Source organism: Bacillus sp. EE-W1, from assembly GCF_009760835.1.
Classification (GTDB): domain Bacteria; phylum Bacillota; class Bacilli; order Bacillales; family Bacillaceae_G; genus Bacillus_A; species Bacillus_A wiedmannii.
The window spans coordinates 323,642-379,584 of sequence record NZ_WIPE01000074.1; the positions used below are offsets into that span (position 1 = coordinate 323,642).

General features: G+C 35.3%; 68 protein-coding genes, 2 pseudogenes and 2 riboswitches (1 of these 72 cut by a window edge). Of the genes and pseudogenes, 24 read left to right on the plus strand and 46 right to left on the minus strand.

Annotated features, from left to right (window positions below):
* Positions 1–970 (plus strand): ABC transporter ATP-binding protein (locus GFJ36_RS20855; RefSeq protein ID WP_242016026.1); only part of this gene is annotated, 970 nt, incomplete at its 5' end.
* Positions 971–1,036: 66 nt separating this feature from the next.
* Here the strand turns inward: GFJ36_RS20855 and GFJ36_RS20860 are convergent.
* The 3 genes from GFJ36_RS20860 to GFJ36_RS20870 all read right to left on the minus strand — a co-directional run bounded on the left by GFJ36_RS20860 (position 1,037) and on the right by GFJ36_RS20870 (position 2,346).
* A complete protein-coding gene (locus GFJ36_RS20860) occupies positions 1,037–1,546 on the minus strand; it encodes an SDR family NAD(P)-dependent oxidoreductase (RefSeq protein ID WP_000218424.1) in 510 nt (169 codons plus the stop codon).
* A gap of 64 nt (positions 1,547–1,610) precedes the next feature.
* A complete protein-coding gene (locus GFJ36_RS20865; RefSeq protein ID WP_000145657.1) occupies positions 1,611–1,709 on the minus strand; it encodes a hypothetical protein in 99 nt (32 codons plus the stop codon).
* Positions 1,710–1,890: 181 nt separating this feature from the next.
* Positions 1,891–2,346, minus strand: a complete 456-nt coding sequence (locus GFJ36_RS20870; protein WP_000769076.1) for an RDD family protein — start codon at positions 2,344–2,346, stop codon at positions 1,891–1,893.
* A 131-nt stretch (positions 2,347–2,477) separates the two neighbouring features.
* Here GFJ36_RS20870 and GFJ36_RS20875 point away from each other — a divergent pair, with 131 nt between their 5' ends.
* Positions 2,478–2,909, plus strand: coding sequence for a DUF3997 domain-containing protein (locus GFJ36_RS20875; RefSeq protein WP_000758773.1), 432 nt, complete (start codon positions 2,478–2,480; stop codon positions 2,907–2,909).
* A 46-nt stretch (positions 2,910–2,955) separates the two neighbouring features.
* Here the strand turns inward: GFJ36_RS20875 and GFJ36_RS20880 are convergent, their stop codons facing one another.
* Positions 2,956–3,720 carry a CREC-EF hand family protein gene (locus GFJ36_RS20880; RefSeq protein WP_048546181.1) on the minus strand — a complete coding sequence of 255 codons (765 nt, stop codon included), beginning with the start codon at positions 3,718–3,720 and terminating at the stop codon, positions 2,956–2,958.
* Positions 3,721–3,756: 36 nt separating this feature from the next.
* Positions 3,757–4,485 carry a DUF4184 family protein gene (locus GFJ36_RS20885; protein WP_088064330.1) on the minus strand — a complete coding sequence of 243 codons (729 nt, stop codon included), beginning with the start codon at positions 4,483–4,485 and terminating at the stop codon, positions 3,757–3,759.
* A 148-nt stretch (positions 4,486–4,633) separates the two neighbouring features.
* Between GFJ36_RS20885 and GFJ36_RS20890 the strand changes: the two genes are divergently transcribed.
* Both GFJ36_RS20890 and GFJ36_RS20895 read left to right on the plus strand, forming a co-directional pair.
* Positions 4,634–4,903 carry a hypothetical protein gene (locus tag GFJ36_RS20890; RefSeq protein ID WP_088064331.1) on the plus strand — a complete coding sequence of 90 codons (270 nt, stop codon included), beginning with the start codon at positions 4,634–4,636 and terminating at the stop codon, positions 4,901–4,903.
* A 10-nt stretch (positions 4,904–4,913) separates the two neighbouring features.
* Positions 4,914–5,639: an AAA family ATPase gene (locus GFJ36_RS20895; RefSeq protein ID WP_000567976.1), complete on the plus strand. Its 726-nt coding sequence runs from the start codon at positions 4,914–4,916 to the stop codon at positions 5,637–5,639.
* A gap of 31 nt (positions 5,640–5,670) precedes the next feature.
* Here GFJ36_RS20895 and GFJ36_RS20900 read toward each other — a convergent pair whose 3' ends face one another.
* The 3 genes from GFJ36_RS20900 to GFJ36_RS20910 form a co-directional block, all read right to left on the minus strand.
* Positions 5,671–6,846 (minus strand): acetyl-CoA C-acetyltransferase, encoded by a 1,176-nt coding sequence (locus tag GFJ36_RS20900; RefSeq protein WP_000552069.1) that lies wholly within the window; start codon positions 6,844–6,846, stop codon positions 5,671–5,673.
* A gap of 139 nt (positions 6,847–6,985) precedes the next feature.
* Positions 6,986–7,435 carry an NUDIX hydrolase gene (locus tag GFJ36_RS20905; protein ID WP_000540530.1) on the minus strand — a complete coding sequence of 150 codons (450 nt, stop codon included), beginning with the start codon at positions 7,433–7,435 and terminating at the stop codon, positions 6,986–6,988.
* A 110-nt stretch (positions 7,436–7,545) separates the two neighbouring features.
* Positions 7,546–7,839, minus strand: coding sequence for a DUF3928 family protein (locus GFJ36_RS20910; protein WP_000288327.1), 294 nt, complete (start codon positions 7,837–7,839; stop codon positions 7,546–7,548).
* Positions 7,840–7,999: 160 nt separating this feature from the next.
* On the opposite strand from GFJ36_RS20910, the gene GFJ36_RS20915 reads away from it, so the two are divergent.
* Complete coding sequence (locus tag GFJ36_RS20915; protein WP_087985107.1) at positions 8,000–8,617, plus strand: DUF955 domain-containing protein; 618 nt, start codon at positions 8,000–8,002, stop codon at positions 8,615–8,617.
* A gap of 15 nt (positions 8,618–8,632) precedes the next feature.
* On the opposite strand, the pseudogene GFJ36_RS30140 reads toward GFJ36_RS20915, so the two are convergent.
* From GFJ36_RS30140 to GFJ36_RS20930, 4 genes and pseudogenes are all read right to left on the minus strand, one after another.
* A pseudogene (locus GFJ36_RS30140) lies at positions 8,633–8,769 on the minus strand (DNA-binding protein); the annotation flags it as partial.
* A gap of 10 nt (positions 8,770–8,779) precedes the next feature.
* Positions 8,780–9,541, minus strand: coding sequence for a DUF1129 domain-containing protein (locus tag GFJ36_RS20920; protein ID WP_088064332.1), 762 nt, complete (start codon positions 9,539–9,541; stop codon positions 8,780–8,782).
* Positions 9,542–9,554: 13 nt separating this feature from the next.
* Positions 9,555–10,322, minus strand: a complete 768-nt coding sequence (locus tag GFJ36_RS20925; protein ID WP_097907173.1) for a DUF1129 domain-containing protein — start codon at positions 10,320–10,322, stop codon at positions 9,555–9,557.
* Positions 10,309–10,653, minus strand: coding sequence for a PadR family transcriptional regulator (locus tag GFJ36_RS20930; RefSeq protein ID WP_088608096.1), 345 nt, complete (start codon positions 10,651–10,653; stop codon positions 10,309–10,311). Before GFJ36_RS20930 ends, GFJ36_RS20925 begins: the two co-directional genes overlap by 14 nt.
* Before the next feature lie 195 nt (positions 10,654–10,848).
* On the opposite strand from GFJ36_RS20930, the gene GFJ36_RS20935 reads away from it, so the two are divergent.
* Positions 10,849–11,625, plus strand: coding sequence for a 3-hydroxybutyrate dehydrogenase (locus GFJ36_RS20935; protein WP_000258444.1), 777 nt, complete (start codon positions 10,849–10,851; stop codon positions 11,623–11,625).
* Positions 11,626–11,719: 94 nt separating this feature from the next.
* Here the strand turns inward: GFJ36_RS20935 and GFJ36_RS20940 are convergent, their stop codons facing one another.
* From GFJ36_RS20940 to GFJ36_RS20955, 4 genes are all read right to left on the minus strand, one after another.
* Complete coding sequence (locus GFJ36_RS20940; protein WP_000393345.1) at positions 11,720–11,857, minus strand: YvrJ family protein; 138 nt, start codon at positions 11,855–11,857, stop codon at positions 11,720–11,722.
* A gap of 69 nt (positions 11,858–11,926) precedes the next feature.
* Positions 11,927–12,988 (minus strand): S-methyl-5-thioribose-1-phosphate isomerase, encoded by a 1,062-nt coding sequence (mtnA, locus tag GFJ36_RS20945; protein ID WP_097889644.1) that lies wholly within the window; start codon positions 12,986–12,988, stop codon positions 11,927–11,929.
* Positions 12,985–14,166: an S-methyl-5-thioribose kinase gene (mtnK, locus tag GFJ36_RS20950; protein WP_097889643.1), complete on the minus strand. Its 1,182-nt coding sequence runs from the start codon at positions 14,164–14,166 to the stop codon at positions 12,985–12,987. Before mtnK ends, mtnA begins: the two co-directional genes overlap by 4 nt.
* A gap of 90 nt (positions 14,167–14,256) precedes the next feature.
* A riboswitch (SAM riboswitch) is annotated at positions 14,257–14,399 on the minus strand.
* 71 nt (positions 14,400–14,470) lie between these two features.
* The gene (locus tag GFJ36_RS20955; protein WP_141542705.1) at positions 14,471–15,334 is read right to left on the minus strand and encodes a carbon-nitrogen family hydrolase; all 864 of its coding nucleotides are present in this window, start codon (positions 15,332–15,334) and stop codon (positions 14,471–14,473) included.
* Between the two features lie 14 nt (positions 15,335–15,348).
* Between GFJ36_RS20955 and GFJ36_RS20960 the strand changes: the two genes are divergently transcribed.
* From GFJ36_RS20960 to GFJ36_RS20985, 6 genes are all read left to right on the plus strand, one after another.
* Positions 15,349–16,527, plus strand: coding sequence for a pyridoxal phosphate-dependent aminotransferase (locus GFJ36_RS20960; protein WP_087985113.1), 1,179 nt, complete (start codon positions 15,349–15,351; stop codon positions 16,525–16,527).
* 64 nt (positions 16,528–16,591) lie between these two features.
* A riboswitch (SAM riboswitch) is annotated at positions 16,592–16,697 on the plus strand.
* A 64-nt stretch (positions 16,698–16,761) separates the two neighbouring features.
* Positions 16,762–18,006 (plus strand): 2,3-diketo-5-methylthiopentyl-1-phosphate enolase, encoded by a 1,245-nt coding sequence (gene mtnW / locus GFJ36_RS20965; RefSeq protein ID WP_087985114.1) that lies wholly within the window; start codon positions 16,762–16,764, stop codon positions 18,004–18,006.
* Entirely contained in the window at positions 18,003–18,662 is a 660-nt protein-coding gene (locus GFJ36_RS20970; protein ID WP_000027484.1) for a 2-hydroxy-3-keto-5-methylthiopentenyl-1-phosphate phosphatase, read from the plus strand. Before mtnW ends, GFJ36_RS20970 begins: the two co-directional genes overlap by 4 nt.
* Positions 18,659–19,297 (plus strand): methylthioribulose 1-phosphate dehydratase, encoded by a 639-nt coding sequence (locus GFJ36_RS20975; RefSeq protein WP_000811328.1) that lies wholly within the window; start codon positions 18,659–18,661, stop codon positions 19,295–19,297. The genes GFJ36_RS20970 and GFJ36_RS20975 overlap by 4 nt, the downstream gene beginning before the upstream one ends.
* The gene (locus tag GFJ36_RS20980; RefSeq protein WP_000057324.1) at positions 19,275–19,787 is read left to right on the plus strand and encodes a 1,2-dihydroxy-3-keto-5-methylthiopentene dioxygenase; all 513 of its coding nucleotides are present in this window, start codon (positions 19,275–19,277) and stop codon (positions 19,785–19,787) included. Before GFJ36_RS20975 ends, GFJ36_RS20980 begins: the two co-directional genes overlap by 23 nt.
* Before the next feature lie 309 nt (positions 19,788–20,096).
* Positions 20,097–20,372, plus strand: coding sequence for a hypothetical protein (locus GFJ36_RS20985; RefSeq protein WP_000054671.1), 276 nt, complete (start codon positions 20,097–20,099; stop codon positions 20,370–20,372).
* 51 nt (positions 20,373–20,423) lie between these two features.
* Here GFJ36_RS20985 and GFJ36_RS20990 read toward each other — a convergent pair whose 3' ends face one another.
* From GFJ36_RS20990 to GFJ36_RS21005, 4 genes and pseudogenes are all read right to left on the minus strand, one after another.
* Positions 20,424–20,756 (minus strand): DUF3909 family protein, encoded by a 333-nt coding sequence (locus tag GFJ36_RS20990; RefSeq protein WP_087985115.1) that lies wholly within the window; start codon positions 20,754–20,756, stop codon positions 20,424–20,426.
* 5 nt (positions 20,757–20,761) lie between these two features.
* Positions 20,762–21,640, minus strand: a complete 879-nt coding sequence (locus GFJ36_RS20995) for an NAD(P)-dependent oxidoreductase (RefSeq protein WP_088064338.1) — start codon at positions 21,638–21,640, stop codon at positions 20,762–20,764.
* A gap of 4 nt (positions 21,641–21,644) precedes the next feature.
* Positions 21,645–22,781: a serine hydrolase domain-containing protein gene (locus GFJ36_RS21000; RefSeq protein ID WP_141542696.1), complete on the minus strand. Its 1,137-nt coding sequence runs from the start codon at positions 22,779–22,781 to the stop codon at positions 21,645–21,647.
* Positions 22,782–22,871: 90 nt separating this feature from the next.
* Positions 22,872–24,166 (minus strand): annotated as a pseudogene (locus GFJ36_RS21005) (GGDEF domain-containing protein).
* A 330-nt stretch (positions 24,167–24,496) separates the two neighbouring features.
* On the opposite strand from GFJ36_RS21005, the gene GFJ36_RS21010 reads away from it, so the two are divergent.
* The 3 genes from GFJ36_RS21010 (at position 24,497) to GFJ36_RS21020 (ending at position 26,240) form a co-directional block, all read left to right on the plus strand.
* Complete coding sequence (locus GFJ36_RS21010; RefSeq protein WP_000180385.1) at positions 24,497–25,114, plus strand: nitroreductase family protein; 618 nt, start codon at positions 24,497–24,499, stop codon at positions 25,112–25,114.
* Positions 25,115–25,459: 345 nt separating this feature from the next.
* Positions 25,460–25,678 carry a hypothetical protein gene (locus GFJ36_RS21015; RefSeq protein WP_088064340.1) on the plus strand — a complete coding sequence of 73 codons (219 nt, stop codon included), beginning with the start codon at positions 25,460–25,462 and terminating at the stop codon, positions 25,676–25,678.
* Between the two features lie 196 nt (positions 25,679–25,874).
* On the plus strand, positions 25,875–26,240 hold the full coding sequence (locus tag GFJ36_RS21020; protein ID WP_000468033.1) for a DUF3915 domain-containing protein: 366 nt from the start codon (positions 25,875–25,877) through the stop codon (positions 26,238–26,240).
* 97 nt (positions 26,241–26,337) lie between these two features.
* Here GFJ36_RS21020 and ptsP read toward each other — a convergent pair whose 3' ends face one another.
* From ptsP to glcT, 4 genes are all read right to left on the minus strand, one after another.
* Positions 26,338–28,050, minus strand: coding sequence for a phosphoenolpyruvate--protein phosphotransferase (ptsP, locus tag GFJ36_RS21025; RefSeq protein WP_000174214.1), 1,713 nt, complete (start codon positions 28,048–28,050; stop codon positions 26,338–26,340).
* Entirely contained in the window at positions 28,050–28,313 is a 264-nt protein-coding gene (gene ptsH / locus GFJ36_RS21030; RefSeq protein ID WP_000411080.1) for a phosphocarrier protein HPr, read from the minus strand. The genes ptsP and ptsH overlap by 1 nt, the downstream gene beginning before the upstream one ends.
* Positions 28,314–28,449: 136 nt before the next feature.
* Entirely contained in the window at positions 28,450–30,513 is a 2,064-nt protein-coding gene (gene ptsG / locus GFJ36_RS21035; protein WP_000473194.1) for a PTS glucose transporter subunit IIABC, read from the minus strand.
* Between the two features lie 339 nt (positions 30,514–30,852).
* Positions 30,853–31,701: a glucose PTS transporter transcription antiterminator GlcT gene (gene glcT, locus GFJ36_RS21040; RefSeq protein ID WP_001067321.1), complete on the minus strand. Its 849-nt coding sequence runs from the start codon at positions 31,699–31,701 to the stop codon at positions 30,853–30,855.
* A gap of 165 nt (positions 31,702–31,866) precedes the next feature.
* On the opposite strand from glcT, the gene GFJ36_RS21045 reads away from it, so the two are divergent.
* Positions 31,867–32,673 (plus strand): Cof-type HAD-IIB family hydrolase, encoded by an 807-nt coding sequence (locus GFJ36_RS21045; protein WP_046956417.1) that lies wholly within the window; start codon positions 31,867–31,869, stop codon positions 32,671–32,673.
* Between the two features lie 70 nt (positions 32,674–32,743).
* On the opposite strand, the gene phnF is transcribed toward GFJ36_RS21045, so the two are convergent.
* The 6 genes from phnF to scpA form a co-directional block, all read right to left on the minus strand.
* Positions 32,744–33,475 carry a phosphonate metabolism transcriptional regulator PhnF gene (phnF, locus tag GFJ36_RS21050; RefSeq protein ID WP_002194085.1) on the minus strand — a complete coding sequence of 244 codons (732 nt, stop codon included), beginning with the start codon at positions 33,473–33,475 and terminating at the stop codon, positions 32,744–32,746.
* Positions 33,405–34,193, minus strand: a complete 789-nt coding sequence (nagB, locus tag GFJ36_RS21055) for a glucosamine-6-phosphate deaminase (protein ID WP_001024205.1) — start codon at positions 34,191–34,193, stop codon at positions 33,405–33,407. The genes phnF and nagB overlap by 71 nt, the downstream gene beginning before the upstream one ends.
* A gap of 4 nt (positions 34,194–34,197) precedes the next feature.
* Positions 34,198–35,340 (minus strand): N-acetylglucosamine-6-phosphate deacetylase, encoded by a 1,143-nt coding sequence (gene nagA, locus GFJ36_RS21060; protein WP_002107769.1) that lies wholly within the window; start codon positions 35,338–35,340, stop codon positions 34,198–34,200.
* Positions 35,341–35,547: 207 nt separating this feature from the next.
* On the minus strand, positions 35,548–36,450 hold the full coding sequence (locus tag GFJ36_RS21065) for a ComEC/Rec2 family competence protein (RefSeq protein WP_001257286.1): 903 nt from the start codon (positions 36,448–36,450) through the stop codon (positions 35,548–35,550).
* A 78-nt stretch (positions 36,451–36,528) separates the two neighbouring features.
* On the minus strand, positions 36,529–37,101 hold the full coding sequence (gene scpB, locus GFJ36_RS21070) for a segregation/condensation protein ScpB (RefSeq protein WP_000375162.1): 573 nt from the start codon (positions 37,099–37,101) through the stop codon (positions 36,529–36,531).
* 158 nt (positions 37,102–37,259) lie between these two features.
* The gene (gene scpA / locus GFJ36_RS21075) at positions 37,260–38,003 is read right to left on the minus strand and encodes a segregation/condensation protein A (protein WP_001199757.1); all 744 of its coding nucleotides are present in this window, start codon (positions 38,001–38,003) and stop codon (positions 37,260–37,262) included.
* Positions 38,004–38,172: 169 nt separating this feature from the next.
* Between scpA and GFJ36_RS21080 the strand changes: the two genes are divergently transcribed.
* Both GFJ36_RS21080 and GFJ36_RS21085 read left to right on the plus strand, forming a co-directional pair.
* The gene (locus GFJ36_RS21080) at positions 38,173–38,268 is read left to right on the plus strand and encodes a YjcZ family sporulation protein (protein ID WP_000510194.1); all 96 of its coding nucleotides are present in this window, start codon (positions 38,173–38,175) and stop codon (positions 38,266–38,268) included.
* Between the two features lie 97 nt (positions 38,269–38,365).
* A complete protein-coding gene (locus GFJ36_RS21085; RefSeq protein WP_097889641.1) occupies positions 38,366–38,884 on the plus strand; it encodes a DUF309 domain-containing protein in 519 nt (172 codons plus the stop codon).
* Between the two features lie 20 nt (positions 38,885–38,904).
* Here the strand turns inward: GFJ36_RS21085 and ribT are convergent, their stop codons facing one another.
* Both ribT and GFJ36_RS21095 read right to left on the minus strand, forming a co-directional pair.
* A complete protein-coding gene (gene ribT / locus GFJ36_RS21090; protein ID WP_000908397.1) occupies positions 38,905–39,273 on the minus strand; it encodes a GNAT family N-acetyltransferase RibT in 369 nt (122 codons plus the stop codon).
* A 468-nt stretch (positions 39,274–39,741) separates the two neighbouring features.
* Entirely contained in the window at positions 39,742–40,179 is a 438-nt protein-coding gene (locus tag GFJ36_RS21095) for a peptidylprolyl isomerase (protein ID WP_000853789.1), read from the minus strand.
* 187 nt (positions 40,180–40,366) lie between these two features.
* Between GFJ36_RS21095 and GFJ36_RS21100 the strand changes: the two genes are divergently transcribed.
* Positions 40,367–41,233: a DUF1002 domain-containing protein gene (locus GFJ36_RS21100; RefSeq protein ID WP_000850509.1), complete on the plus strand. Its 867-nt coding sequence runs from the start codon at positions 40,367–40,369 to the stop codon at positions 41,231–41,233.
* Positions 41,234–41,264: 31 nt separating this feature from the next.
* Here GFJ36_RS21100 and GFJ36_RS21105 read toward each other — a convergent pair whose 3' ends face one another.
* From GFJ36_RS21105 to dacF, 14 genes are all read right to left on the minus strand, one after another.
* On the minus strand, positions 41,265–42,068 hold the full coding sequence (locus GFJ36_RS21105; protein WP_002008448.1) for a Cof-type HAD-IIB family hydrolase: 804 nt from the start codon (positions 42,066–42,068) through the stop codon (positions 41,265–41,267).
* Between the two features lie 96 nt (positions 42,069–42,164).
* Positions 42,165–43,637 carry a spore germination protein SpoVAF gene (spoVAF, locus tag GFJ36_RS21110; protein WP_087985122.1) on the minus strand — a complete coding sequence of 491 codons (1,473 nt, stop codon included), beginning with the start codon at positions 43,635–43,637 and terminating at the stop codon, positions 42,165–42,167.
* Positions 43,624–44,193 carry a stage V sporulation protein SpoVABEA gene (spoVAEA, locus tag GFJ36_RS21115; RefSeq protein WP_001254416.1) on the minus strand — a complete coding sequence of 190 codons (570 nt, stop codon included), beginning with the start codon at positions 44,191–44,193 and terminating at the stop codon, positions 43,624–43,626. The genes spoVAF and spoVAEA overlap by 14 nt, the downstream gene beginning before the upstream one ends.
* Before the next feature lie 5 nt (positions 44,194–44,198).
* Entirely contained in the window at positions 44,199–44,549 is a 351-nt protein-coding gene (spoVAE, locus tag GFJ36_RS21120; protein WP_000345909.1) for a stage V sporulation protein AE, read from the minus strand.
* Between the two features lie 3 nt (positions 44,550–44,552).
* Positions 44,553–45,569, minus strand: coding sequence for a stage V sporulation protein AD (gene spoVAD / locus GFJ36_RS21125; RefSeq protein ID WP_097889640.1), 1,017 nt, complete (start codon positions 45,567–45,569; stop codon positions 44,553–44,555).
* A 13-nt stretch (positions 45,570–45,582) separates the two neighbouring features.
* Positions 45,583–46,041: a stage V sporulation protein AC gene (spoVAC, locus tag GFJ36_RS21130; RefSeq protein WP_000147730.1), complete on the minus strand. Its 459-nt coding sequence runs from the start codon at positions 46,039–46,041 to the stop codon at positions 45,583–45,585.
* A gap of 14 nt (positions 46,042–46,055) precedes the next feature.
* Positions 46,056–46,472: a stage V sporulation protein SpoVAB gene (gene spoVAB / locus GFJ36_RS21135; RefSeq protein WP_000572948.1), complete on the minus strand. Its 417-nt coding sequence runs from the start codon at positions 46,470–46,472 to the stop codon at positions 46,056–46,058.
* Positions 46,465–47,085, minus strand: a complete 621-nt coding sequence (gene spoVAA, locus GFJ36_RS21140) for a stage V sporulation protein SpoVAA (RefSeq protein WP_087985124.1) — start codon at positions 47,083–47,085, stop codon at positions 46,465–46,467. Before spoVAA ends, spoVAB begins: the two co-directional genes overlap by 8 nt.
* A 115-nt stretch (positions 47,086–47,200) precedes the next feature.
* Positions 47,201–47,299: a methionine/alanine import family NSS transporter small subunit gene (locus GFJ36_RS21145; protein WP_000016829.1), complete on the minus strand. Its 99-nt coding sequence runs from the start codon at positions 47,297–47,299 to the stop codon at positions 47,201–47,203.
* Positions 47,299–48,825 (minus strand): sodium-dependent transporter, encoded by a 1,527-nt coding sequence (locus tag GFJ36_RS21150; protein ID WP_000450092.1) that lies wholly within the window; start codon positions 48,823–48,825, stop codon positions 47,299–47,301. Before GFJ36_RS21150 ends, GFJ36_RS21145 begins: the two co-directional genes overlap by 1 nt.
* Positions 48,826–48,962: 137 nt before the next feature.
* Positions 48,963–49,721 (minus strand): RNA polymerase sporulation sigma factor SigF, encoded by a 759-nt coding sequence (sigF, locus tag GFJ36_RS21155; RefSeq protein WP_000350733.1) that lies wholly within the window; start codon positions 49,719–49,721, stop codon positions 48,963–48,965.
* Positions 49,722–49,733: 12 nt separating this feature from the next.
* Positions 49,734–50,174, minus strand: a complete 441-nt coding sequence (spoIIAB, locus tag GFJ36_RS21160) for an anti-sigma F factor (protein ID WP_048546248.1) — start codon at positions 50,172–50,174, stop codon at positions 49,734–49,736.
* Positions 50,175–50,525, minus strand: a complete 351-nt coding sequence (gene spoIIAA, locus GFJ36_RS21165; protein WP_000059133.1) for an anti-sigma F factor antagonist — start codon at positions 50,523–50,525, stop codon at positions 50,175–50,177.
* Between the two features lie 170 nt (positions 50,526–50,695).
* Positions 50,696–51,886 carry a serine-type D-Ala-D-Ala carboxypeptidase DacF gene (gene dacF, locus GFJ36_RS21170; RefSeq protein WP_000831992.1) on the minus strand — a complete coding sequence of 397 codons (1,191 nt, stop codon included), beginning with the start codon at positions 51,884–51,886 and terminating at the stop codon, positions 50,696–50,698.
* A gap of 166 nt (positions 51,887–52,052) precedes the next feature.
* Here dacF and GFJ36_RS21175 point away from each other — a divergent pair, with 166 nt between their 5' ends.
* The 5 genes in view from GFJ36_RS21175 to GFJ36_RS21195 are tightly spaced (at most 38 nt apart) and all read left to right on the plus strand, a layout consistent with a single transcriptional unit that may run on beyond the window.
* Entirely contained in the window at positions 52,053–52,472 is a 420-nt protein-coding gene (locus GFJ36_RS21175) for a GntR family transcriptional regulator (RefSeq protein WP_046957464.1), read from the plus strand.
* Positions 52,438–53,319, plus strand: a complete 882-nt coding sequence (locus tag GFJ36_RS21180) for an ABC transporter ATP-binding protein (protein WP_157349732.1) — start codon at positions 52,438–52,440, stop codon at positions 53,317–53,319. The genes GFJ36_RS21175 and GFJ36_RS21180 overlap by 35 nt, the downstream gene beginning before the upstream one ends.
* Positions 53,309–54,370 carry an ABC transporter permease subunit gene (locus GFJ36_RS21185; protein WP_157349733.1) on the plus strand — a complete coding sequence of 354 codons (1,062 nt, stop codon included), beginning with the start codon at positions 53,309–53,311 and terminating at the stop codon, positions 54,368–54,370. The genes GFJ36_RS21180 and GFJ36_RS21185 overlap by 11 nt, the downstream gene beginning before the upstream one ends.
* A 12-nt stretch (positions 54,371–54,382) precedes the next feature.
* Positions 54,383–55,447 carry an ABC transporter permease subunit gene (locus tag GFJ36_RS21190; protein ID WP_157349734.1) on the plus strand — a complete coding sequence of 355 codons (1,065 nt, stop codon included), beginning with the start codon at positions 54,383–54,385 and terminating at the stop codon, positions 55,445–55,447.
* Between the two features lie 38 nt (positions 55,448–55,485).
* Positions 55,486–55,943, plus strand: partial view of an ABC-2 transporter permease gene (locus GFJ36_RS21195; protein ID WP_088608114.1) — the start only. 607 nt of this gene lie beyond the right edge of the window; only the first 458 of its 1,065 coding nucleotides appear in the window; it begins with the start codon at positions 55,486–55,488; its stop codon lies beyond the right edge, outside the window.

Sequence of the window (55,943 nt, forward strand, 5' to 3'; positions counted from 1 at the left end):
TACAACATTACGAATGGTCGCTGGACTTGAAGATATTTCAAAAGGAGAGTTTTCAATTGATGGTAAGCTAATGAATGATGTCCCTCCAAAAGATCGCGATATCGCAATGGTCTTCCAAAACTATGCTTTATATCCACATATGAGCGTGTATGATAATATGGCATTTGGATTAAAACTTAGAAAAATACCAAAAGATGAAATCGATCGTCGTGTGAAAGATGCAGCAAAAATTTTAGGACTGGAACAATATTTAGATAGAAAACCGAAAGCGTTATCTGGTGGACAACGTCAACGTGTTGCGTTAGGGAGAGCGATTGTTCGAGACGCGAAAGTATTCTTAATGGATGAGCCTTTATCCAACTTAGACGCTAAATTACGTGTTGCAATGCGCTCAGAAATTTCTAAATTACATCACCGTCTTGGAACGACAACAATTTACGTAACACATGATCAAACAGAAGCAATGACAATGGCTTCACGTCTCGTTGTTATGAAAGACGGAAAGATTCAACAAATCGGAACTCCAAAAGAAGTATATGAAACACCTGAAAATATTTTCGTTGGTGGATTTATTGGCTCTCCAGCAATGAATTTCTTCCGTGGTAAATTGACTGAAACCGATTTCGTTATAGATAATTCATTAAAAGTCAAAGTAACTGAAGGAAAAATGAAGATGTTACGTGAACAAGGCTATGTAAATAAGGAAATTGTTTTAGGTATTCGTCCTGAAGACATTCATGATGAACTATTATTTTTAGAAGCTTCACAATCTACTGCCTTCACAACAAAAATCGAAGTTGCTGAGTTACTAGGTGCTGAATCTATTTTATATATGAAACTTGGAGATCAAGATTTTGCAGCACGTGTTGATGCAAGACATACATTTTCACCTGGAGATCAAATTAAACTAGCATTTGATATGAATAAAGCGCATTTCTTTGATAGTCAAACTGAACAACGTATTCGTTAAAAAATAATTTTCCTCTGTATAACATACAAAAAAACCGTCCACATACTTTGAGGGCGGTTTTCATTATTATACGAGGGCTTCTACTGTATGAAATGATTGTCCTTTCGTGCCAATAATACCGAAAATCGGTAAGTCACTCAGCACCACTTCTTCTTGCTGTTTCATAAAAGATGACGTTAATTGTTTTATCTCTATCCAAACGTCATTAATACAAAGTACATTGGAATCGTTCTCTTGTTGGCGAGAAAAAATAGAATCTATTTTATATAAACCAGCATTTTGAAAAAGCATATCAATGCGACTAAATGCATTCAAAGTAATACTGATAACGCGTTGCCAATCTCCTTGCTTTCCCATATCATAGGATACAAAAAGTGCTTCTCCGCCTAGATTCGTAATTTCCTCCACTGTTGCTTGTCCACTTTCTTGATCAATGTCCGTCACAATTACTTTTGCGCCTTGTTTAGCCAACAAAAGAGCTGTATTACGTCCAATACCGATGCCACCGCCAGTTACGATAGCAACTTTTCCTGCAAGCTTCATTTTCATTACCCCTTCTATAAGTCTTACCGTCATTCAGTATACTCCTTTATGAGATTAGTCTGCAAGCAAGAAAAGTTGCTTATTAATTTGTAAGCGATTACTTTTTTACTCCTTCTTTTTTCTTACTATTACGCTGATCGAAAACTAAACCGATGAAAATTAAAATCCCCCAAAAGATTACGCTACCCCCAGTCATTTCAATTTCCCCCTTATTATATAATGATATTATTTTAATCATTATAACATTTTCTTAATTTTCAATCTATTGAAATCAAAAATGATATGGATTAACTTTTTCTTATTATATATCCTTTAAAATATATTTATATAATTAAAAAAGACCTTCTTATTTTATGTATAAAAAGGTCTCTGTTTTATTATACAAGACTTATCACTTTTGTTTTTGTAATTAAATCTTGAAAACCACAATTATCTTTGCGGAATAACATCATATATACGTTACATAATATCGGAATTCCAAGTAGCAATATGTTCGGTAATAACAATACAAAAAATCTTATAATTAATGTTTGTAATGTTAACTTTTCACTCTTCAATGAAATTAATTTTATTCTCGTTACCTTTTTACCAAGTGTAACACCGTTCCAAATAAAGGGTACCAAAATAAAATATATCGCCATTAATATAAAAACTACTGCGAGATCATATCTATAATCACCAAAACTAATATTAAAGCGATTAAAAATAGCACTATAATTTCCGGTCATAATAGCTACTACTGCACCATACATAACCGAGATTAAAAACATGTCAATTAGGGAAGCACCTATGCGATTCATTACAAGCGCTGGACGATGCATCTTTAACTTCATTTTATGTCGACTCCTTCATATCCTTCTTTACCCGTCTCATCGTACCACTTCTAAAAAACATTGTAAACTAGCGTTTCTCTTACTTTTCTTGTACAATGTTTTACAACAGCATTGTAAAGGAGGTTCCCATATTGAAAAAATGGATAATCCTATTCGTCGCATTCCTATTAGCCGGTTGTGCTGGAAATACAAATCATATAACTTATACGATTAACGATGAATACGAACTCATACGTACTTCTGGGAATGCATTTGAACTTTTCCCATCGCAAGATGCTGTATATGCCACACAATACATTCCTGCAAAAATTACAGACATAGCTTGGGATGATAAATACATTATTGCAAAACAAATTGAGGAAAAGTCAGATCCGAATAACCCTGACGGAGCAATTGCAAATAAAAAAAGTGAGCATTATTGGATTATTGACGTAAAGCATAATAAACGTTTTGGTCCTTATAATGAAAAGCAATTTAATGAACAAAAAGATGCATTTAAAATTAAGGTACCTTTTCAAAATGTAGATTCATACATAAAAGAAAAGAAAAAACAGTCAGCATAATATTTTTAACGCTGACTGTTTTTTCTTTTATGTTTTTAAAAATCCCCTACTCAGAAAGTGAGATATTAAAAGTTTGTGCCTCTTTTACAACATCTTGCGTTTCTGTATCTGCTGCGACTACATTATCTGTTGTAAACTTAATATCCTTTACCTTTTCTTTTCCATCATCAAGTATTAAGCCGATAATACCATCTCTTGTTTCACCAGGCTTATAGTCTTCCCTTGATACATTTTTTGTACCAACGAGCGTATCTTCATCATATAAAAAGTTTTGAGTTGCTACTTTAAAATGTTGCTTATCATTAATCGTAACATCATTCATAGAGAAAAATTGCATATTTTTATTCCCGCTATTTTCCACCTTATATGTAATTTCAACGTAACGAATCGTATCACTAATCTCTGTACCACTTATCGATGCATATAACTCCGCATCTTCTTGACTTACTTTATCTCCTAATCTACGCTTTACTTCTTCAGGAGTTAATGCCGTAAATACTTTTAATGCATTTTTTGCATCTTTACTCATCTGCGATAAAGAGATTACTTTTACATCTTGTATGTGAATTTTCATTGGTGCTACTTCAAATGTTTGATTTACAGATTGAATCTGTTCTAACTTAAAAGTACCCCACCCTGTTTCTTTCACTTTTTGTCCTACTTTTTTCAGCTCACGCCCACCATATTCTTTTGTTTCAGGAATAGATTCTTTCTTCTTCGGTTCAACTTTCTTTTCTTCTTGATGGAAGCAACCACTTAACATAAGAAGAAAACTACATAAAACAAAAATATTTTTCCATGCTTTCATCATATAATTTCTCCTAACACTATCATTCATTAATATAAATTAGTCCTTTGCTTTGTAGACTATAGAAACAATGAGAATTCCACAAAAGGAACTTGTCAGTCCAGATACTATTATACCCCCTATTTGGAAAATATGAAAATAGGGATCTACTAATGCGTGAACGATAAATACTAGAGCTGCGAAAATGATTGCCGAAACCCAATACTTCCTTTTTTCTGAAGCTATCATAAAATCTTTCCCTGTTTCATCTTTATACTTCCATAGTACGTATAATAGTAATAAGAAACCAACACATGTACTCCCGTGTTGCATATATTTATACACCGGGATACTATGTAATCCTCTTTGTAACAATGGTATCTTCGTAACAAAATAGCCTGTATTATGAGTAAATGCATCCCAAACGACATGCGTGAGCATACCAAATAAAGCAGAATAGCAAAATACAAAGAAATCCTTCCATGTATGAAGCCCCCACCTCTCATCTACTGCATATGCAAAATAGCCAGCAAATGGTTTAGGTAAATGTGTTATAAACGGCTTTTTTAAAATGTAATGATACATATATGCTAACAGAAATACAAGTGGTAAATTTAAATATAAGAATCCAAGCCATGTATGCCCAATAACACCATACGGTCTAAAGTGTAAAAAATATTCAAAATCAGGCGCCATACTGCCTAATATAAGAGCCGTTACTGAAATATATTGAGAACGCTTTTTCACAAAAGGAAGAACTGCTGCTGGATGCGCAAATGTAAACGGCATGTTTTAACTCCTTTTCATATCTTCAATAGAATACCATCTATCATAACGAGAGAATTGATCTTGATGCAATATTTATTTTCACATTGGAATATGATAGTTTACATGTTATAATCCACATGAAATATTCAGAAAATAAGGAGAGGTTCACGTGTCATTAACACTTGCCTTTTTTCTCATTCTGCTTATCTTCTTTGTACTTACATACATCGGCTTTTTTCTGTGGAAGCACTTAAAAATTATAAAATATATGCCTGCTCTCGTTGGTTTTATAAGCGTTTTTTTTATTTTCATATGGAAGAGAATGACTTTAGGCTGGGAAGGTCTTGGCTTTGGCGCACTTCAATATACAATACTATTTGCAAGCTGTCTTACCCTTGTATTTGCTGCTTTTTTAGAATCAAAATCCGTTATGAATTGAGGTTTATATATTGATTGACGTACCCTTTTTAAAAAATGTCACATTAAAAAAAGAAAATATCCCTAGTTTTTCCGCATATCCTTACTGTCTACCCGCTATCCGAACTTTACAATCACTTGCCTTCCATCCAAATGTAACATTCATTATTGGAGAAAACGGAACGGGAAAATCAACATTACTCGAAGCAATTGCAATCGCTTTAGGATTTAATGCAGAAGGTGGAACGAAGAATTTCCGCTTTAGCACAAACGATTCACATTCATCTTTACATGAATACCTTCGAATTTCTAAAAGTTTCAATACACCAAACGACGGTTTCTTTCTTCGTGCTGAATCATTTTATAACGTTGCTTCTTATATTGATGAGATAGACGCTATAAAATCTTATGGCGGTGTTTCACTTCACGAACAATCCCATGGTGAATCATTCTTTTCCTTATTTATGAACCGTTTTTCAGGACAAGGTTTATACATTTTAGATGAGCCTGAGGCTGCTCTATCACCAATGAGGCAACTTTCCATGCTTATTCGAATGCACGAACTAGCGGAACAAGGTTCACAATTTGTTATCGCGACGCACTCTCCTATTTTAATGGCTTATCCTGAATCCACTATATATTCTTTAACACAAGAAGGGATTCATGAATCCACATTAGAAGAAACCGAGCATTACCAAACGACAAAACTTTTCTTTGAAAATCGTGATCGATTATTTCATCATTTATTTGATTCTTAATAAAAAAGAAGCAGCGATTGCTGCTTCTTTTTTATAGTGCTTCTATAAATAATGCTACCCCAATACCGCCACCGACGCATAGAGAAGCAATTCCTTTTTCTAAACCGCGTCTCTTCAATTCATGAATTAAACTTACAGTAATACGAGCTCCTGTACAACCGATTGGATGTCCAAGTCCTACACCGCTACCGTTTACATTCACTTTTTCACGGTCTAAACCTAATTCTTTCTCTACAGCTAGGTATTGAGCCGCGAAAGCTTCATTAATTTCCAGTAAATCAGCATCTTCTAATGACCAATCTACTTTTTCTAACCCTTTACGAATTGCTGGTGCTGGTCCAATACCCATAATTTTCGGATCTACTCCAGCTACTGAATATCCAACAATTCTAGCTAACGGTTGTAAGCCTTTTTCTTTCGCTTTTTCTTCGCTCATTAATACTAGAACCGCACTTCCATCATTAAGGCCAGATGCATTCCCTGCCGTTACAGATCCATCTTTACGGAAAGCTGGTTTTAATCCTGCTAATTTTTCCGCTGTAATATCTGCACGTGGATGTTCATCCTTCGAAAATACTATTTCTTTTCTACGTTCTTTTATCGTAATAGGAACAATTTGCTCGTCAAAATATCCAGACTCGATGGCTTGCAGTGCCAATGTATGACTACGAAGCGCAACTTCATCTTGTTCCTCTCTTGTAATTTCATATTGGTCAACTAAATTTTCAGCCGTTTCACCCATCATAATATGATGAATCGGATCTTCTAGTACTTCCCACACCGTATCACGAATTTCTCCGTGCTGTAGACGTTGTCCCCAGCGGTGCTGTTTTAATGCATAAGGGCTTGAACTCATTGCTTCTACTCCACCTGCAATAACAACATCACTTACACCTAATTGAATTTGCATTGCAGCTGACATAATTGCTTGCATACCTGAAGAACATTGGCGTTGGATTGTATAACCCGTAACTGTGTCAGGAAATCCTGCCGCTAATGCAGCTGTTCTTGCAGTATTTGCTTCATCAGTTCTTTGAATACAATGACCTAAAATTACTTCATCAACTTCGTGTGGTTCTACCCCGCCTCGTTTTACAGCTTCCTGAAGTACAGGAACCGCTAATTCTACTGGCGTTACATTTTTTAGCGCTCCTCCAAAAGTTCCAATTGGCGAACGAACTGCAGCTGTAATAACAACATTATGCATTTTGCACTTGCCCCTCTCTTATGTACCCTAGTCAGTTTTTAGGTGAAATTCCATAAGATGTATGTCTGCATCTATCATACTATAAACATACTAAAAAATCAAAATATTTAATATAATAAAAATAGAAGGAATTAACCTTCTATTCTGTTAATGCATATAAAAATTTTTGTAAAATTTTCTCTGTCGTTTCATTCAATTTTGGTAACTTATCTACCGGAAAATATTGAAGCTTCAATCCCTCATGATCAAGCCTTAATTCTCCACTCACATGATGCCCCTGATACAGATGAATAACATTAAAAATTTCATCCCCATTAGGATAACGGAAATATACTTCCTTTCCTGATAAGACACCTAGAAATTGCATTATTTTTGCAGTTAATCCCGTCTCCTCGAATAATTCTCGGCGAGCAGTTTCTTCCGTCGTTTCTCCTAGTTCCATCGCGCCGCCAGGTACACCCCAATCATATGTATCTGAACGATATTGAAGCAATACTTCCTGATTATCATTTAGTATAATTATTGCTGATCCAACGAGAATAAGTGGTCTTGTCCCAACAACTTTGCGTAACTCTTCAATATACCCCATTATGTAAATTCTCCTTTCCTCACCCTCCCTTATCATAACAAAATTCTTCTCCTTTTGTTGATGTAATTTCCAAGAAAAAAAAGGAAGCTTTCGCTTCCTTTTTTCCATTTTTATTTCTTAAAACTTTCATATTTTACAGCTTCAAAAGCTTCTTCAATTTCATCATTACGATAATGAACATATGTAAAACGCCCTAATTCTACTAATCTTGCTATTTCTTGTAACGCTTTATGTTGCTCATATGTTTCCTCCAGCTTAATATGTACATAAAACTTCATTAATGGATGTTCATATAAAGGTTCTCCCACCTCTACATATACATCTTCAACCCCTTGTACAACTCTTACATAACTCGCAAATTGATAAAGTGCTTCTCTGTCTGAAACGATTTTTAATGTATACATATATTCTCCCCCTTTTCTTTACTATATCAAAAAGATGACCACACCATGTTATAGAACTATGAAATTTTTTCGACTTGTAATAAACAAGGCTTTTATCCATACATAGGGTCTTTTCCCAACATATATTATAGAAAGAATTTTTTCAGTTGAGGTGTTCCTTATGGATCCATACGTCAATATATGTATTTGCATTACTCCAGGCGCCGATATTTCTGATGACCGTATTGCAAAAGATTTAGCAGTTGCAGAATCAATTTGGCACCCCATTACATTTCAAATTAAAGACGTAATTATTTTAAATGAACTTTTTCGTTTTTCTGACCGTGAAATTAGTTATAAAAATTCTATTCAAAGTCAGGAAAAATTAGCATCCTTTTTCCAAACATGTGTAAATGAAGCTCCTGAATGCGACCTTTACATTTGTTATATTGGCAGTGATTATTTCAAAGAAACAGCCGTAATTGCCTGCGCGTACTCTTTAGCCAAACAACAGCAACTTACTGGTTATATCGTTTTAACAAATTCGGCTGCTCCCATGAAAAATATATATACGCTCGCTCACGAAGTCGGTCATATTTTATTTACAAGACGTGTTCATGGAAAACTTACTCACGCAGATCCTCATTCCCCAACTGGCTCGGAGCACCATCCTTCTCCAACAAATCTTATGTACCCTATCGTACCTCGTCCTGAAAACGTCCATATTCAATCCTTATTAACAAACGAACAAAAAGCACTCTCTTTACAAAGTTCTTTATTACAAAGAAAAAAACAGTAACTGTCATGTTACTGTTTAAAACAATTTATTCCAATTAATAAACGATATACCGGCTGCAAAGGATACACTATACACCTAAAACGAATCCCTCTAAAAATCAAAATATAGTATTTCTTTGGAAATAATTTTTTGTATATCCAGAGCAGCCACTTTTTTGAAATACTAGTTTACACTTTTTCTCTCTTCAATTTTTAAAGACCATCTCATTAACCCATATATACTTCCATACATAAGTAATATCTTTGCAATTCCCCAAAATACATTTTTTTCTTCTAATCCTTTAAATATAAACATAATCGCTAAAGGAACAATTAGCACCAAAACACCCATCCAACCAAGGACATACACTTCTCCAACGAAAAGTAATAAAAAGATACTTGCTGCTAATATATATGTTTGCATTGTCGATAATTGCAAAATAGGTGTACCGTACCATTTATCAACAAACATCAATAATACTAATAATAAAATGGGAACCATTACTATTATGTAAATAATTCCGAACTCTACAAATTTATTTTTAAAAGAAGACATTCTAAACGCAACAATGGTTCCAATAATCGTAATGATTAAGACGATAGGATAGCCAATTAACTGTATATTCGTTAGTGTAAATTGCTGATTTGGATTATTAAATAAAATATGAGTTAATATCCAATACCCGCCAATACCAATTATCATCGCAAGAATACTCTTTATACTCCCACCTTTATCCTTCTCCATCTCTTTCGCCAATTCTTCCGCATACTCTTTTGGTGAATCACCAAATATATCCGTTACCGTCTTTCCCTCTTTCTCACCTTCTATTAAATGAAGCTCTGCATCTTCTATAAAAGCGTCCACATCTTCTTCTTTCATTCCTTTTGTTATTAAATACACTTTCGTATCGATTAAAAACTTTTCTCCTTCTTTAGAAATCTGCATGATAACCCCTCCCTTATTTAACCGTTTCTCTTCTATTCGTCTTCATCATAATTTCAAGGAAAATTAAAATAAACAAACTTCCGTATAAACATATAACTTGAAATAACATTGGCACGAGATCTTCTGATGTAAATGTTTTAAACAGTAACATAATCGAAAATGGAATAATTAAATATAAGTTTTTAAACCATCCTTCAAAATATATATTTATCGCTACTGTGATCATAAAAATAGCTCCAGCTAATATATAACTTTGCGTTTGGGTGAATGTAAACGTTTTGGTAGGATAGATTACATCTAATATCGTAACAGCCCCCATTAAAAACATTGGCGCTACCATAACTAAAAACCACATAGAAAACCACGTTTTTGTAAAGCTTGTTACGAAGGTCATTTTGCGAAGTAAAAAATTAGGACCTATAACAACTAAAATCAATGACAAACTATACCCAACGCACTGAATAAGTGAGATCTGTAATACTCCGTTATTCACTATTAGGATAGAAGCAATAATCCAAAACGATACGATATTCATTACTGTAAAACCAATTTGTCTCCACGTTTCCTGTCTATCTCTTTCCATTACTTTTACAAGTTCATTTGCATATTCTTTCGGTGAGCTTCCGAAAATATCTTCTACACTTTTCCCATCACTCTCACCCTCGATTAAATGAAGTTCTGCATCTTCTATAAAATTTTCAATATCGCTTTCTTTCACACCCTTTGCTACTAAAAATAATCTCATATCTAATAAAAACTTTCGTGCTTCACTTGATAACATTATTTTTTCTCCCCTTCCCCTCAAGTAGACGCTCTACACTACTTTGCATCGTTTCCCAGCGATCCATAAATTCATTAAGTGCTTCCTCGCCTTTTTCTGTTAATGTATAATATTTCCGCTTTGGACCAGATGGAGATTCCTTCATTACACTTGTTATTAATCCTTCCTTTTGCATTCGTATTAATAGCGGATAAATACTTCCCTCACTCGCCATAGTAAAGCCATACTTCGCTAGCTTTTCACTCATTTCATAACCGTATATTTCACCTTCAGAAATAATAGCAAGTAAGCATCCTTCTAAAATCCCTTTCAGCATTTGACTTGTCGACATAATTCAAATCCTCCCACTATCTTGTTTTACAAGATAGATAAGCGTAAGTATCTTGCTTTACAAAATAGTATAGCAGAGGCTATTTTGCAAAACAAGATAGCTAACAATATTTTTCCAAATCTTTGCAGGATTTTTATTATCTACTCTCTAAATAGAGCAATATGAGAACTTTATTACGAAGGGATGTTTTTCACCATGGTTACAAATCGAGTTGTCTTTTTAACAGGTGCTGCAAGCGGTATTGGTTATGAAATGGGGAACGCTTTCGCAAAAGAAGGTGCAAAAGTTGTCATTACCGATCGTCTTGAAGAACGTGCAAAAGAAGCTGCTGAACAATTACAAAAAGAAGGCTATCAAGCTATCGGTTTAAAATGTGATGTTACATCTGAAGAAGAAATTACCGCTGCAATTTCTCAAACCGTTACTCATTTCGGTTCATTACATATATTAATTAACAACGCAGGAATGCAGCACGTTTCACCAATTGAAGATTTTCCAACTGAAAAGTTTGAACTACTTATTAAAATTATGCAAATCGCTCCTTTTATCGCAATTAAGCATGCCTTCCCAATCATGAAAAAACAAAAGTATGGCCGAATTATTAATGTAGCCTCCATTAATGGCCTCGTTGGATTTGCAGGAAAATCCGCCTACAATAGCGCGAAGCATGGCGTAATCGGATTAACAAAAGTTGCCGCTTTAGAAGGCGCTACTCACGGAATTACCGTTAATGCGCTTTGTCCTGGTTATGTCGATACCCCACTTGTACGTAATCAACTACAAGATTTAGCTACTACACGAAATGTACCACTTGAAAATGTTTTAGAAGATGTTATTTATCCACTTGTACCACAAAAACGCTTATTGCAAGTACAAGAAATCTCTGATTATGCTATGTTTTTAGCGAGTGAAAAAGCAAGAGGTATAACTGGACAAGCCGTTGTTATCGATGGTGGTTATACTGCTCAATAAAGTGAAGGCTTTTACTGCCCATTAATGCGGGGTAAAAAATAAAGTTTGCTCACGAAGAGCAAACTTTATTTTACTTTCTATCGCGAGGACCTTCCTACTTTAGTAATTGTTTAGGGAGTTTCTCGATTGCAACAATTACCCCATCTAATTTACTTTCAATACGATGGAGTAAATATAATGTTACAACAATCGGAAACCCTACATTACCTACCATCCTGATCCACTCTTCCATCTTTTCCGCCTCCTTCCATTATATAAATAAGAGAAAAGAAAACATTTAGGCATAAAAAAAAACAAGCTATTATGTATTAGCTTGTCTTTCAAATAATGATGCAATTTCCCGTTTATAATCTCCGTATATGATGCCTTTTTCAGTAATAATACCTGTAATTAATTCATTCGGTGTTACGTCAAATGCAGGATTATAAACATCAGTTCCAATTGGCGCCACTTGTTTTCCAAAAATTTTCGTAACTTCGGTTTCATCTCTTTCTTCAATAACAATTTCTGTACCTGTTTGTTTCGTAATATCAAACGTAGATAACGGAGCTGCAACGTAAAATGGAATATCGAAATAATTTGCTAATATAGCTAAATTCATTGTTCCGATTTTATTTGCTGTATCTCCATTTGCGACAATTCGGTCCGCTCCTACAATAATCGCGTTTATTTCTTTCGTTTGAATAGCATGAGCTGCCGTATTATCGGTAATAAGTGTTACATCAATATTTGCCTGTTTTAATTCCCAGGTCGTTAAACGCCCGCCTTGTAAAACCGGTCTCGTTTCACACGCATACGCATGTAAACGTACACCTTTTTCTTTCCCAATATAAAACGGTGCTAATGCAGTACCATATCTAGCAGTTGCAATGCTTCCAGCGTTACAAATTGTTAAAATGTGATCACCATCTTTAAAACATGTTAATGCATGTTCTCCAATACTCCGGCATACTGCTTCATCTTCTTGCTGAATGAGAAGCGCTTCTTCTTCTAATTTTTTTTGTGCTTCTTTTATTGTAGTAATTTCTCGAATTGATTCTCTCATATGATCGATTGCCCAAAATAAATTGACTGCTGTTGGGCGTGACGTTCCTAAATAATTACAATCTCTATTAAACTTCTTTTGAAATTCTTCCATATGTACAGTATTATATTTTTTTGATGCAAGTGCCAAGCCAAATGCAGCTACAATTCCAATTGCAGGTGCTCCTCGTACTTCTAGCATGACAATACTTTTCCATACCTCTTCAATCGTCGTTAATGTTTTGTATTCTGTACTATGCGGCAACTTTGTTTGATTTAATACTGCAATGGCATCACCTTTCCAACTGACAGATCTCGGAACAGTAACAATTGTACTCATGCTTTTATCCCTCCAGAAACTGTCTGTTGAAATAATGTTCGGAACAGTTGAATATCAGCACTCTTAGATTCATATTTTATTAGTTCTTTACCTAAGGATAACGCTTGTTTCTTAGCTTGAATTCTCGTTTCTTTATTTGCTATTCCATCTAAATCAGCTACATGCGCTAAGCCAATTGTTCTACGGATAAGCTCACATCCGGCAAATCCAACGGCATCTGTAAAAATATTTTGCAAAATAATTGGCAACCATTGTTTCTCTTTCGTATATGCTTCTACACCTTCTCCAATCCATAACTTCGTAAAAGCTTCTACAAAATAACTCCATGTTTTCTCAATATGGAAAAATAGCACACTTCTTTTTTCCTCTTCACGGGATAGTGCATTTAATAATAAATTTGCAATAAATTGGCCAAGATCAAATCCACATGGACCATATGTTGCAAATTCTGGATCAATTACTTTCGTTTCAGCAGGGGATGAAAAAATACTACCAGTATGTAAATCACCATGAATAAGCGCTTCTTTTCTCGTTAAAAATTTATATTTATACTGTGCTACTTTTAATTTTAAATTTTTGTCACTCCATAGTTCATCCACCGCTAGTTGTAACTCTGGTTCATAATCATTCGTATTATAATGACTAAACGGATCTGTAAACACTAAATCTTCCGTGATTTTACTAAGATCTGGGTTTACAAATGCACCTTCTAGTACCCTTTTCTCTTCTGATTGTAAACCGAAATCTGAAGTATAAAACAACACATGTGCTAGAAAGCGACCAATATGTTGGGATAAAAGCGGGTACTCCTCTCCATCTATTAATCCTTTTCTTGCAATTGTTAGCCTTGATAAGTCTTCTATGACTGTTACTGCTAACTCTTCATCATGACTGTACACTACCGGCACATATTCCGGCACATACTTCGCAAAAATTTGTAATGCTTTACTTTCAATCGTCGCTCTTTTTATAGACAGTGGCCAGCTCTCACCAACTACTTTCGCATATGGCAGTGCTTGTTTTATTATAATAGACTTCTCTCCATCATCTAATTTGAACACGTAATTTAAATTTCCATCTCCAATTTCATGACAAACTACATTTGCTTTCTTTTCAAAATAACCGTGTTCTTTCGCATATTGTATAGCTGTCGTTTCAGTTAATGAATAATATCCCATCGTCTTCTCCCCCTTTTTTAATTCAGAGGTTTTTCTGACGTAGAAAAACCTCTTTCCACAAAGAAAGAGGTTTGAAGTTTATCTTCTCCCCTCTTATCTGCCAGAAAGATTTACTTTCTGCTGGAATTAGCACCGTGCCTTTTGGCGTAAATAAACGCCCCATTTCACAATGGTATTACGGTCGGTTGCTGGGCTTCATCGGGCCAAATCCCTCCACCTGCTCTTGATAAGAGTTGTATAATTTTTTGAATTTTTAACTTTATGTTGAAGACTATACCAAGAATAAAAATCACTTGTCAACATTTTATTTGTATAATTCTGGACGACGATCTGCAAAAACTGGAATTCCTTTGCGTACTTCTTTAATTTTCTCAAAATGAAGCTCTCCCAATAAAATTGATTCTTCTTCATTCGCTTCTACAACAACTTCGCCCCAAGGATCGACAATTAAAGAATGACCGGCAAACTCATTATTCGGATCCTTTCCTGCCCTATTACATGCAACAACATAACACTGATTTTCAACTGCTCTTGCTTGCAATAACAAACGCCAATGCGCTAAACGAACCAATGGCCATTCTGCTACAACAAATAAAACTTTTGCACCTTTCGCAGTATGAACGCGCATCCACTCTGGAAAACGAATATCATAACAAATTGTGCCGGCGCACTCTACATCATCTAGCCTAAATTCACCTGTACTATTTCCAGCGATTAAATATTTATGTTCATCCATAAGCTGAAATAAGTGCACTTTACTATATTCATTGACTAGTTCTCCTTCCTTGTTTACCACATACATTGTATTTGTAACACCTTGTTCTGTTTGCTTCGCTATAGACCCACCGACAATATGTACACCATATTGCTTCGACCATTCTTTCAGCTTTTCTTTCGTTTGCAATCCATCCCTATCTGCAATTTCAGTAAGCCTCGTTAAATCATATCCCGTTGTCCATAGTTCTGGTAAGACAATCACATCTGGTCTTTCCTTCATCGCTTCGCTTATTTTATTTTTAGCATTCTCAATATTTTTTTCTACATCTCCAAAGACAATATCCATTTGAATACATGCGACTTTCATTTTGTCAGCCCCATTCTTAATTTTTTCTTTACAAAATACTGGAAAGATTATATCATTTGTCACTAGAATTGTAACAACTTTCAAAAGAGGTGGAAAGTATGAAATTATTTCAACCTTCTGAGATAGTAACATCATTGCCTACACAATTTTTTGCTTCACTTGTTGCAAAAGTTAACAAAGTCGTTGCAGATGGTCACGATGTTATTAATCTAGGTCAAGGTAATCCAGATCAACCAACACCGCAGCATATCGTAAAAGCTTTACAAGATGCTGCTGAAAAGACCATTCATCATAAATACCCACCATTTCGCGGACACGAAAGTTTAAAAGAAGCCGTGGCAACATTCTATCAACGCGAATATGATGTAGTAGTAAATCCAAAAACAGAAGTTGCTATTTTGTTTGGTGGAAAAGCTGGATTAGTAGAATTACCACTTTGTTTTACAAACCCTGGTGATACTATTCTCGTTCCAGATCCAGGCTATCCAGATTATTTATCAGGAGTTGCTTTAGCAAAAGCACAATTTGAAACAATGCCGCTTATTGCAGAAAATAATTTTTTACCAGATTATACAAAAATTGATGCCGCTACCGCTAAGCGTGCAAAGTTAATGTTTTTAAACTATCCAAATAATCCTACCGGTGCTACTGCATCAAAAGGTTTCTTTGATGAAACCATTCATTTTGCTAATGAACATAATATATTAGTCGTTCATGATTTTGCTTACGGTGCTATTGGATTCGATGGTCAAAAACCTGTTAGTTTCTTGCAAGCAGACGGTGCTAAAAATACAGGTATTGAAATTTACACTCTATCGAAAACTTTCAATATGGCTGGATGGCGCATCGCTTTTGCTGTGGGGAATGAAAGTGTGATTGAGACAATTAACTTATTACAAGATCATATGTATGTTAGTATTTTTGGTGCAGTTCAAGATGCTGCCCGCGAAGCACTATTAAGTTCACAGTCTTGCGTAATAGACCTTGTAAATAGTTACGAATCTCGAAGAAACGCTCTTGTTTCAGCTTGTCACTCAATTGGTTGGAATGTAGACATTCCAACAGGCTCATTCTTTGCATGGCTTCCTGTTCCGAAAGGATATACATCTGAGCAATTTTCTAATATTTTACTAGAAAAAGCACACGTTGCAGTTGCTCCTGGTGTTGGATTTGGTGAACATGGCGAAGGGTATGTCCGTGTTGGTCTCTTGCATACAGAAGATAGATTAAGAGAAGCCATTAATCGAATTGATAAATTAAATTTTTTCAAAAAGTAATTGACAACATGAAAAATATCTGACAAAATTCAGTTATCTTAAAAATTTAAACATTTCTAAATACTTCTTATCAAGAGCAGGTGGAGGGACGAGCCCGACGAAACCCGGCAACCGATCTACAATTGTAGACACGGTGCTAATTCTCGCAGCATTATGCTGACAGATAAGGAGCTGGTTGTAAAAAAACCTCTCCTTAGCTGAGAGGTTTTTTTATTTAACTAGGAGGTTTTAACAATGAGCGGAATTATAGCAACGTATTTAATCCATGATGATTCACATAACTTAGAAAAAAAAGCCGAGCAAATTGCACTCGGTTTAACAATTGGCTCTTGGACTCATTTGCCACACTTATTGCAAGAACAATTAAAACAGCATAAAGGCAACGTCATTCATGTTGAGGAACTAGCTGAACAAGAACATACCAATTCGTATTTACGTAAAAAAGTTAAACGCGGGATTATTAAAATCGAATATCCGTTATTAAACTTCAGTCCGGACTTACCAGCAATTTTAACAACTACATTCGGAAAGCTATCACTTGATGGTGAAGTGAAATTAATCGACTTAACATTTTCAGACGAGTTAAAACAATATTTCCCTGGTCCAAAATTCGGGATAGATGGTATTCGAAATCTTTTACAAGTGCATGAGCGTCCCCTTTTAATGAGTATTTTTAAAGGAATGATTGGACGAAATATTGGGTATTTAAAAACACAATTACGCGATCAAGCAATTGGTGGTGTAGATATAGTAAAAGATGATGAAATATTATTTGAGAATACATTAACACCACTTACGAAACGCATTGTATCTGGAAAAGAAGTTTTACAATCCGTATATGAAACATACGGACATAAAACGTTATATGCCGTAAATTTAACAGGACGAACTTTTGATTTAAAAGAAAATGCGAAACGCGCAGTGCAAGCTGGGGCAGATATTCTATTATTTAATGTATTTGCTTACGGACTAGATGTACTACAATCACTTGCAGAAGATGATGAAATCCCAGTTCCTATTATGGCACACCCTGCTGTAAGTGGTGCTTATTCATCATCCAAGTTATATGGAGTTTCCTCTCCATTATTACTAGGAAAGCTACTACGTTATGCTGGGGCTGACTTTTCATTATTCCCATCTCCATACGGAAGTGTTGCACTAGAAAAAGAGGAGGCTCTTGCCATCTCAAAACATTTAACTGAAGACGATGCATTTTTCAAGAAGAGTTTTTCTGTTCCGTCTGCTGGTATTCACCCTGGTTTCGTTCCCTTTATTGTACGAGATTTCGGTAAAGATGTTGTTATTAATGCTGGCGGCGGGATACATGGACATCCAAGTGGGGCGCAAGGGGGCGGTAAAGCTTTCCGTACTGCAATTAATGCTACTTTGCAAAATACACCACTCCATGAAGTAGATGACATAAATTTGCATAGTGCACTACAAATATGGGGAAATCCCTCTCATGGGGTGAAATTATGAGTATTCAAGTATTTTGTGATTTCGATGGCACGATTACAAATAATGATAACATTATGTCCATTATGGAAAAATTCGCACCACCAGAAGCCGAAGAAGTAAAGAATAGAATTTTATCACAAGAGCTGTCTATTCAAGAAGGTGTTTCTCAATTATTTCAATTAATACCTACTAGTCTACACGATGATATGATTCAATTTTTAATAAAAACTGCTGAAATCCGTAGTGGTTTTCATGAATTTATACAATTTGTAAATGAAAATAACATTTCTTTTTACGTTATATCAGGTGGAATGGATTTCTTCGTCTATCCACTCTTACAAGGAATCATTCCAAAAGAGCAAATTTACTGTAATGAAACAGACTTTTCAAGTGAATTCATTACAGTTAAGTGGCCTCATCCTTGTGATCATCATTGTCAAAATCATTGCGGATTATGCAAATCATCTTTAATCCGTAAATTAAGTGATACGAATGACTTCCATATTGTGATTGGAGATTCAATTACTGATTTACAAGCTGCGAAACAAGCAGATAAAGTATTCGCTCGCGACTTCCTTATTACAAAGTGTGAAGAGAATTATATTGCTTATACACCGTTTGAAACATTTCACGATGTTCAAACCCAATTAAAACATTTGTTGGAGGTGAAATCATGAAACAACTTTTTCGTCAATGGTATGACTTAAGCGAGATAAAAAAAGAATTAACAACACGAAATTGGTTTCCAGCAACGAGTGGTAATATTTCTATAAAGGTTAGTCATGAGCCACTTACTTTTCTTATTACAGCAAGTGGTAAAGATAAAACAAAAACTACTCCAGATGATTTTCTATTAGTAGATCATCTAGGGGTTCCCGTATTAGAGACTGAATTACGCCCTTCAGCAGAAACAATATTGCATACACATATTTATAACAATACGAATGCTGGGTGCGTACTTCATGTTCATACAACTGATAATAATGTCATCACAAATTTATATAGTGATGCAGTCACCCTTCAAAATCAAGAAATTATTAAAGCTCTCGATATTTGGGAAGAAGGTGCAACAATTCACATTCCTATTATCGAAAACCATGCCCATATCCCAACGCTTGGAGAAAACTTCCGAAAGCACATACAAGGAGATTCGGGAGCAGTATTAATTCGTAACCACGGTATTACCGTATGGGGCCGAGATAGCTTTGATGCAAAGAAAAGATTAGAAGCTTATGAGTTTTTATTCCAATTTCATATAAAACTATTATCAATTCAAGGAGGCGTTTCTAATGGCGCAAATTCGTATTCATGAAGTAAATACTCGCATAGAAAATGAAGTAGAAGTATCTAAATTTCTACAAGAGGAAGGCGTTTTATATGAGAAATGGAACATCTCTAAACTTCCTACTTATTTAAATGAAAATTATTCGTTAACAGATGAAAACAAGGCTGAAATATTAGCTGTGTTTTCAAAAGAAATCGCTGATGTTTCAGCGCGCCGAGGTTATAAAGCACATGATGTAATTTCACTTTCAAATAGCACACCTAACCTTGACGAATTATTAATTAATTTCCAAAAAGAACACCATCATACCGATGATGAAGTTCGCTTTATTGTTAGTGGACATGGCATCTTTGCCATTGAAGGAAAAGATGGCAAATTCTTTGACGTTGAACTTGAGCCAGGCGATCTCATATCTGTTCCAGAAAATGCAAGACACTATTTTACCTTGCAAGATGATCGTCAAGTTGTAGCTATTCGTATTTTTGTTACAACTGAAGGCTGGGTTCCAATTTATTAAGGTAGTTAGTTGAATAAAAGGACTTGGATCCCCTTTTCCAACCTTTTATTCACTCTACATATATACATCCTCCTATGGAACAGGCTTATTTCAAAAAATGAAATAAGCCTGATTTTTTATGTACCTAACCATACGATTCCTTTCGTTCAAAAAAACAACCTCCCCCTTCTATTTTTTAAGTGTATTTCTGAACACTTTTTGAACATTTATTGAACTTTTTTTGAATTTTTTCTGAAAATTCTGTTTTACGTATGGTATACTACTATTAAATAAAAAGGAAAAGAATATCGCAAACAGAGGGGGATAATCATGAGTTTACTTATCGCACTTATACTAGGGGTTACGTGTGGAGCACTTCCTGTTATTCTAGGAGCTATTATGGAAGAGTTAGAAGTTGGTGTTTTAGGTTTTGTCGCATCTTGTGTAAGCGCTTTATTTTTCGGTTTATTCGGCGCTATTCCTGTTTCAATTCTGTGTGCATTTTATATAGTACGCCATGCTCGTGCAAAACAATTTGGTCCTAATCACATCGCGCAAGTTATTCCATTCCCAATTGAACGATGCCGCCGAGCTTCTAGCTTATAATTATAAAAATTAAATATACCTAAATAAATAAAAGTCCTCAAATGAGGACTTTTATTTATTTTCTTCTAGAAATTGAAACAATTCTTGTAAATGTAGGACATCTTCACTATAGCTAACAGATACGTGACATATACCGTCAATCTCTGCTTGCATATAAAGATCAACCCCATCTCGATCATATTTCAATGCCAAATAAAAATCCATTTCTTCTAACATCTTTTTTGAAGCTCGAATAACATAATGCCCCTTCTCATCTCTTCCATATTCGAATTCCGGCTCAAAATCATATTTTTGTTTAAAAGCTTCTTTTTGTTTTGCACTAATTTGTATACAAGTTGTTCGCTGAACAGTATCAATCATCTCATCAAATTTTTGAAGATCCATCTCATTTACCCCCTTATGTATTTTTTGTATAAAACTTGTGTTCCGCTATTCTCTTCCCCATCTTTCATTAACTCCTCATACAATTCCTTCGCCAAACTTAAACCTGGCACTGGCAATTGCAATTTTTCAGCCTCATCTAAAGCTATCTTCATATCTTTCATAAAATGCTTTACATAAAACCCTGGTTCAAAATCTCCCTTTAACATTCGGGGAGCTAAGTTACTCAATGACCAGCTACCTGCTGCTCCCGTTGAAATACTCTCTAATACTTTATCTGGGTCTAGTCCAGCTTTTTTCGCATAAGCAACAGCTTCACATACTCCAATCATGTTAGAAGCAATCGCAATTTGATTGCACATTTTTGTATGTTGTCCACTTCCAGCTGGTCCTTGCAACTGAATATTTGTCCCTAGTTTTTCAAATAACGGTAAACATTTTTCATATATTTCTTTTTCGCCACCGACCATAATTGCGAGCCTTGCTTCTTTCGCACCAACGTCTCCTCCAGATACAGGCGCATCTAACGTATATACATTCTTACTTTTACCGGTTTCGTTAATACGTTTTGCCAATGTTGGTGTAGATGTCGTGAAATCAATTGCTATCGTGCCTTCATTTGCATTCTCCAAAATTCCATCTATCCCAAAGTATACTTCTTCTACATCATGTGGATACCCAACCATCGTCATTACAACATCAACTTGCTTCACTAACTCTTTCGGTGTATCACACCAATGTGCACCATCTTGCACTAAAGAATCTGTTTTTGCTTTCGTTCTATTATATACATATACTTTATGACCATCTTGCATTAAGTGATAAACCATACTTTTTCCCATTACGCCAATACCAATGAAACCTATTGATAAAGTTTTATGTTCCATTTTCTCATCCCCTTTGTTCTAATAAATCATTTACCATCTTTCGGAACTCTTTATTAAAGTCATCATCCATACTATTTTTCACATTTGAAAATAACATAACAAAAGTTCCTTTTTCTTTATTAAAATTATTGAAAGTGTTCCAACCAGATAATACACCATGATTATGAAAATAATCTGGATATATATAAAAACTAAATGCATATTTCCGTTCTGCTGAAGGTGAAAACATTGCTTGTATACTTTGTTCAGAAAGAAGTTTTCCATTTATAATTGCTTCGTCTAATTTCTTCATATCTCCAACTGTCGTATACATCTCACCACAACCATATAGCCAATCCATGCCTAACTTCTGCGCTGGTACAAGCTCTTGATTTTTTTTCACATAACCCTTTGTAAAATTTTTATCTCCAGGTACCATATTTCCCATACCAGATTCATACATATCTGCTTTTACAAATATGTTTTCTTTTATGTAATCTCCTAAAGGTTTTTTCGATATATGTTCTATTATATAAGCAAGCACCATATAATTATAATCTGTATATCTCCAACCTGTTCCTGCAGGAAATTCTAAATTTTGACGTCCAATCCAATTAATTAACTGTAAACGGGAAGCAGCATTAACATTGCCTTTTGCATGTTCAGGTAAACCAGAGGTATGCGTTAATAAATGATACAGCGTAATATTTTTATTCTCCGGAAATGAAGGAATATATTTATTTACATTATCTTGAATATTCAATTTCCCTTGTTCTTGCAGCTGTAAAATAGATGTGGCAACAACTGTTTTCGTAATAGAACCGATACGATATTTTGTGTGAGGCGTATTTTCTATTTTATTTTGAACATCAGCATACCCATATCCTTTATTCAATATAACATGCTCTTTATCTGTTACCAAAACTGTTCCATTGAATTGCTTTCCGACTAAATATTGATCTAATTTTTGAGATATGCTAACATAATCAATTTGTTGCTCTTCTTTTTCTTCTATATTCCCTTGTACTTCCGTTTCAATAGTAGGATTCACTTTAGTTGTTAATACAGTGTTTTCCTTTATATTGGGGTTAACAAGAAAATAGTATACTCCGCCGCCAACTATAGCAGACAGTGAAGCCATGACCATTACTTTTTTTATCATATTAATCCTCCATAATTCCTTCGCTAAAAATTGTCCCCCTATTCTATTATCAAACAATAAAAAAAAATCGCAACAATTTGTTGCGAAAAATTACATTTTTTCTTTTCTATATACACACACTTGATTTTTTCCATTTTTTTTCGCGCTTCATATAATGCAATATCCGCTCGTTGCATTAATTCTTCTCTTGTAATCCCTTGTTCATATAACGCAACTCCAAAACTCGCTGTTAATTTCGAAATTCCGGAGAACTGCTTTGTTTCAATGAAAAATCGTAATGATTCCGCAACCTGAAATGCTTCTTTTTCTACTGTGTTAGTTACTAATATAATAAATTCTTCTCCTCCCCACCTTGCAAATACATGTTGCTGCTCCACTTTAGATTTCATAAGCTCTGCAAGCTGAATTAATGCTAAGTCACCAAAATCATGGCCATACGTGTCATTTACTATTTTAAAATTATCTATGTCAAATAAAATAAGTGCTATTTTTTCATCGTTACGCATTGCATTATCCCATTCTGCCTCTAGTATTTGTTGGAACTTCAAACGATTATAAATCTCTGTTAACGAATCTATCATAGCAAGCCTTTCTTGTTCTTGATAGATTTCATCTAATTCTGTAATCTCTGTACACTTCACAATAAATCTTGATAAATCTTCTGGCAGTGGTGTCGCGCGCAATAAAAAAGTTGACACTTCCCCTTCATAATTGGACATCTTAATTCTTCTATCATATGATAATGTATCATCTAACCATGTTATATCGTGAGTTGTTGAATAGTATCCGTTTTCTCTAATAAAATGTTCAGCAAATACTAAATGTTGCTCACGATAGGCAAATAAATTTTCATATCCGAAAAACTCTAAAAAATTTGTATTACAATCAACAATCTCATCGTCTTCTACTATAAATAATAGATCATTTTGAAAATCAAACATCGTTTGAAGTAATTCTTGTTGCAAACTTACTTGCCGCACTAAAGAAAGCTGATACAAACTCTTATTCACTTCCTCTAACACCATTTGTGGAGTCACAGGAGCTATCACAATATTACGTATTCCTAACGTAAGCACCTCTGCAAACTCGCTTGTTATCTGTTGATCCCAAATGACAATAAATGTACTCTGTGGATTATACATATTCTTTATATATTTTATTTGAGAAAAATCTGTTACATACATAATTACAATATGTGGTTTTGTTCTCTGAAACAATAATTCTCCTTCTTCAAAACTATTTGCTATAAACATACATTTTGGATGAATATTTTCTATCGTTTGTTGATGTGTACATCCATTTTCTATATAAAGGACATTTAACTGAAGATCTTGTAATACATTTTGGAAAACCGTATTCTCTAATAAAAAATGTAGTATGTTCATCACTAGTCTTCACTCACTTCATATATCTTGTTCTACTGCATTCCTCACAAACATTTTATAAAAAGACTGTTCTCTAAATACTTTAATGAGTGAGGGATACATATTAACAAGCTAATTGAGAATGCTCTCTTCGCTTTTTCTCTATAAATTCCTTTTCTAGTGTATGATTATAGGAATTGTATCGTTTGTATGAATGCCCTAGCTTCCTCTTTAAAACTTGACAATTAAAATAAAGATATTATATTCTTAAATTCGACAACTTACAAAATGTAAGTAGAATATATTACATGTATTTTTTTATAATTTGATATGTTACTTGGAGGATATATAATGACAAACGACAACTTTTTTAATGTTCTATACGAACGCACATCTACACGTGCATTCAACCCAGAGAAAGAAATTTCATCTACAGAGTTACACGAGATTTTAAAGGGAGCTGCTCAAGCACCTTCTGCTTGGAACTTGCAGCACTGGAAATTCCTTGTATTCCAAGGTGAAGATGTACAGAAACGATTGCATCCAATTGCTTATAACCAGCAACAAATACTTGATGCTTCTGCTGTAGTCGCTATTTTAGGTGATTTAGAAGCTTATAAAAACGTTGAACCAGTTTATGGTCCAATTGTAGAACAAGGATTTATGAAAGAAGAAGCAAAAGAGCGCTTAGCTAAAAATATTGAGTCTGCATATGCTCGTGAGCAATTCCCAAGAGATGCAGCCTTTTCAAATGCATCTTTAGCAGCAATGCAACTTATGCTTGCGGCTAAAGCAACTGGCTGGGATACTTGTGCTATTGGTGGTTTCAACCCACAAGCACTTACAGAAGAATTCAATGTTTCATCTCGTTACGTACCAATTATGCTTATTACAATTGGTGAATCAACTTTAAAAGGTCATCCTGCACCACGAATGAGCGTAGAACAAGTGAGTGAATGGGCAAAATAATAAAGTGAAAATATAATCGGTTTTTATGGACAGTTAATCCTCCGCCTAACTTCTTTGCTTTCGCTGAATTTTGAGGTGGGGGGGTTACTGCTCTTTAATACAGAATAAAAAAGAAACGAAGGTAATGAAATTACCTTCGTTTCTTTTTTATTCTGTCACACACCCGTAATATTACAATGTATTATTCGACATCTATACATAAAAAAACAGTAAACTTCATGCTATTCCCATACACATAAATGGCGTTTCGTGTCGAATTTTGTTAAAGTATCGAAATATAACCGTGTGTTTTTGTTACAATTATGATACAATGATAACAAATAGATAACAAGAGAGGGATTTTCATTGAGTTCATACGGAAGCTTTATCGCACTTTTAAGTTACATAGTAACTGTACTGCTGTTATATTTTATTGGCGATGCTACAAACATATCAGTGTTACAATTCCCAAAAGAAGAAGCGTTCAAATTAGACGCGGAAAAACATACTGCAAGATCCATTGCACCACTACTCTTAGCTCTCCCTGTATATATCATCGTTTTATATAAAAGTAAAAAAGTGTAAAGCCTACCTATTTCATTCATTTCGGTGGTCTTTACACTTTTTTGTGATATTTCCCCTATTTTAAACATCATTCCGTACTAAACACCCAGCTAGTCTTTTAAAATGAGAAAATCCCCCAGAAAAAATTCCACTCTCTGTCCAGTCACTCACTACCGAACTTACATAGATTATAAGTGTGAAGGGGGTGATGAGGATTATGTTTGGATCATTTGGATGCTGTGATAACTTTAGAGACTGTCATCATCGTGAAAGAGAGTGCGACCATCGTGACCATCGCGAGAAAGAGAGAGAGGTAAAACCACAACAACCAGCTGTATGTAACGTACTTGCTAGCATTTCAGTTGGAACAGAACTTTCTCTTTTAAGCATTAGAGGTAACGGAACATTCAACAATGTAATTTTTGAAGGTTTCGCTAACGGCGTTGCTCTTTTCTCTGCTTTAGCTCGTAATAACAAAGACGATAAAGATAATAATAAAGACGATAAGAACAATCAAAATCGAAATACTTTTACTGGTATTTTACGTGTATGCCCAACTGATATCGTTGCTATCGCTATCTAATTCCGTTCCTTATCCTCTATAGTAAGAAAATAAGATTTACTTTTCTCATAGAAAAAACCTGAGACCGATTTCAAATCGACTCAGGTTTTTTTATTGATTATATGCTTTTAACTAGTTCAACAACTTCTTCAGCAGTTGACATCATTAATGCTTTTTCTGCTAATGTTTCCATTTCTGCTTTTGACAACTTGCTTAGTTGTGTTCTTGCAGGAAGAATAGATGTTGCACTCATACTGAACTCATCTAAACCTAATCCTAATAATAATGGGATAGCAAGTGAATCGCCCGCCATCTCACCACACATACCAGCCCATTTGCCTTCTTTATGAGCCGCATCGATAACCATTTTTACAAGACGTAAAATAGATGGGTTATATGGTTGGTATAAGTAAGCTACTTGTTCGTTCATACGGTCTGCAGCCATTGTGTATTGGATTAAGTCATTTGTTCCGATAGAGAAGAAATCAACTTCTTTTGCGAATTGATCTGCTAATACTGCTGAAGCTGGGATTTCAACCATCATACCGACTTCAATTGAATCAGAAACAGTTGTCCCCGCTTCTACAAGTTTCGCTTTCTCTTCTAATAAGATTGCTTTCGCTTGACGGAACTCATCAAGAGTTGCAATCATTGGGAACATAATTTTTAAGTTACCGTATACGCTAGCACGAAGTAATGCACGAAGTTGTGTACGGAACACATCTTGCTCATCAAGACATAAGCGAATTGCACGGTATCCTAAGAATGGGTTCATTTCTTTTGGTAAATGTAAGTATGGAAGCTCTTTATCTCCACCGATGTCAAGTGTACGAACAACAACAGGTTGACCTTCTTTTACACCTTCAAGAACTGCTTTATACGCTTCGAACTGCTCTTCTTCTGTTGGAAGATTGTCACGGCCCATGTATAAGAATTCTGTACGGTATAAACCAACGCCTTCTCCGCCATTATCGATAATACCTTGTACATCATTTGGTGTTCCGATATTTGCAACAAGCTCAACGTGATGTCCATCACTTGTTACAGTAGCTTGGTCTTTTAATTTTGCCCATTCAGTTTTTTGCTCTTCAAATTTCGCTTTCTTTTCTTCAAAAGAACGAAGAGTTTCTTCTGATGGATTTACAATTACTTCTCCATCTAAACCGTCGATGATTACGATATCGCCGTTTTGGATTTTCTCCATAACAACTTTCGTACCAACAACTGCAGGAATTTCCATAGAACGAGCCATAATTGCAGAGTGAGATGTACGTCCACCGATATCAGTTGTAAAACCTTTTGCATACTTACGGTTTAACTGAGCTGTATCAGATGGTGTTAAATCTTCAGCAATGATGATTACTTCTTCAGAAATTGTACCAGGGTTTGAGAAGTTAATTCCTAGTAAATGTGCAAGAACGCGTTTTGTTACGTCACGAATGTCCGCAGCACGTTCTTTCATATATTCGTTATCCATATTTTCAAACATAGAAATAAACATTGATGCAACTTCATCCATTGCAAATTCAGCATTTACTTTTTCACTATTTACTTTATCTTTTACTGGGTTTACTAGTTCTGGATCATTTAACACTAATAAATGTGCTTCAAAGATCGCAGCTTTATCGGCACCCAGCTCAGCAAAAGCATGGTCCTTAATTGCTTCTAATTCAGTTTTTGCTTTCTCAAGCGCAGCGTCTAAGCGTGCAATTTCAGCAGCTTCGTTTGTAATTGATTTCTTTTCGATGTTAAATTCAGGATTCTCAAGTCTGAAAGCCTTTGCAATAGCAATCCCACTTGATGCAGCGATCCCTTGAATGTTAAGAGTCATTATTCTCCTAATCCTTCGTTTTTCATAGTTTCTTCGATAGCTGCTAGTGCTTGAGCTGCATCATCACCATTTGCAGTGATTTTAATTTCTGCGTTTTGTTGAATGCCTAAAGACATAACGCCCATGATTGATTTTAAGTTAACGTTTTTTCCGTTATACTCTAAGTTAATGTCAGAACCAAATTTGCTTGCAGTGTTTACAAGTAGAGTTGCTGGACGAGCATGAATTCCTGAGTCGCTAGTTACTTTAAAGATTTTTTCCATGATAATTTATCTCCTTTAAATTACAGTATTTTTTTAGTTGTATAGACGTGAGTACTACATCATCTATTGTATATAATAGGCGATGTTCGGTCAACCACATCGCCTATTATAATTATAAACATTTTGCGTCAAATTCCTACTGAATGTCAATAATAGCGTTTTCGCCCTTCTTAACATTTCCATCTTTTTTCAATTCGACTTGTTGTCCTTGTTGTAAATTCGTAAAGACAATTGGTGTAATGATAGATGGTGCATTTTCTTTTACAAATGCAAGATCTACTTTTAATAATGGTTGTCCTTGTTTCACTTTGTCGCCTTGTGCTACAAGTGCTTCAAAACCCTCACCATTTAATTTTACAGTATCAATACCGAAGTGGATTAAAATTTCTTTTCCGCCTTCAGATTGAATACCAATCGCATGCTTTGTAGGGAATACGTTGACGATCTCACCGTTAACTGGAGAAACTACTGTTCCTTCTGTTGGCTCGATTGCAAATCCGTCTCCCATCATTTTTCCTGAGAATACTTGATCAGGTACTTCTGTAATCGGTAAGATTTTCCCTTCAATTGGTGATACGATTGTTTCGTTTTCATCAACTTGTTTAGGAGTTTCTTCTACCTTTACAGGCTCTTCTTTTTCAACATGAGGTGTACGACCTGACATAATATCATGAATTTGTGATTTTAATGTGTCAGATTTCGGTCCAAAAATAGCTTGAATGTTATTTCCAACTTCAAGTACACCAGCTGCTCCAAGCTCTTTTAAGCGATCTTTGTTTACATTCTTTTGTTCGTTAACTTGAACACGTAAACGAGTAATACAAGCGTCTAAAGAAGCAATGTTTTCTTTACCACCAAGTGCTACTAATACTTCACGTGGAAGTTCTCCTGCTTCTGTTTTACCTGCGCCGTCATTTGCATTTGCTACTTCACGACCAGGTGTTTTTAAATCCCATTTACGGATTGCAAAGCGGAATCCGAAGTAGTAAATAACTGCTAGTACAAGACCAACAATAATTACCCACCACCATGCTGTACGGCCTGGCAGTACACCGAATAACATAAAGTCGATTAAACCACCAGAGAATGTCATACCAATTTTAACACCTAAAATTTGCATTGTCATAAATGATAGACCAGCGAATACTGCGTGAATTCCGAATAGTACTGGTGCTACGAATAAGAATGAAAATTCAAGTGGTTCTGTAATACCTGTTAAGAAAGATGTTAATGCAGCAGAACCTAAAATACCAGCTGCTAATTTTTTATTTTCTGGACGTGCTTCATGGTACATTGCTAATGCTGCTGCTGGAAGACCGAACATCATGAACGGATACTTACCAGTTGTAAATGTACCTGCTGTTAATTCTACACCGTCTTTTAACTGTGCCATAAAGATTTTTTGGTCACCACGGATTAATTCGCCAGCTGCATTTGTATACTGACCGAATTCGAACCAGAACGGTGAATAGAAAATATGATGTAATCCAAATGGAATTAATGAACGTTCAATTAAACCGAATATGAATGCTGCTAATGTTCTATTTGCATCAATCATTTGATGTGAGAACGTATTTAAGCCACCTTGAATATATGGCCAAATGAAACACATGATTATACCTACTACTAAAGAGAATGTTGCAGTTGCGATCGGTACGAAACGCTTACCTGCGAAGAAACCTAAGTATGATGGTAATTCAATGTTGAAGTATTTATTGTAGCAATATGCCGCTACTATACCGACGATAATACCACCAAACACTCCCGTTTGTAGCGTTGGAATTCCTAATACGTTTGCATATGCTGGATCTGTAAATCCAATTTTTACTGGGTCTGCTCCAGAACTTGTTACTTTTACTAGCTTATCTACTTCTAAGAACACACTCATCGTTTTGTTCATAATTAAGTAGCCGACGAACGCTGCTAATCCAGCTACTCCGTCTCCACCAGCTAAACCAATTGCTACCCCAACTGCGAATAATAATGCAAGGTTAGCGAAAATAATATCACCAGATTGTTCCATAATTTTTGCTACCATTACGAACCAATCTGCTTTTAAAGCAGGAATAACATTTGTTAACTGTGGATTTTGAAATGCATTACCAAATCCAAGTAAAATACCTGCTGCCGGTAAAATCGCTACTGGAAGCATTAACGCTTTTCCGACTTTTTGAAGAACACCAAAGATCTTCTTAAACATGGAAACCCTTCCTCTCTTATCTATATTGATACCTTCCGACAAACGCCAAAAAGACATGAGGAAAAAAAGATAGAACGATAGCTATACAAAGGGTAGTATATCCCTTTCTCAAGCTTACATTCCTTGCTTTTCTCCACTCATGCCTGATCGAATCAGTAACACGTGTCAAAAATAGGTTTACGTATAAGTTCACTATAATTAAGGCAAACGTTTTCGTTACTTACCTTAATGTGTTTGTCGAAATTTGTATAACTTTGCAATAGTTATTATACATAACTATTGTAAGCGATTCAATGATTTTTTTTAACGTTTTCATTTTAGACAAAAATATATGTCTTTTTACACATGCTCTGCTTTCACTAAGCGCTGCAGGTGCATCGTTAAATATATGCTCTCTGCTTCATACACAGGAAGTTGCAATTCTTTTTGCATGACCTTAACTAGCTTCCAAGCTAAATTATAACAGACAGGATATTCTGCCTTTAATAAATCAGCAAAACTTTGTGATTCCTCTACTTTTTCCCCTTTTTTTACCCGTTCAATTGCGTATTGTAAATGACGGATAAGGCGTAAATAGTGGATACTTTCTTGGTCTAATGTAATTTGTAAGTTTGTCTCAATTAAAGATACGAGCTGTGCAATGAGACGAGAGTTTTGATTAACTGAAGATAAATCTGAATTTGTAAGCGAACTGTAAATATGGAGTGCAATAAAACCAATTTCTCCTTCTGGCAATGTAATTTGTAAACGAGAATTTAAAAGGTCTACAACACCTTCAGCAATTTCATATTCCTCTGGATAGAGCATTTTCGTTTCAACTAAAAAAGGATTATCAATTGTAAGTCCTTGTTTTAACCGCTTAATCGCAAAAGAAATATGATCTGTTAAAGCGATATGAATATGTTCATTCAATGGTGATTTTGCTTTTTCTTGAATGTAGAACATAATATCATTCATTAATTCAATTAGTTTTTCACTCACATGCGGCACTAACAGTTTGTATTGTTCACGATCACGTTCATTTTTTAAAACAAACATTTTTTCAATTTGTTCTTGCTCCAATACATCTTTCGCTTTTTTCCCAAATCCAATCCCTTTACCAATCACTACTACTTCCTCATGTTCAGGATGGCTAGCAATGATGACATTATTATTTAAAACTTTTTTAATTTCTAGATAATTATTCATATAACACCACCCTCGTACTTAAATAGCCTGCTTTTATGTTACAGAACATTCTTCTTTGTCGTCAATGTAAAACATCTACCATTTCATAAAAATTCATTTTTTAGACATGTTTATATATGATGCGTATAATGTAAGAGCAACTGTACATAGAAAGGAGATAACAACATGATTAAAATGTTTGTAAGTGATATCGATGGTACAATGATGCAACACGGAGGGCTAATTGACGAACAAGATATTGTAGCACTTCGTAGTCTTGCTGAGCAAAATGTTATTCTTTGTTTCGCTTCTGGCCGATTGGATAATGAAATTGCAGACTTAATGAAAGCTGTAAATACAAATTTCCATCGTATTAGTGTAAATGGTGTTTTCGTGTACACACATGAAAACAAGCAACTATTATCCGCAACATTTGATTCGAGTATTCTACCTGATCTGTTAGCAATGACAAATGAAGATCCTTATTTTCGTTATGTAAGTGATGAGCATAATTATTACATTGAAGAGAAAACACCGTTCATTCATGAGCTTGAACAACAAGTAACGATGACTTCTGTTGAAGAACCGCATCTATTACAGAAAATTGATGATACAATTTTCCCAAATAAAATCTCTGTCGGTGGAACAAAGGAAAGCTTACAACTCCTTCAGAAAAAAATTGATGAAAAATTCCACGGAAAAGTTAGTACATTCATTTCAGCAGAACAATGTTTAGATGTAATGCCACCTAATATTAGTAAAGGGGCTGCTATTTCTGTTTTATTAAAAGAGTTTCAACTACAACCAGAGGAAGTTGCTTGCATAGGGGATTCTTATAATGATATCCCGATGTTTTCTTTAACTCCTCACAGTTTTGCTATGTCTCAAGCAGATGAAGCAGTAAAAGAACACGCTCACTATGTAGTAAATACAGTTAAAGATGCTGTTAACCACGTAATTACTCATAATAAAAATACGACTCACTCCTTGTAAGGATGAGTCGTATTTTTTCTTTACATGTTAAACAATTTGACATTAACTGTACTTCACGAACTGAAATATATTATTTGTTACGTGCGATGTTTGTAATAAACTTATAACGATCCCCACGATAAATACATTTCACATACTCTAACGGTACTTCACCTTCTGAATATGACCATTGACGCATTACAAGCACTGGCGCCTTTTTAGGAATATGCAGATGTTCAGCTTCATTATCCGTTGCAATTGAAGCTTCAATTGATTGAGTAGCGCTAACAAGTTTAAAGCCCAGTTTTTTCTCTAAATGTTCATATAAAGATTGTTGCAATATTTCTTCGTTAATATCTTTTACAAGAGCTGGCGACAAATATGTCGTCTCAAAAGCAATCGGTTCATCATCAGCTAAACGTATACGCCTCACTTCATAAACCGACTCTCCCTCCTGTATTCTCAACCGGTCTGCTATTTTCGCAGTAGCTGGAACTAGGCGGAAACTAAGTAATTGACTACTTGGGTTCATCCCACGAGAAATCATATCTTCTGTGAATCCCGTCATTCCTTGCAATTTTTGTTCCACTTTCGGAAGTTGGACAAACGTACCGATTCCACGTTTCCGATATAAATAACCTTGTTCCACTAAATTATTAATCGCCTGTCTGATTGTCATACGACTCACTTCGAACTTATCGCAAAGTTCATTCTCAGATGGGATTTTATCTCCCGGCTTCCATTCGCCGTCCTCAATTAGCTGTTTCACCCACTCTTGAATCTGATAATAGATCGGAAATGGTGAATACTTGTCGATGTTCATCAGCAATCGCCTCACTGCATAAAGATAGAGCTTCTTGATCAGCGATTACGGTTACATTCGGATGACGTTGTAAAACTGTAGCAGGACACGCTTCGCTATATTCACCTTGCAATAATTCTTTCACAGCTTCTGCCTTTTTAGAACCCATAGCAACAAGTAGAATTTGTTTCGCTTTCATAATGCTTCCAATTCCCATTGTAATCGCATGCGTTGGCACATCTTCTTCTTTTTCGAAGAAGCGAAGGTTTGCTTGGCGTGTAGATTCTGTTAATTCAACAATGTTTGTTGGAGAATTAAACAGTGTTCCTGGTTCGTTAAATCCGATGTGACCGTTTTCACCGATTCCAAGAATCTGTAGGTCAACTGGGTTAGCAGCTAGAATGCCCTCGTAACGTTTGCACTCTTCCTCTAAATCACTTGCCATCCCGTTTGGTACATAAGTTTGTTTAAATGGAAGATGATCAAACAACTGTTCTTGCATGAAATAGTGATAGCTGTTTTTATCTTCATGTGGTAAATTTACGTACTCATCTAAGTTTACAGTGGTTACACGGCTTGTATCAAGTTTATTTTTTCGCATTTCTGCATAAATACCTAATGGAGAGCTTCCTGTAGCCATTCCTAATGTTGGATTTTCTTTTGTTTTTACAACTTCTTCAATTAATTTATACCCTGCTTCTGCTAGTTCTTCTGGAGTTTTTACAACAAGAATATTCATTTAATTACTTCCCTTCCTTCATATGAATTCCTAAACGAACCGTATCATATACATGTAAATCTTCATTCATCACAACAAAGTCTGCATCTTTTCCTACCGCTAATGCACCTTTATGATTTAATCCAAACTCTTCTGCTTGGTTAACTGATGTCATCAGTACTGCATCTTCGATTGAACAACCTGTAAATTCAATTACATTTCGGAAAGCTTGATCCATTTTTAGAATACTACCAGCTAACGTTCCATCTTCTAATCGAGCACTACCATCTTTTACATGTACTGGCTGTCCGCCAAGCTCATATAATCCATCTTCAAGACCTTTTGCACGCATTGCGTCAGTAATAACACTTACTTTTTTCGGTCCTTTTAATTTATATGCTAATTTCACCATATCAGGGTGAATATGAATACCATCTGTAATTACTTCAACCATTACATCTGGATTTAATAACACATGACCAACAACTCCTGGTTCTCGGTGATGTAATCCACGCATTTGATTGTATAAATGCGTTGCATGTGTAATGTTTCTATTTTTTAGTTGCGCATCAATTGCATCTGTATGCCCCATTGTGCCAACAACACCAGTTTCAGCAAGATACTGCTCAAACTCTAACGCACCTTCTTCTTCAGGTGCATATGTTACTAATTTAATTAGATTCCCGCTTGCTTCCTGCCATTGTTTAAATTGTTCAATATTCGCAGGAACAATATGTTCAAGTGGTTGTGCACCTGCACGTTTTTTTGAAACATACGGTCCTTCTAAGTGAATATATTCGAAATGTGCTCCTTTTTCTTTTGCTTCCTTCGCAGCATGTAGTGCCGCTTCGATTGCTTCTGGAGCTTGTGTCATTGTTGTTGGAAAGTAAGTTGTAACTCCTTCTTTTAACATTTCTTTACCTAGAGTTACTAATCCATCGCTATTTGCATCCATCGCATCAATATCGTATCCACCATGAATATGAACATCAATCATACCTGGAATCACAATCTTCCCTGCTGCATCTAAAACCGCTTCATTTTCTTGTGATACATATTGAGCCATCAAACCAATTTCTTTAATTGTTTCTGCGTAACGAATAAATCCGTTTTCCACTACTTCTTGACCTGTATAAATTTTGGCATTGATGACAACTTGCGTTTTCATTTTCATCGATCCTTTCCCATGAAATACCTACTTGTTATTATTACCTTATTCGCCTAATTCCATCTTAATATATGCACGAGTAGTTGTCTAGACATTCGGATGAAATTTCCTCTTTGTTTAACAAAAAGGAAACTTAGTACGTCTCTTGCAATTATAATATATGTTATTCAGTTTTCCAAAAAGGGAGAATATCCCCTATCATATTACTCACTTAAGTAATGGCATTAATCCACTAGAGCCTATTGTAATATGCTCGCCGTCTGTTTCCATTTCTACTGTACGTTTATTTGTTCCATATATCATTATGCCATGCTGTTTTAAGCGTCTCACTACACTTTGATGCGGATGTCCATACGGATTTCTGCTTCCATATGAAAGAATCGCAAACTGTGGTTCTACTTTTTTTATAAACATTTCACTTGTTGAAGTATAGGAGCCATGATGTCCCACCTTTAACACATCTGCATGTACATCAAATTGCTTTAATATTTCAGTTTCCGTCCGCACATCAGCATCACCCATTAGTAAAAAATCCGCTTTTCCGTATCGTACCTTCAACACAATTGAAGATTCATTATTTTCATCTTTTGATTTCCCATTGTTTAATACTTGTATGGAAACATGCGGATCTAGCGGTATGTATTGTCCCTCTTTTACTGAAACGAAAGGAATTCCTCTTTTTTTAATATGATTCCGGTATGTGTGATACGTAAAAGAACTATATGTTTTTCCACTATCTAATATAAGCGATACCGGCATTTGCTCTACAATCGGAATAAGTCCTCCAATGTGATCCATATCAGGATGCGTACTGACGATAGCATCTAAATGGTTAATCCCTTTTTCGATTAGTTTTTGAATGATAACCTCTCCGGCTTCATAAGGTCCCCCGTCAATTAACATCGTTTGTCCATTTGGCAATGTGATAAGTGTCGCATCACCTTGTCCAACTTTTAAAAAACTCACTTTCATTTTACCAAAATGTTGCCGCTGCATATGTAAAGGAGACGCGGTATGAATAGACATCATATATCTTTTAGCCGATGCACTATTTAAAGAAAAGCATAACAAAACAGAAACTAACAATAAAATACCTCGCATACTTCTCATAACTCGTCTCCTTTTTTCAATTAGTATGGCACGGTATATAATTGATATACAAAAAAAGCTTAGCAAAATGCTAAGCTTTTATTTCGATATCTCCTGTAAAGAACCAAAGAATAAATCTGCTTCATTCATTTGTTCATTCTCTTCAGAAAGTGCCGGTAAATCATCTAATGTTTTCAATCCAAATGTATCCAAAAATTCTTTCGTTGTTCCATATAAAATAGGACGCCCTGGCCCTTCTGCTCTTCCCATTTCTTTTATAAGTAAGTGTGAAACTAACGTTTGTAACGCCTTATCGGTTTTCACCCCTCTAATCTCTTCCATTTCAGTCCTTGTAATAGGTTGACGATATGCCACAATCGCTAACGTTTCTAAAGCAGCCTGAGAAAGTGAAGCAGCTGTTGGGATATCTATTAATTTTTGATAGTACGAAGCATGTTCTTTCTTTGTAGCAAAACGATATACTTTTGCATACTGTACAATTTGCAAACCGCGGTGTGCACCTTCACATTCTTTTTGCATTTCTTCTAAAATATCGATTACTTCATTTCCTTCAATCTCAAGCACTTTCGCTATTTGTTCTGGATAAATCCCTTCATCACCAGAAACAAATAAAAGCCCTTCAATGATTGATTTCTGTTCTTTTCTATCCATTTTACGAGCTCCTTCCTCCAATTTTCTCCATAAAAATACACATCAAAAAACCGAATCACAATCAATGCGTTCGGTTCAATATTTTTTCTCTTGTTCCAAACGATACATTCAAACCTAGCATGAGATATATTATTCCCATCCCATTTTCCATACTAAATCTATGCAGATTTAGTAGAGCTTGATACGAAAATTTCATCAAAATTATGTTCTTGTTCAATTATGATTTGTTGATTTTTCATAAGCTCAAGAACCGCTAAAAATGTTACAACCATTATTTCCCGTTCATCATCAACAAACAAATCATAAAAACTTTGACGACCACCTTGTATTTCTAACTGTTTTAAAATATCAATCATGCGCTTTTCAATTGGTATTTCTTGACGAGTAATACGTGTTGTTACAGGTTTCTTTGCTTTTTTACGGCGCATTAATTTTTGAAATGCCGCTAGCATATCATATAACGTAACATCAAGAGGCAAGTTTGTCTCCTCTTCTTGTTGTAACGATGTAAAATCAATTGGCGGACGTGTATATAGCTGTGCTCTTTCTTGTTCTCTTTCTTTTAGCTCAGTAGCAACTTGCTTATATTTCTTATATTCAATTAACCTCTCCATCAATTCTTGACGAGGATCATCTATAAAGTCATCACCGTTATCAAGTACATCTTCTTCATGTTTCGGCAACAACATTTTACTTTTAATTTGTAATAAAGTCGCAGCCATTACTAAATACTCACTTGCAACATCTAATTGTAGTTCTTTCATCGTATGAACATAAGATAAATATTGCTCTGTAATTTCCGCTACAGGAATATTATATATGTCAATTTCATAACGATGTATTAAATGTAACAATAAATCTAAAGGCCCTTCAAAAGCCTCTACTTTAAAATTATACTGCACAAAGCATCCCACCACATTTTTTCTATAACAACATAAGTATAGAGCATACTCATGTTCTATCCAACCTTTTTAAGAAATTTAATTAAAAATAGACCTATGCCTATATCATCATGCCCACCGCTTCATATGATAACAGTGTAGTAAGAACAATGTAGGAGGTCAAAAAACTATGGGTCACGTTGATTGCGGTTTTAGCGGTGGGTTCGCATTACTTGTTGTATTGTTTATTTTACTAATTATTGTAGGGGCAGCTTGCTTCTGCTAATATGAACAATAACGACTAGGGACAATTCCCTAGTCGTTTATTGTTTATATTTCTATGATACACTTGTATTTATAACCGTTAAACAGGGGTGAAGAAAATGTATCCTACCGAATACATACAATTTTTAATTCATTTTCACGGAGATTATGATTATTTTGAATGCCACGAAACACTGGAAGAATTTTGGAAAACAAAACCGAGAGGAAATCGTGATAATTATTTAGTCGGTCTTATTCAAATTGCAGTTTCTTTATACCATCAAAGACGCTCTAACTGGAATGGCTCAGAAAAGATGATGAAAAGCGCCATAACGATTTTAGAAAAAAACAGTGCACCTTTACTACGTTTAGGAATAAATCAGACACAACTTCTATGCTTACTCCAGGATAGATTGCAATCTATACAGAAAGAAGAGAGTTTTACACCGTTATTTTTACCGTTATCGGATACAGCATTAGAAAAGCACTGCATGGAATTATGCCAGAAACAAAACCTTCCTTGGAAAGACGTGAATGCTACTTCTAATGAATATATAATACATAAGCACACATTACGTGATCGAACAGAGGTTATCGCTGAACGAAACGAACAATTACAAAAAAGAAAGCAGAGATAATAAACCACTTATCTCTGCTTTTACGAATGTATATTTTGTTCTAGCCCTTTACACTTTTTGCAAAAACTTGCTGTTTGCTCATTTCCGCAAATTGTAAACTCAAGAAATTTACTCTTTAACTCTTGAACCATCTTCGTTCCAATACCCATATGACGATGAGACGGGTTCACACTCAAATGCTGAATTTCCAACACTTGATTCTCTTTTTTTACAATCCCCATTATCCCAACAAAATCTTCGTTTTGTTTCCACAAATACAATTGCCAATCATCCTTTGCCTCATAATCTTTCATAGTCAATTGTAATGTTTTCACATCTTTTTCAGTTGGCATAAATGAAAGAAGCCCCATTGCAATCTTTTCATAACTTTTTTTAAAACGAATTAACATAACCCTTATCCCTTCTTACAAAAGTTACAAACTATTAATCCCCTCAACCACTCTTTTCATATCACATTCATTTTACAATATTTTCAACAGAGTGAGAAGGGCCTAAAACAACTTGATAATCATACAAAGCGAAAAGAAGAAAGTCAAATATATGTTTCAGTACTATTTTTTCTAAGTAGATTAACAAAGAAACGCTGTTATATGAAAGTAAAAAGAAACATCCACCGCTCATTACCACTCCAATATTCATCACCTGAGAGCAAATGAATTCTAGCAAAATTAATGTAATAAAAATATTTATTGAAACATGAAATCTAATGTATTCTATGTAATTTGTTAAAATTTTGTTCTTATAAGCGCCATATTTTCGCTACAATAACAGTACTACTTGTATCATGTACTGCAAACGAAATACCCGTTCCTATTAAAAAACAAAAAAGAGAGCCATAGCTCTCTTTTCCCATTAACTTATTCTTCCCAAACTTTAACTTCTTTCATTACATCGCCTTGACGCATGTTTAATACTGTTTCAATACCGCTTGTTGCTTTACCGAATACAGTATGTACACCATCTAAATGCGGTTGTGGCTCATGAACAACAAAGAATTGGCTACCGCCTGTATTACGGCCAGCATGAGCCATAGAAAGTGAACCTACAAGGTGTCTATGAGGATTTCCATCAGTTTCACATGGGATAGAGTAACCTGGGCCACCTGCACCTGTTCCTGTTGGATCTCCACCTTGGCTTACGAAGCCAGGAATAACGCGGTGGAATGTCACACCATCATAAAATCCTTGCTCTGCTAGTTTTTTAAAGTTTTCTACTGTTTTTGGTGCCTCTTCTGGGAAAAATTCTAACTCGATTTTTTCACCATTTTCCATTAATATGTATCCTAAAGTTTTCATACGTATATGTCTCCTTTCAACTATCTCAGCACTATATTACCACATTCATGACTAGAAACAAAAAGAATCCGACAATCTAGATACTTCTTTTTCGAAATGTGGAAAAAGCTAGGTGACAAATAAGAAATATATACTATAATAACTGTGTTGCCCGAAAATTTTAGAAAGAGAAAGGGAGCGATTTTTCGTGAAAACGAAATTACTAGCTCTGCTATTGGCTGTAACGGTATTTATGATGCCAACAGCTTCGTTTGCAGACATCATCGAAGGAGAATCAATTGTTACACTAGGAGAAAACTTGTCTGAACAACAAAAACAAGATCTGTTAAAAGAAATGAAAGCACCAAAAGATGCTACAATCATTACTGTGTCTAATGCGGAAGAACATAAATTTCTAGAAGGGATTGTTCCAAAAGCCCAAATTGGTACGAGAGCAATTTCCTCTTCTATGATTACATACACAAAGCCAGGTTCTGGTCTCATTGTACGTTCAAAAAACATTAATTCGATAACAGATGCAATGTACACAAACGCACTTATTACAGCAGGTGTGAAAGATGCAGAAATTCAAATTACTGCACCATTTAAAGTTTCAGGAACTGCTGCTTTAACCGGTTTAATGAAAGCCTATGAAACAACATCGAACAAAGCAATTCCTGAGGAAGTAAAAAAAGTAGCCAATGAAGAAATGGTGCAAACAGCCCAGCTCGGCGATAAAATTGGTGAAGAAAAAGCAGTTCAACTTGTTGCAAAAATTAAAGAAGAAATTGCCAAAGAACAGCCAAAAACGACTGAAGATTTACGTTCATTAATTAAAAAAATTGCGGATCAACTTGGTATTACATTAACGGATGAACAGTTAGATAACTTAGTTGCGCTATTTGATAAAATGAAAAATCTTAATATCGATTGGAATCAAGTTGGCAGTCAGTTAAATAAAGCAAAAGAACACGTTTCTGCCTTTTTAGGATCTGAAGAAGGGCAAGGTTTCCTAGATAAAGTTAAAGATTTCTTCTCAAGTATCATTGATTTTGTTAAATCGTTATTCAAGTAAAAAGAAGCTCGTCAGTGACGAGCTTCTTTTTTTATACAAGTAATGGCAATTTCATAACAGCTTCTTCGACCGAACGAACAATATGATTTGCCTTATTCTTCACATATGGATGAGCATGATGTAGAGTAAATGAATGCGGAGTTACTTCAAACATAGAAATATCATTGAAAGAATCTCCAATGCATGCAACTTCATTTGCTTCAATTTGTAAATGTTCCATTAGTCGCCTTAAAGCACTCCCTTTACTTACTCCCCTTGGCATAATGTCAACATAGCGTTTACCAGACATAAAAACTTCCGCTTCGCTCTGAAATGTATCTCGTAACTCTTGATCTAATGCTGCAATTGTCTCTTCTTCCCCAAAAACAAACAATTTCGCAGGATGTACAGTCTTACCAAATTCCTCTTCTAATGCTTCTATCTCAGCAATATGCACGCCCATATACGTTTCAAAAGTATGATGATGTTCATTTTTTCTTTTTGTATACCGTTGCTCATTTGCACAAACAATATCTGCTAGTCCCTTTTTATGGATATATCGATATATTTCCTGGGCAATCCCATCTTCAAAACTTGATTCATGAAATATTTTTCCATCCGGCAGTAACATCGTTGCTCCATTTAAACTAGTTGTGTAATACGGGAATGCAAACCTATTTACGACTTCATCAATTCGATGAGTAAAGCGGCCAGAGGCAAAACAAATATTTGTCCCTTTTTCAGCTAACCAACAAAGTGCACGTTCATCTTCTTTTTGCATATGATTCACATTGTAAACGAGCGTATCATCTAAATCACTTACAAATAATTTAATCATGTCCTCTTCCCCTTCCATACACAATATCTACTCTAAGTGTACACAAAAAATGTTTGATTTTTGTTAAAAAACAATAAATTTTTGCTAAAAAAATAAACGGGTGTATAATCCCGTTTATTTTTGTCTTTTTACATTTTGAGGTCTTACAATACTTGGTCGTACTTTTAAACTAGACATCGTCGGGCGAAGTAGAATTTTTGTTAATGCACCCCAATCAAATGGTAAAAACGGCCATAAATAAGGCGTTTGTAAACTTTTTATAGACGTTAAAAATAAAATCAATATCGTCATACCAATTACAAATCCCATCTCATGGAAGAGACCTGTTAAAATAATAACAAACAATTTTCCAACTTTATTTCCTAATCCTAATTCATAACTCGGTGTTGCATATGCACCGATCATAGAAACTGCTACATACAAAATAACTTCTGGTACAAACAAACCTACATCGATTGCTATTTGACCAATTAATATGGCGGAAATTAACCCTGCAGCAGAAGATAACGGCGTTGGCGTATGAATGGCTGCCATCCTTAAAAACTCAAGTCCGATTTCGGCCATCAACACCTGTAATAGAATTGGTAAATGTGTCATCTTAGTCGGTCCAATGAAAGCAAGTTTTTCTGGTAAAAGAGTTGGATCAAATACAAACACTAACCAAAATGGTAGTAAAAATAAGGAGAATAAGACACCTAAAAAGCGTACCCAACGTAAAAATGTACCGACAGCTGGATTTTGTCTAAACTCTTCCGCATGCTGTAAATGGTGGAAATATGTTGTTGGAGTAATCATAGCACTCGGTGATGTATCAACTAGTACTAACACATGTCCTTCTAATAAATGATTCGCCGCTACATCCGGTCTTTCTGTATATCGAATAAGCGGGAATGGATTATAGCTTTGCTTTACAACAAATTCTTCCACTGTTTTATCCGCCATCGTAATTCCATCGACATCAATGTTATTTAATTCTTGCTTTATAATCTTTACTAAATCTGGATTTGCAACATCTTGAACATATGTAATACAAATATCAGTTTGGGATCTATCTCCTACTCGAATCATTTCATTTCGAAGACGTGGATCTCGAATTCTCCTACGAATTAACGCTGTATTTACAACGATATTTTCAACAAATCCATCCCTCGCACCGCGTACTACTTTTTCAGTATCAGGTTCTGTCGGTGTTCGTCCTGGATAGCTGCGAACATCTATTGCGAACGCTTCCGTTTCACCTTCCACAAATATAACGATAAGTCCTGATAATACTTGGAGCATTACCTCATCCATCGTTTTCACTTTGCTTACTTGTTGATGGATTAAACGATTCTCTAAAAGCTTCACTGTATCTTCTTCTACATCCCTTATCTCATTTGTATCCACCGCTTCTTCTAAAATAGGGATAATATAATTTGTATCACAAAGTCCGTTTACAAATAACACACCAATTTCTTTATTTAAAATTTGAAATTTACGAATGCCAACGTCGTATGTAACACCCAGTCCAGCTGTTTGCTTTAAGTAATTTTCATTATCACTTATGAAAGATGAAATAGGGATATCCACTTTTTTAGGCTTCGTCATAAAAACCACTCCTTTCCAAAATTAATTGAATCGCTTTTCTAGTAATAGGTGATCCTCTCTCCCATTCATCGTTTCCACACATCTTACCAATATCACCAACTCCCACAATGACAGGAACATTCAGATCATCTAAACAATAAATTGTATCTCCGCTAATTCTGCCAATTTCACCATCTGGAAGTCCAAATTTATCAACACCGTATTCGGTTAAATTCCCGTTTCGATCTACACTGACATCTACACGTGCCCATTCCCAATGATGTGTATTAGACGCTACTGCCAAAATCCCCAGTACATCAATTTGTTTATGTGTGGCTACATATTTTAAAGCCTTTTCACCAGATCCTTCTCCAATAAATCCACTGTCATCAAACATGACAAATACAGGGTCATATGGCGTTTGCATAATAAGCTCAACAACTTTCTTCCCTGTCAATTTGGTTGGATTACTTTGTGATGCTGAAATACACCTTCCCCCAAATTCCTTCGTTAAAAGCTCAATTGTTCGCTTTGCATATTCATCTCCATCTGTGACCAAAACAACCCTTCGTCTCATTTGATTTATCCTTTCGGTTTACATATAAGTGCTACAAAAAATGAAAATAATATCGCTGCAGAAATGCCTGCAGACGTTAAACTAAACATACCCATACCAATCCCAATATATCCGTGTTTTTCTGCCGCATGCATTGCCCCATGTAATAGTGAATGTCCAAAACTTGTAATAGGAACTGTCGCCCCAGCACCAGCAAACTTTATAAGCTTATCGTACAATCCAAATCCATCTAAAACTGCTCCTATAACTACAAAGGTAGCCATTAAATGGGCTGGTGTTAACTTTGCGAAATCTAACAATACCTGTCCAATTACACAAATGGCGCCTCCTACAAGAAATGCATATATAAAATCCACAATTCACTCTCCCTTCACTCTCTCAAATACGACACCATGTGCAATTGTTGGAATGGTTTCTTTCTGCTGCATCATCATCGGACTTAATAACGCACCAGTAGCAACGACAAAAATTCGTTGTAAATTCCCTTTTTGCATCTCGCTTAATAAATGACCATATGTGACAACAGCTGAACAAGCACAACCACTACCACCGGCAAATACTTCTTCTTGACCGGGATTATAAATCATTAATCCGCAATCATTATATATATGCCCAAGATCATAACCTTCTTCCAGTAACAGTTGTTTTGCTATTGGTGTCCCAATAGCTGATAAATCACCAGTAACAATCAAATCATAATCTGCTGCACTTCTCTTCAAATCTTCAAAGTGTTGTTGAATTGTATGAGCAGCAGCAGGTGCCATCGCCGACCCCATATCTAAAGGATTCGCAATCCCTAAATCTTGCACTTTTCCAATCGTAGCTGCCGTAATTTTAATAGCACTTTTTTCTTTACTAATTAATATGGATCCCGCACCTGTAACAGTGGAATTTGCTGTTCCTGGTTTTTGTCCCCCATACTCTGTTGGATAACGGAACTGTCTTTCAGCCGTTGCATTATGACTACTTACCGTCGCTAAAACACGATTTGCGAATCCACCATCTATAAAGGCTGATCCAACCGCTAAAGTCTCCATCGAGGTTGCACAAGCGCTAAACATCCCTAAAAAGGGAATCCCCCACCTACGCGCAACATAATTTGCTGTCACTGTTTGATTTAATAAATCACCCGCTAAAAAGAAATCAATTTGTGATGTTTTTACATTTCCTTTTTGCAAGACTTGTTGAATTGAATCTGACATTAACCTTCGTTCAGCAAGTTCCCAGTTTTCCTCTCCGCAATGTAAATCATCATATGAAATATCAAAATCCTTCCCAAGAGGGCCCTCAGCTTCTTTTGGACCGACAGCAGTACCGGTTGCATTCACATAAATATCATTTTGAAATACCCACGTTTGTTTTCCGGTCAACCTCATACTAGCCCCTCCTTTAAGACATAAAAATGTTAAAAGTATATCTTATTAATCCAATAACGTATGCACCAACGACCCCAAAAACGATAACACTTCCCGCTAGCTTAAACATATTTGTAGCAACCCCAAGCACAATTCCTTCACTCTTATGTTCTAGCGCAGCGCTCGCCATAGAATTCGCAAATCCCGTAACAGGTACGGCCGATCCCGCTCCAGCAAATTGACCGATTTTATCATATACACCACAACCTGTTAAAATCGCCGATAATAATACAAGCGTTGCAACTGTCGGATTTCCTGCCTCTTGTTCACTGAAATGAAAATAATGTATATAAAATTTCATCAATACTTCTCCGACAGTACAAATGAATCCACCTACAAGAAATGCCTTGACACAATTTAGGAAATAGTTTGGTTTTGGATGGTACTCCTTCACTTTATTTATGTAATCATCCTTTAGTTTTCGCCCTGTCATTTATATACTGCCTCCTACTTTACGAAATAAATCCAGTGAAACAATGAGCCTATTACTTTGCCAAGTACAAGAGCAACGAGTAAAACAACGATTTTCCCTTCTACCCCTACTCGTTTCGCTAAAATAGGTAAAACATTTAACACTTCTGTTAATGCGGCTGCAAGCATTCCAATGAATGTGCCACAAAATATTCCTAATATAACAAGCCAATATTGCGACGTTTGAAATGTAATGTTTTTCAAACTACACCAAGCTCCTGTTAACGTACCTGCAATAACCGCCCACTCAAAATATTGAATGTGCTTTCCACTTCTCGTTAATTGAGCTAGACGGGGGATTATACCAAGTACAGCTAAAAATGCGACATATCCGCTACCCACTGCAATTCCTCCCGCTAAACCAATTAAAATAACAAGCCCAGACTCAATCATCGGCAAGTTGTTTCATATTGTCCTTGTTTTCATGAACAATTACATATTGGTCAAGTGACTGCTGATATTGGAACATCTCCACTTCTAACGGACTCGGCTCTTCATTAATTCGCTTTTGAAATACATGATTAAAAAATAAGACCATACCTAACCCAAGACCTACTGAATAAGGAATTTGAAATAGCAGTGGCTGCGCCTTAAATTCTCCCGTAATCATGTAATATAACCGCTGGTGCACTTGTTGCATGCTTACATCTTCATGGAAATAAATGATCGCAAGAGCCGCTCCAATAAAAAGTAACAACCATACAAGTCCGAAGAAAACCGGATGTACTTTCTTTTTTTCATATATAATTTCAACAAGAGTTTGTCCAGAACCGAGTAAATTAATTTGTATATGAGCCGCTTTTCGCCTAATAATCTCAATAATTTTCATAACATCAATTACAACATGTGTCTTATCATGCGCTGTTATTTTGTAAACTACCTCATCCTGTAACGACTCAACTACCTCAGTATCTCCGGCAAGTTGAGCGACATCACGTAGTTTCACTTCATACGTAGGAGAAACTTTTAATCGATTACGCATTTTAATATAAATTGTTTGTTCCAATTTCTATTCACCTCTTCACTCTTCCTCGTAGTTGTAGTATGGTTATTGAATTTTTTCTAATACAATTTTTTCATAAAAAAACATCTGTACCGTTTCGATACAGATGTTTTTTAGTTTATGCCTTTTTCTTAAATAAATTTGCAATACTTAATGCGAGTCCTCCCCAAATGACTACCATACCAATCACCATCATCATAATCGCTGATCCGCTCATTATGAAACACCCCGATCTTTCCATTCTTTTTCAAGCTTAGCAGAATCTGAATGTATTTGTGCATTCCATTTCTTTATACTAATGATTAGTGCAACGATAAGGAAGGCTGCTGCAATTGACCAACCATATGTTACGACAAACTCCGTTGGATAATCTCCGTAGTTCTTTTTAATATTTTGGATTGTGCCATCAATTAACATGTACCCTAACATAAGCGGGGTAATAACGAGTAAACTTACTCTCCAAAACGTCCCTAACTTAATATCAGATACGAAGTTTGCATGATTTTGGTAAACTGGTAAACGGCGTAGAATGAGCCCTATCGTAACCACTTCCGCTAATGCAATTGAAATTAATCCGAAGTTATTAGCGAAATAATCAACAACATCTAGGAACATAAGCCCGCCACGTGTTGCAAAAACAAGAGAAACTAGTACGAGAAGCGTCCCCATAATTCCAATTGTTTTTTGGCGACTTAAGCTGAACTTTTCAGATACGGCAGCAAAACATACTTCCGCAAGTGAAATGAGGGATGTAATTCCAGCAACCGTTAATGATAAGAAAAATAATACGCCAAATAACGGTGACATCGGTAACTCATTAATGATTTGCGGGAATACTACGAACGCAAGTCCTACACCAGCACTTGCTACTTTATCAACTGGTACTCCCATATTATTTGCCATAAATCCAAGAGCTGCAAAGACCCCAATCCCAGCTAACAATTCAAATCCTGAGTTTGCAAAGCCAGTAATAAAGGCATTATTTGTTGTATCTGAGTTTTTCGGTAAATAACTAGAATACGTAATCATAATTCCAAATGCTAAAGATAAGCTAAAGAAAATTTGACCATAAGCAGCAAGCCATACTTTCCCATCAAAAATACGACTCCAATCTGGTTTGAAGAATGCATCCAACCCTTGCATTGCACCTTCCATCGTCACTGCACGAACTACGATAATAAGGAACATAACAACTAATAAAGGGATGAAAATACGATTAACAACTTCGATTCCTTTTTTAACTCCTTTAAATGCTACACCGAGCACGATAATCCAAACGAGAGCTAATGGAATTAATACTTCCGGTACGAGCCCTCCAAACTGTCCAGGCTTATCTGCAACATGCAAATACTCTTTAAATAAAAATGATTGCGTGTCTTTCCCCCATGCTCCAGTAATTGCAAAGTACGTATAGGAAATAGACCAAGCAATAATTACTGCATAATATGTTGAAACGATAAACGTTACACACATTTGCCACCATCCGATAAATTCAGCACGCGGACTAATACGGAAGAATGTAAGTGGCGCCGAACCACGATGACGATGCCCAAGAGCAAATTCAAACGCCAATAATGAAATACCAGTCGTTAATAATGCGAATAAGTACGGTAAAAAGAATGCGCCTCCCCCATTTTCATACGCTGTATAAGGAAAACGCCATATGTTTCCTAATCCAACGGCAGAGCCGACCGCTGCGAAAATGAATCCGGCCCTCGTTCCCCATTGTTGCCTCGTTTCCATATTTCCTTCCCCCTTTGTGACAAGTTCATACTTGGATTATATTTTAAATTTACTAAATTATCAATAAATTCTGTTAATTTTTACGAAAGTTTACAATCCCTACTAAATTAAAGTTATAAAAAAAATCGAATAGATAGCTACTCATCTATTCGATCTTTCATCTGTTTTAATATTTTCTTTTCAAGTCTTGAAACTTGTACTTGCGAAATACCTATGCGCTCCGCTACTTCTGATTGGGTTTGGTCTTTATAGTAGCGTAAATATACAATTAAACGTTCTCGATCATCTAATTCTCTAATTGCTTCTTTTAAAGCAATTTTATCAAACCATTTCGTTTCAGATTGATCAGCAATTTGATCTAAAATAGTGATTGGATCTCCATCGTTTTCATACACCGTTTCATGTATGGATGAAGGAGCACGACTCGCTTCTTGCGCCAGAACCACTTCTTCTGGCGTTAGTTCTAACGCTTCGGCTACTTCGTTAATCGTTGGTGCCCTTCCGAATTCTTTCGAAAGCTCGTCTCTCATCTTTCGAATTTTATTTCCTGTTTCTTTTAAAGATCTACTTACTTTCACTGATCCATCATCACGTAAAAATCGTTGTATTTCTCCAATAATCATTGGAACTGCATATGTTGAAAATTTCACGTCGAAAGATAAATCAAATTTATCTACCGATTTTAAGAGCCCAATACATCCAATTTGAAATAAATCGTCTGGTTCGTATCCTCGATTAAGAAAACGCTGCACAACCGACCATACGAGACGCATATTACTTTGAACGATTGTATCTCTCGCTTGTTGATCTCCATCTTGACTTTGTTGAATTAACGCTTTTAGCTCGTGGTCCTTTAACTGAGGTTTCTTCTTCTCATTTTTGACCTCTATGTCCATAGGCTATTCTCCTTAATTGCATAGAGCGTTACTATTTGATAAGTATTTTGTCAAATGGATTGTTGTCCCGAAAGATTCGTTTGAAATAACTTCTACTTCATCCATAAAATTTTCCATGATAGTAAATCCCATTCCGGAACGCTCTAATTCAGGTTTAGTTGTAAAAAGGGGTTGTCTTGCTTCATCTAAATCAAAGATGCCAATCCCTTCATCTCGAATCGTGAGTTTCACCATTGCTTCTTCCAAAATTACAGAAATATAAACAACACCTTCTGCATTTCCATCGTATCCATGAATAATTGCATTCGTAACTGCTTCTGACACAACTGTTTTAATCTCCGTAAGTTCTTCCATCGTTGGATCTAGTTGCGCAATGAAAGCAGCTACTGTAACGCGAGCGAATGATTCATTTTGACTTAATGCTGAAAATTGAAGGTTCATTTCATTTCTCATTTATGCCACCCCCAACGTCGCGAGCGCATGCGCTTCACTTTCTTCTAAGCGAACAATTTTAAATAAGCCCGACATTTCAAATAAACGCTTAACAGGCGGTGAAATTGCACAAACAACCATTTCTCCACCTAATCCCTTTACATGCTTATATCGGCCTAATATAACACCTAAACCAGAACTATCCATAAACGATAAGTTCTCTAGGCTCAAAACAATATGATGAACACCATGTGTCTCAATCATATCTGTTACTTTCGTTCGCAACTCTTCAGCAGTATGATGATCTAATTCACCCGCTAGTCTCACACATAGGACGTCACGCTTTACTTCTAATTGCATGGAAAGACTCACACGATTTCCTCCTTATGCTCAAACTTTACTCATTTACATACATAAAGATTTTCGTGATACAACATAAGAATCCTTCCTGCTGACAAAAGAAGAACTATTTCGCCATAAAGTGAAAACATTCGGCAATTATTTACTTTCATACGAATAGAAAAGCGGCAAAATGTTTGCCGCTATTTTGATGTTGAAAACATCCCAAAACTTCTTTTAAATAACTCCCACCAGCTCGCTGCAGCAACATCTTCTTTTGCTACAATTGTTTGTTTTAATAAAACATCTTTATCTTTTTTAATAACAAGTGTACCCAGCGCGTCACCTTTTTTAATCGGCGCTTTCACTTTCTTTTCAGCAATTACTTCTTGCTTTACTTTGTCCATATTTTCGCCCTTCTTCATAAGAAGAGACACATTGTCTGACGCAACTAAATCTACTTTTTCTTTTTTCCCTTTTCCTACTTGTACAGTCTTAATTTTTTCGCCACGTGTATACAATTTCTTTGTCATATATTGTCCAAATGCATAGTCAAGAAGCTTTGTTACTTGATTATTCCGTTCTTTCGATGTAGGTGCTCCCATAACAACTGAAATAACACGCATGCCATTTTTTTCAGCCGATGCTGTTAAACAATATTTTGCTTCTGTCGTAAAGCCCGTTTTCACACCATCTACTCCAGGATAAAAACGTACTAACTTATTCGTATTCACGAGCCAAAACTTCTTATCCGTATCTTCTCGTAAATAGTCTTCGTATTTACCTGTATATTTGCGAATAAGTGGGTACTTCATCAATTCTTTTGCCATTATAGCCATATCATTTGCTGTGGAATAATGGTCTTTAGCCGGAAGACCTGTTGGGTTTTGAAAATGAGTATTTTTCAGTCCTAAATCTTTCGCTTTTTTGTTCATCATATTTACAAAACCTTCTTCTGAACCTGCGATATGCTCCGCTACTGCAACTGACGCATCATTTCCAGATGCAATAGCAATACCCTTTAGCATTTCATTTACAGTCATCTCTTCTCCAGGCTCTAAAAAGATTTGTGACCCACCCATTGAAGCTGCATGCTCACTTGCTCTAACTTTATCGGTCAGTTTTAGTTTTCCTTTTTCAACTTGTTCCATAATTAATAGCATTGTCATAATCTTCGTCATACTAGCAGGTGGTAACTTCTCATTTGGATTTTTATCAAACAAAACTTTACCTGTATCTTGTTCAATTACAATTGCTGATGACGCTTGTTCCGCTAACTTCGGTGTTGTTTCTTCTGTTTTTTCCTGCTTCGTCTTCTCAGATTGTGCGAAACTAACTGAAGTACCAGAAAGCAATAACATGAAACAAACAAGTATTCCAAAAACTCGCTTCATGACTAACCCTCCATTCTATATCAAACCTATTTTTTCCAATTTATTATTTTTTAATACCATATTTTTCTAATATTTTCAGTTGACAAATATATTCATCACCTATATTGTATTAAGTGTATTACATACAGTAGTACACTTAATACAAGTCAGAAAGGAGACATTGCTCTTGCATATTCAACTTGATCCAAGAAGCAACACTCCGATATGGGAACAAATTGTTCAAAATATAAAAGAACTCGTATTGAAAAACATGTTAGCTCCAAGTGATAAACTTCCTTCTGTACGCGAACTCGCTTCTTTACTCGTTATAAATCCAAATACAGTAAGTAAAGCGTATCAAGAGTTAGAGCGACAAGGGATTATTGAAACATTACGAGGAAAAGGAACATTTGTATCCCAATCGATTACCCCAACATTAGACGAAAGGAAAATCGCTATGGTTGAAAAGCAATTTCATCAATTACTATTAGAAGCCTCTTATCTTGGTATTACGAAAGATAAAATTCATGATTGGATAGATTCATACTATAAAGAGATTGGAGGAAATACGGATGCTGAAAGTGACAAGCCTCAAGAAAACAATTGATAATCAAACAATTTTAGACGATGTTTCTTTCACATTACAAAAAGGAAGTATCATCGGATTACTTGGAAGAAACGGTGCGGGCAAAACAACTTTATTACGAACGATGGTCGGCATTTTAGACCCTGATGCAGGGACTGTTACATATGAGGATACAAACATTCATCATTGTCCTGAAATAAAGCAAAAATTCGTATATGTTCCGGATTCTACTAACATATTGAACGGATATACGGTAAAAGAAATTGTAAAGTTTTATAAAGAAGTTTATAACGCATTTGATGAAGCATATTTCTATGAACTGTTAGAACGTTTTAACTTACCAAACAAACGAATTCGTAGTTATTCAAAAGGGATGAAAGCATTGCTTGCCATCATTTTAGCCGTTTCTACAAAAGCAGAATATATCATTTTGGATGAACCGACAAACGGACTTGATCCTATCGTTAAAAGGCAGATTTTACAGTTTCTCGTTGGAGAAGTGGCAGAAAAAGAGATTACCATTTTCATCTCAACTCACCATTTAGATGAAGTGGAACAAATTGCAGATACAATTATTATATTAAAAGGCCATACTATCTCGTCTATTACATCACTAGACGATGCCAAATCACGATTTGCAAAAATACAAGTAGCTTACGAACGTTCATTACCTCAAAAACTAGAAAACTTAAGCAATATTAAAATATTAAATCAAACAGGAAAAGTATATACAATCTTAATTGAGGGAAATGTGGCTGCAACATTGGAGAAGTTTTATAAAGAACAACCTATACTCATTGAAGAATTAACAATGTCACTTGAAGATGTCTTCGTTACGACACTAGAGGAGGATGGTTATGTTTCATAAGGCGTTGTGGACGTGGAATTGGAAACGCGGGAAATATGCTGTACTACTGTTCTTCTTTTATACACTTTATCTTCTATCTTTCGGATACTATAAAGCAGCTCAGCAACAACTTGCTAATTATTATAAATTACATGAAAAGGGAACGTTCTATTATGATTATGCTTTTTGGTCAAATACAGGTAATAGTTTTTGGATAACTATCCTTATTATTTCTATTGCTTGTCTATTAATAGGGTGGGAACGTAGCAGCCAGTCTAATGCACTACTTTTAACAATGCCATTTAAAAGAAAAGATGTTTTCTTATCTAAATGGGCTTTCGGTTCATTTTGGATTATTGGGTCTCTCCTTGTAAACTGGATTCTTATGTACTTTATTTATAGAACAACGATTCATTTTGATTATCAATCATTCGGGCCATTTCATCGATACTTTCTTTATGCAATTGTTTCATATGTTGCAGTATATACAGCTGCATTATGTATCGGTGCCTTTACTGGAAGCGTTGTTTCACAAGTTGTTTTTTGTATTCCTTGGTTACTAATGGGTCTTACATTTATTTCATTGCTGTACAATTTTACAATAAATCATTTAAATGTTCAAAATAATAGAAACTCTCACTTATATGAAAGTCTTTCTGAAATAAATAATAAAACAAATATTGTTGCACCAATATATAATTTTTCTATTTATTACGATTATGATCCAAAATCACGTAAAAAAGAAAACGATCCAAACACTTTAAGAGATCCAGCATCTTATAGATATTATTCAGCTAAATCCATATTGATCCCGATTTTTTATACAATATTTTACTTACTACTTGGCGCATATTTATATACAAGATCACCAAATGAAAACACTCAAAAGATATTTATTTTCCAAAAACATTTAAAAATATGGATATGGGGGACAACCATTTACTTTGCATTACTAGGTGGCTATAAAATAAATCAATTTTATTTCTTACCTAACTACTATATCAGTTTGTTTCTCGCTGGAATCATTACTTATGTTGTATTATCACGCCTAACAAATTATAAAGTTTTTTAAAGGAGAGATCCTATGTTTCAAAAAGCACTATGGCTAAGAACATATCAACAAAGTAAATATGTTGTATGGTTATTTTGGCTCGTCAGCTTCTATACTTTGTCATATAAATACTATATGACTTCTATTCAACAGCAATATTTTCTAAATATGAATAAAAAATGGAAAGTTATATATCATTACAGTTTTGATTTAACACTTCTAGATTCTATCATGCTGTTAGGTAGTGTGCTAATCGTTCTAGCTTGTACGTTAATTGGATGGGAAAGACAAAATAACGCTAGCAACTTGTTATGGTCTATGCCATTTAAACGTTCACACCTTTATATAACAAAGTGGTTGTTTGGAATCTGTAATATCGCCGCTGTTGTCGTTTTAAACTGGGGGCTATTTGCTATTATGAAAAAGTTAACTTTTCATAATAAATATCAAGTATTTTCCCCTTTTCATAGTTACTTTATATACATGTTAATTGTATTAATCGCTATTTATACACTTACCTTATGTGTAGGTACAATTGCAGGGAATATTATATCGCAAGGATTTCTTACTGCAGCTATATTAATCTTCCCAGTGTTACTTCCATCTCTAATATCAGGAGTCATTGCTGTTCACTCGAATGCCGACTTTCATGAGAACAATGGCAGTATACATGATATTATGGAAAACATACGTATTTCTGGTCCAGCAGAAGAGTTTACTATTAGCTTTAATTACGATCCTCAAAACGCTTATACTGATAAGGATGGAGTACGTCATAATGAACCAAACTTTACAACAATCCCGCCGGCAAAAACATTGATTGCACCTATTGCACATATTATTATTTTATTATCACTCGGTATATATTTATATGCCCGTTCAGTCAATGAGCGAAATGGTAACTACTTATTGTATCCGAAACTACAAAAAGTAGTTATGGCTTGTGCGATTTTCTTTGGTGGAATCGTTGGAGGCTTAATGCTAAGTCGCGCGCATTCATTGTCCAGCTTTTACATCGGATTTTTAGTTACTAGTTTAATTATATATTTCTTCCTGCCAAAAATATTAAAATGGAAGTTTACTTGGAATATTAACTAAATTCAACATAATCACATGTTGGGCATTGGAGGAATAACATGTTTTATAAGGCTTTATGGTTACATCATTACAAGCAAAGTAAGTACATTCTTTTACTCTTTGCTTGTAGTAGTTTTTGGTTTTTACCTATTAGCTATTTTAATGATTTACAGATTCAACTAACAAGTCTTTCAGCAAACCAAGATAACTATTTCAGCTATAGTTTAAATGGGGATACTCTTATCATCCCCTTCATTCCAACTTTCATATTACTCGCTTGTTCATTAATAAGTTGGGAAAAACGAAATCAAACAGATCATCTGTTATTCGCAATGCCATTCACGAGAAAAGAACTTTTTCTTTCTAAATGGCTGTTCGGGACAATTGTAATTATATTCATAATGAGCCTTAATATCATCTTAATGTATTTTATCCTAACGGTTAATCTGTTTAACCAATATCAATCCTTCGGGCCAATACTTACATTATTATGTTATGTTACCATTACATGGATTGC

Excerpts from the sequence above, each read along its gene's own strand:
- GFJ36_RS20860 (WP_000218424.1), bottom strand. The coding sequence starts at position 1,546 with ATGACGGTAAGACTTATAGAAGGGGTAATGAAAATGAAGCTTGCAGGA.
- GFJ36_RS20865 (WP_000145657.1), bottom strand. The coding sequence starts at position 1,709 with ATGACTGGGGGTAGCGTAATCTTTTGGGGGATTTTAATTTTCATCGGT.
- GFJ36_RS20870 (WP_000769076.1), bottom strand. The coding sequence starts at position 2,346 with ATGAAGTTAAAGATGCATCGTCCAGCGCTTGTAATGAATCGCATAGGT.
- GFJ36_RS20880 (WP_048546181.1), bottom strand. The coding sequence starts at position 3,720 with ATGATGAAAGCATGGAAAAATATTTTTGTTTTATGTAGTTTTCTTCTT.
- GFJ36_RS20885 (WP_088064330.1), bottom strand. The coding sequence starts at position 4,485 with ATGCCGTTTACATTTGCGCATCCAGCAGCAGTTCTTCCTTTTGTGAAA.
- GFJ36_RS20900 (WP_000552069.1), bottom strand. The coding sequence starts at position 6,846 with ATGCATAATGTTGTTATTACAGCTGCAGTTCGTTCGCCAATTGGAACT.
- GFJ36_RS20905 (WP_000540530.1), bottom strand. The coding sequence starts at position 7,435 with ATGGGGTATATTGAAGAGTTACGCAAAGTTGTTGGGACAAGACCACTT.
- GFJ36_RS20910 (WP_000288327.1), bottom strand. The coding sequence starts at position 7,839 with ATGTATACATTAAAAATCGTTTCAGACAGAGAAGCACTTTATCAATTT.
- GFJ36_RS20915 (WP_087985107.1), top strand. The coding sequence starts at position 8,000 with ATGGATCCATACGTCAATATATGTATTTGCATTACTCCAGGCGCCGAT.
- GFJ36_RS20920 (WP_088064332.1), bottom strand. The coding sequence starts at position 9,541 with ATGCAGATTTCTAAAGAAGGAGAAAAGTTTTTAATCGATACGAAAGTG.
- GFJ36_RS20925 (WP_097907173.1), bottom strand. The coding sequence starts at position 10,322 with ATGTTATCAAGTGAAGCACGAAAGTTTTTATTAGATATGAGATTATTT.
- GFJ36_RS20930 (WP_088608096.1), bottom strand. The coding sequence starts at position 10,653 with ATGTCGACAAGTCAAATGCTGAAAGGGATTTTAGAAGGATGCTTACTT.
- GFJ36_RS20935 (WP_000258444.1), top strand. The coding sequence starts at position 10,849 with ATGGTTACAAATCGAGTTGTCTTTTTAACAGGTGCTGCAAGCGGTATT.
- GFJ36_RS20940 (WP_000393345.1), bottom strand. The coding sequence starts at position 11,857 with ATGGAAGAGTGGATCAGGATGGTAGGTAATGTAGGGTTTCCGATTGTT.
- mtnA (WP_097889644.1), bottom strand. The coding sequence starts at position 12,988 with ATGAGTACAATTGTTACTGTTCCGAGATCTGTCAGTTGGAAAGGTGAT.
- mtnK (WP_097889643.1), bottom strand. The coding sequence starts at position 14,166 with ATGGGATATTATTCATTAACTGAAACGACAGCTATACAATATGCGAAA.
- GFJ36_RS20960 (WP_087985113.1), top strand. The coding sequence starts at position 15,349 with ATGAAATTATTTCAACCTTCTGAGATAGTAACATCATTGCCTACACAA.
- mtnW (WP_087985114.1), top strand. The coding sequence starts at position 16,762 with ATGAGCGGAATTATAGCAACGTATTTAATCCATGATGATTCACATAAC.
- GFJ36_RS20970 (WP_000027484.1), top strand. The coding sequence starts at position 18,003 with ATGAGTATTCAAGTATTTTGTGATTTCGATGGCACGATTACAAATAAT.
- GFJ36_RS20975 (WP_000811328.1), top strand. The coding sequence starts at position 18,659 with ATGAAACAACTTTTTCGTCAATGGTATGACTTAAGCGAGATAAAAAAA.
- GFJ36_RS20980 (WP_000057324.1), top strand. The coding sequence starts at position 19,275 with ATGGCGCAAATTCGTATTCATGAAGTAAATACTCGCATAGAAAATGAA.
- GFJ36_RS20985 (WP_000054671.1), top strand. The coding sequence starts at position 20,097 with ATGAGTTTACTTATCGCACTTATACTAGGGGTTACGTGTGGAGCACTT.
- GFJ36_RS20990 (WP_087985115.1), bottom strand. The coding sequence starts at position 20,756 with ATGGATCTTCAAAAATTTGATGAGATGATTGATACTGTTCAGCGAACA.
- GFJ36_RS20995 (WP_088064338.1), bottom strand. The coding sequence starts at position 21,640 with ATGGAACATAAAACTTTATCAATAGGTTTCATTGGTATTGGCGTAATG.
- GFJ36_RS21000 (WP_141542696.1), bottom strand. The coding sequence starts at position 22,781 with ATGATAAAAAAAGTAATGGTCATGGCTTCACTGTCTGCTATAGTTGGC.
- GFJ36_RS21010 (WP_000180385.1), top strand. The coding sequence starts at position 24,497 with ATGACAAACGACAACTTTTTTAATGTTCTATACGAACGCACATCTACA.
- GFJ36_RS21020 (WP_000468033.1), top strand. The coding sequence starts at position 25,875 with ATGTTTGGATCATTTGGATGCTGTGATAACTTTAGAGACTGTCATCAT.
- ptsP (WP_000174214.1), bottom strand. The coding sequence starts at position 28,050 with ATGACTCTTAACATTCAAGGGATCGCTGCATCAAGTGGGATTGCTATT.
- ptsH (WP_000411080.1), bottom strand. The coding sequence starts at position 28,313 with ATGGAAAAAATCTTTAAAGTAACTAGCGACTCAGGAATTCATGCTCGT.
- ptsG (WP_000473194.1), bottom strand. The coding sequence starts at position 30,513 with ATGTTTAAGAAGATCTTTGGTGTTCTTCAAAAAGTCGGAAAAGCGTTA.
- glcT (WP_001067321.1), bottom strand. The coding sequence starts at position 31,701 with ATGAATAATTATCTAGAAATTAAAAAAGTTTTAAATAATAATGTCATC.
- GFJ36_RS21045 (WP_046956417.1), top strand. The coding sequence starts at position 31,867 with ATGATTAAAATGTTTGTAAGTGATATCGATGGTACAATGATGCAACAC.
- phnF (WP_002194085.1), bottom strand. The coding sequence starts at position 33,475 with ATGAACATCGACAAGTATTCACCATTTCCGATCTATTATCAGATTCAA.
- nagB (WP_001024205.1), bottom strand. The coding sequence starts at position 34,193 with ATGAATATTCTTGTTGTAAAAACTCCAGAAGAACTAGCAGAAGCAGGG.
- nagA (WP_002107769.1), bottom strand. The coding sequence starts at position 35,340 with ATGAAAACGCAAGTTGTCATCAATGCCAAAATTTATACAGGTCAAGAA.
- GFJ36_RS21065 (WP_001257286.1), bottom strand. The coding sequence starts at position 36,450 with ATGAGAAGTATGCGAGGTATTTTATTGTTAGTTTCTGTTTTGTTATGC.
- scpB (WP_000375162.1), bottom strand. The coding sequence starts at position 37,101 with ATGGATAGAAAAGAACAGAAATCAATCATTGAAGGGCTTTTATTTGTT.
- GFJ36_RS21080 (WP_000510194.1), top strand. The coding sequence starts at position 38,173 with ATGGGTCACGTTGATTGCGGTTTTAGCGGTGGGTTCGCATTACTTGTT.
- GFJ36_RS21085 (WP_097889641.1), top strand. The coding sequence starts at position 38,366 with ATGTATCCTACCGAATACATACAATTTTTAATTCATTTTCACGGAGAT.
- ribT (WP_000908397.1), bottom strand. The coding sequence starts at position 39,273 with ATGTTAATTCGTTTTAAAAAAAGTTATGAAAAGATTGCAATGGGGCTT.
- GFJ36_RS21095 (WP_000853789.1), bottom strand. The coding sequence starts at position 40,179 with ATGAAAACTTTAGGATACATATTAATGGAAAATGGTGAAAAAATCGAG.
- GFJ36_RS21105 (WP_002008448.1), bottom strand. The coding sequence starts at position 42,068 with ATGGAAGGGGAAGAGGACATGATTAAATTATTTGTAAGTGATTTAGAT.
- spoVAF (WP_087985122.1), bottom strand. The coding sequence starts at position 43,637 with ATGACGAAGCCTAAAAAAGTGGATATCCCTATTTCATCTTTCATAAGT.
- spoVAEA (WP_001254416.1), bottom strand. The coding sequence starts at position 44,193 with ATGAGACGAAGGGTTGTTTTGGTCACAGATGGAGATGAATATGCAAAG.
- spoVAD (WP_097889640.1), bottom strand. The coding sequence starts at position 45,569 with ATGAGGTTGACCGGAAAACAAACGTGGGTATTTCAAAATGATATTTAT.
- spoVAC (WP_000147730.1), bottom strand. The coding sequence starts at position 46,041 with ATGACAGGGCGAAAACTAAAGGATGATTACATAAATAAAGTGAAGGAG.
- spoVAB (WP_000572948.1), bottom strand. The coding sequence starts at position 46,472 with ATGATTGAGTCTGGGCTTGTTATTTTAATTGGTTTAGCGGGAGGAATT.
- GFJ36_RS21145 (WP_000016829.1), bottom strand. The coding sequence starts at position 47,299 with ATGAGCGGATCAGCGATTATGATGATGGTGATTGGTATGGTAGTCATT.
- GFJ36_RS21150 (WP_000450092.1), bottom strand. The coding sequence starts at position 48,825 with ATGGAAACGAGGCAACAATGGGGAACGAGGGCCGGATTCATTTTCGCA.
- sigF (WP_000350733.1), bottom strand. The coding sequence starts at position 49,721 with ATGGACATAGAGGTCAAAAATGAGAAGAAGAAACCTCAGTTAAAGGAC.
- spoIIAB (WP_048546248.1), bottom strand. The coding sequence starts at position 50,174 with ATGAGAAATGAAATGAACCTTCAATTTTCAGCATTAAGTCAAAATGAA.
- dacF (WP_000831992.1), bottom strand. The coding sequence starts at position 51,886 with ATGAAGCGAGTTTTTGGAATACTTGTTTGTTTCATGTTATTGCTTTCT.
- GFJ36_RS21180 (WP_157349732.1), top strand. The coding sequence starts at position 52,438 with ATGCTGAAAGTGACAAGCCTCAAGAAAACAATTGATAATCAAACAATT.
- GFJ36_RS21185 (WP_157349733.1), top strand. The coding sequence starts at position 53,309 with ATGTTTCATAAGGCGTTGTGGACGTGGAATTGGAAACGCGGGAAATAT.
- GFJ36_RS21190 (WP_157349734.1), top strand. The coding sequence starts at position 54,383 with ATGTTTCAAAAAGCACTATGGCTAAGAACATATCAACAAAGTAAATAT.